The sequence below is a fragment of the Campylobacter volucris genome (genome assembly GCF_008011665.1).
Taxonomy (GTDB): domain Bacteria; phylum Campylobacterota; class Campylobacteria; order Campylobacterales; family Campylobacteraceae; genus Campylobacter_D; species Campylobacter_D volucris_A.
This window is the reverse complement of the sequence record NZ_VOWJ01000033.1, coordinates 1-55,332: the sequence shown is the minus strand read 5'-3', so window position 1 is coordinate 55,332 and position 55,332 is coordinate 1. Positions and strand designations below refer to the sequence as shown.

Below are 55,332 nucleotides of genomic sequence, written 5' to 3'. Positions count from 1 at the left end.
AAATTTTAAATTATGAAGGTCGTTTACATAAAGAATTTGTCTGTTTTGCTTGTGATGAGCAGATAATGCAAGATGTAGTTTTAATTAGAGCTTTTTTACCAGCTCATAGCAAGTGTGTATTTGGTTACGAATTTAATCCTAGACATTTATGCCATTTTTATGAAAAACAAAATTCATCGCATATGTGCGATGAAGAAATTGATAAATTATATAAGATTATTAAAGAGGGGTTTTAAGAGTAATATCATACATTGTAATCGCCTCTTGTCTTAATCTTGCGATAATATCAACATTATTAACACAAGCATCTTTGAAAATATCTTCCTTGCTATTTTCTATACTTTTTAGCAACTTGCTAAGTTGATGTTGTGAATCTTGGATGCAAGAACTAATGCATTTTGGATTTTGTTCTTGTAAAATTTGTTCAAAATTTAAAGTTTGATTGTTGAGTTTTGAAGCATGTGCTGCAAGGTTATTTGCACTTGTTCTAATCCCTTCTACTACTTTACAAATTCCTTTTGAACTAATATGAGCTCCCATTAACCTTCCTTGTTTTATGGTATCTCTTCATTATATTGCTTATTGCTAAACAAGCAAAAATCATTCCTTATTGAAAAATTCTCTCATACAATCTCGCATAATTTGAGGATCGTTAATGCGATTTACTTGATCTCTAAAATTTGAAGCATCTTCAAGTCCTTTGGAGTATTCATGCAAATGCTTTCTAAAAATACTAACACCTTGTTCTTTGTAATGTTTTAACATTTCTTCAAAATGAGCAAAAATGATTTCATTTTTAGTTTTTTTATCTATTTTTATACCTTGCTTGATTTCATAAAAAATCCAAGGTTTACCTATACTAGCTCTTCCTATCATTAATGCATCGCATTTAGTTTTATTAAATACTTCTTGAGCATTTAAAGCATTTATATCGCCATTTGCAACTAAAGGAATTTTGATATTTTCTTTAGCTAGTGCTATGGCTTCATAATCAGCATTTCCACTATACATTTGCTTTCTTGTTCGACCATGCATGCTGATAAAATCAACCCCAGCATTTTCACAAGCTTTTGCTATACAGATAGGATCTTTTTTATCATATCCTAATCTTACTTTAACACTTGTTGTTTTTTTCTTGCTTGTTTTTTTAATGAGTTCTAAAATTTTTTGTAATTTATCAAGATCTTGCAAAAGAGCACTTCCTGAGCATTGTTTTATGACCTTATTTACAGGGCAACCACAATTAAAATCAATTCCATCTATAAAATCAAAACGATTTAAGATTTCTACAGCTTGTTTGATGATTTTTTCATCTGATCCTGCAATTTGAACTATATAAGGATTTTCAAGTTCGGCTTTTTGTAGCATTTTTAAGGTTTTTTCACTTTCATACACTAAAGCATTAGAACTGATCATCTCGCTAATTGTAACATCAGCTCCAAATTGTTTTACTAAATTACGCAAAGGTAAGTCAGAAAATCCAGCCATAGGAGCTAAAAATAAAGGTTTTTGCTTAAAATCAATCATTGTATCATTTTATCTAAATCAAATTTTTTATTATGTTCTTTTAAAAACAATATAAGTCTAAAATCTTTAAATTCTTGTTGATCATTGCCTAATTCGCTCATTAATTCTTCATACATACCAAATTCAACCAAAATATAGCAATATGCTCTAAAAGCTTGTGTATGAGTATCTTTGATCTTTTTAAATAAAACTATTAAATTTTGAGGTTCTATTTTTTTACAAAGAATTTTTGCACTTTGTAAAAATATTTGCTCATTGATTTCATTTATACTTAGTAAAATTTCTATTTCAGCAAGTGAAAGTTCTAAATTTTCTAATTCATAGCGTTGGAAAAGAGTTAAAATATCTTCTTGAGATTTTTGAATTTTTAAGCTTTTTATTTTGTTATAAGGGGCTTGTTTTAAAATTGCTTTATAAGCACTAATATCTAGATCATTGTTTAATTTTTCTTTATTTTTTAAGTATGAAAATGCATAATCATAGTCTTTACTGAAGTGATTTTTCTCATTGAGTATGAAAATTTCATTATTATAATCTAATTTATATTTTTTAAGATCTACAAAAGATCCATTATAAATTTCATCTAAAATATCAATAATAATATCAATTTTTTCATTTTGCACTTTTTCTTTAAATACCAAACTTTTGGTAATTTTTTCTATATCTTGGAATTCTTGGGTTTTAAATTTAACTTTAACATTTTTTTTGAGTAATAAATTTTCGATTAAATTTTCATAGTTTTTACTATCTTTTATAAGATTTTTAAATTGTAAATGTTTTAAAAATCCATAAAAACTCATATGTAAAAGTGCTAATATCATTAAAATAAAAGCAGGCAGAATGATCCATATGCTAATAGGCAAAGTAAGTTCAAAAGTAGAAAGAGTGAAAGTATAATCACCTAAATTTAAATTATAAACTAAAGCAGCGATGATTAAAAGATAAATCAAACTTGCAAAGAAAAATAATTTTACTTTCATATTTCTTTCCTTTTTTCTAAATTTTCACGACAATTAATGCAATATTTTGCATGAGGTTTGACTTTCAATCTTTCAGGGTGAATGTATTCCTCACAATATTCGCAAATTCCGTAGGTGTTGTTATCTATTTTACTTAATGAAAGCTTAATTTCATTTAATTCTTTTTTTAAATTTTCATTTATCGTAAAATCAATGTGTGAGCTATTATCAATTTGTTGTATATCTACTTCATCGCGTGGTTCGCTACTGTGGAGATTCTTGATATTAGTTATATTACCTTGAAGCTCTTGTAAAATTTCTTCTTGTCTTTTTTCAAGAATAAGTTTAAATTCTTCAAGTTGTAATTCTTGCATAAATGCTCCTATTTGTGGTATGGATGGTTTGTATTAATGCAAAATGCTCGATAAATTTGTTCTAAAAGCATTGTTTTTGCAAATTTATGGGCTAAAGTCATTTTACTTAAAGCTAAATTTATATCCATTTGTTCAAGAAAAGTTTTTTCAAAGCCATATGCTCCACCTATGAAAAAAGAAATTTCATTTTTATCTTGTAAAAACGAAGCAAATTCAATACTTGTAAATTCTTTTCCTTTTTCATCCAAGGCTATACAAAAACCTTTCTTGTAGGGATTTAAAGCTTGAGTATAAGCTTTTTTTGCTTCATTGGTATTAATATTTTGTGCGTTAGCTATTTTATTATTAAAAACACATATTTGATTAAAATTTGCAAATTTTTTTATAAGCTTGATATAGTATTCATTAAGCTTATAAAATTCATCATTGTTATTTTTTTGTATGCTAATGATTTGAATTTGCATTTTTAATTTTTAGAAAAAAATCTTAAAAAATCACCAATAAATTTTTTATGATCATTTCTTTCTACTATAGCATCAATTAAGCCGTGTTCAAGTAAAAATTCAGCTCTTTGGAAACCTTCAGGTAAATCAGCTCCTATAGTCTGCTTGATAACTCTTGCGCCAGCAAAGCCTACTAATGCTCCAGGTTCAGCTATGATAATATCTCCAAGCCATGCAAAAGATGCACTTACTCCACCCATAGTAGGATCGGTTAATACTGAAATAAAGGGTAATTTTTCTTCAGCTAAAAGTTTTAATGCCGCACTTGTTTTGCTCATTTGCATTAAAGAATAAGTACTTTCTTGCATTCTAGCACCACCACTAGCACTTACAATTACTACAGGAGTCTTTTTTTCTATCGCTCTTTCTATCGCTCTTACAATTTTTTCACCCTCAACCGAACCTAAACTTCCACCCATAAAAGAAAAATCAAAAACAACAAGTTGAGTTTTTGTTCCATCTATAGTACATTCTCCACTTATAAGAGCACTTTTTCTACCTGTTTTTTCTTCATTTTCTGCTAATCTTTTTTTATAAGATTTACTATCAACAAATTTTAAAGGATCTATAGCGTGTAGATCTTTATCCATTTCTATAAAAGAGTTTTCATCACTTAATAATTCTATGCGTTTTAATGGAGAAAGTCTCATGTGAAAATTGCATTTTGGGCAAACATTATAAGAAGTTTCTATTTCTTTGTAGTACATTAGTGCATGACAAGAATTACATTTTACCCAGTGATTTGGTGCTTCATTTGGGGTTGCTTGTTTGCGTCTTATACTAGAAAAAATATCTAAAAAATTCATCATCTCTACCTAAAATAAAATTTCAAAATTATAACAAGATTTTAAAATCTTGCGCCTAACATAAATTCAAATTTGCTTAAATCATCAGTTGATCTAGTATTAAATGGTTTAGCAAAAACTAAATTCAAAGCCCCAAGCGGTGTTAGCCATTCAAAACCCACCCCAGTGCTCCATCTTTGAATTTGAGTGATTGAACTTTCTCCTATAGTGCCATAATCAAAAAAGACACTTCCTCTAAGTTTGATTCTATCAAATATAGGAAAACTAAGCTCTACAGAATTTGCAAATGCTATAGTTCCTCCAGTCTCATCTCCCCATGCATTTTTAGGACTAACACTTCTTCTATCAAAACCTCGAATCGTTCCTATACCACCTAGGTATAATTTTTCATTAATTGGTAAATATCCTTGATCCCATACCTTATAAAAACTTGCCTTATAACGATAAATTAAATCCCAGCCTATGTAATCTTCCAAACCTTGATAATAATTAAATTTACTAGTTGAGCTAATAAATTTTTGATCCCCACCTAATCCTGCATATTCTAAAGTAGTAGAAGCGATAAACCCAGTTCTTGGTAAATAATAATCATCTGTATTATTAAATACAATAGATGGAGCAATAGAACTTTTATAGCTTTTTCCTAATTTATAGCCTTGATTAATCAAACGATCGCTCAAATGATAAATATCACTTTGTTCAAGATTGTAAGTAAGATCTACACTAGTGTATCTTCCTAAAGATTTACCTACGCTAATGTCAAAACCATGATTTCTTTCATCATAGCTATTCCATTCAAAACGATCAGAATATAAAGATCCACCAAGTGAATACTCACTATCATTTACCCTTGGATTTTTTAAAGTTACTCTTCCTGATAAAGTTTCATCGCCTTTATCGATATTAACACTACCTTTCATACCAGAACCTAAAATATTTGCATCCGATAAAGAAGCGCTAAGCAAGATTCCATCACTTGTGCCATAGCCAATACCGCCTGATATAGCTCCAGTTGAAGCTTCTTTGACTTCAACTATCAAGTCCATATGGGTATCATCAACTCTTTGTTCTTTTATATCTACATTTTCAAAATAGGCAGTTCTTCTTAATGCGTTGCGCGAATCTATCAAATCTGTTCGGTTGTAAAGGTTTCCTTCGGTTAGGTAAAGCTCTCTACGAATGACTCTATCGACTGTTTTTGTATTACCTGAAATTTCAACATTTCTTATATAAACTTTTTCATTTGGTATGACTTTAAATATTATCACAGCTTCATGCTTTTCTTTATCTTTTTGAATATCTGGTATAACTTGGGTATAAGCATAACCTAAATCAGCAGTTTTTGTTTCTATGGTTTTTATATCTTTTCTTAATTTTTCTATATTGACTTTTTTTCCTATGCTTAATTCAAGATCTTTTACTAATTTTTTATTTTCTTCCTCGCTAAAAACAGGATTATAAATTTGAATATCTTTGACTTTATAAATTTCACCTTCATTGATAAAATAAGTTAAATCAGCTTGGTAAGTATCCATGTAAGTTTTTAAAAATGCTGGAGATACGCTAACATCCAAATAACCTTTTTTTAAATACACATCAGAGATTCTTGAGCTATCACTTTCTAAATCAAAAATTTTAAGTTTTCCATCATTAAAGCCCCACATCCAACCCAATAGTTCTCTTTGTTTATTAGCAATAGCTGGTTCTATATCTGAATAATCTAATTTTTTAGCCCCACTTAAATGGACATTTTCTATAATAATATTTTCACCGCGATTGACGATAAAGGTAACTTTTAAAGCGCTAGAGTTACTAAGTTTCTCACTTTTTACTTCTACTACAGTGTCGTAAAAGCCTTTTGCTTGATAGAAAAGCTTTATTTTTTCTATGGATTCTTTAATAGAATTTTCATCATATAAAAGACCAGGTTTTAATCCTACAAGATTTTCTATTTGTTTTCTATCATTACTTGCGATACCTTGTATATCTATTTTTCCAATGGAAGGTTTTTCAACTACTTTAAAAATAATCACTCCATTATTTTCTTCTACCACTATGTCTTTAAAATAGTTTCTACTAAAAAGATTTTTAACAGCTGTGTCTATATTTGCAAGGTTAATTTTTTGTCCAATTTTTAGCTTTGAAATAGCTAAAGCACTTTCTTTGGAAAGTTGAGACAAACCTTCAAATTTAATTTCTTTAATAGTAGATGCACAAAGTGAGCTTGATAGCGCAAAAAATATAAACCATTTTCTCATTAGCAATTACCTAAAATTTTATATACAAAAGCATTATGATAGCAAAATATTTTTAATCAATAGTTTTTAATGCAAAATTATAAAAGTTGGAATAGTTAGATTTGATTCACATAAAAGATTTTTATCTATATTTTAAAGATACAAAGAAATTTGAGAGAAATTTTGTAATTTTTATCTATTAATTTACTCTTAATTTGCTATAGAATAATATATTGTATAACAAAATTAAATTTTTAAGATTGAAGGTAGAAATGGTTTTTGCTCGTAAAAGATCAAATAAAAAATGGTTTTTCTTAGTATTTTTGGTATTAATCATCATAGCCGCTTTTGTTTTAAATACAGGATGGTTTGAAAGAGGAGTTCCTATTATTAAAACTAAAGCAGAAGTTATATATAGCAATTTAAATAATCCAATTACTATAGAAATTGATGATAAAATTACTCTAAAAGATGTAAAAGTAACTTTATTTAAAGACAATGAGCTAAATGGCCAAATTTTAGTCAATGAAAAAGTTCAAGGAAAAAAGAAAAATATACGCTTTGATTTAAAACTTCCGAAATTAGCTTATAAAGAAAAAATAAATTCATATAAGCTTTTAATCGAAGCTAGTGATAGTAGCTTTTGGAATCTTTTCTTAGGAAATATTGCTTCTAAAGAGGTAAAAATTATAGTAGATACAAAAAATCCTGCAGTAGATATTATAAATAATTCTTATCAAATAGAACAAGGTGGAGTAGGTAGTGTAGTATTTAAAGCAAATGATGAAAATTTAGAAGATGTGTATATAATAACTGATAAAGATAGAGTATTTAAAGCAATTCCTTTTGTTAAAAAAGGATACTACGCAGCATTGATTCCTTGGGATGTTAAAGATGAAAATTTTAGAGCTTATATTGTAGCTAAAGATAAAGCAGGAAATATTAATAAACAAAGAATTAGATACTATTTTGCTAATAAAAAATACCGAGTATCTAATATAAAATTAAATGATAAATTTATAGATGGTAAAATTGAATTTTTAGCTAAAACATATGCTCCAAAGGGTCGAGAATTAACTAGACTTGAAAAATTTAAATTTGTCAATGAAGATTTAAGAAATTCTAATGAAGCATTGATACATGAGATTACGAGTAAGGTTCCAGATGATATTATCAACAATTTTAAGATAAATCTTTTTGCACCTTTAAAAAATGGTCAAAAAGTTGCTGATTATGCTGATCATAGATTTTATTCTTATAATAATGAACCTTTGAGTAGTTCTTATCATATGGGACTTGATTTGGCTAGTGTTAAAGAAGCTCCTATTATTAGTAATAATGATGGTGAAGTTGTCCTTGTCCAAGAAAATGGAATTTATGGATTAAATATTATTATTTATCATGGCTTTGGAATTTATACTCTTTATGGGCATTGTACTGATGCAAAAGTAAATGTAGGAGATAAAGTTAAAGCAGGAGAAATCATAGGCACTACCGGAACTACAGGCTTGGCACTTGGAGATCATGTGCATTTTGGAGTATTGGTTCAAGGAATTGAGGTGCGTCCTGAACAATGGCAGGATGCAAAATGGATAAAAGATAATATATATAATGTTTTAAATTCAAGTAAGAAAAAAATTTTGAGTGAATAAGATGAATCAAACAACTATAGAAAAGATTGTAAAAGGTGTAGGTATAGGCTTGCATAAAGGAGAACCAATTAGTATCCAATTAGAACCATTAGAGGCAAATAGTGGCATAGTTTTTTATAGAAGTGATCTTGGAATTTCTTATGAAGCCAAGCCTCAAAATGTCATTGACACAAAAATGGCCACAGTAATAGGAGATCAAAGAGGATATATCTCAACTATAGAGCATTTAATGAGTGCTATTAATGCTTATGGTATAGATAATATTCGTATCGTATTAAGCGCTAATGAGGCTCCTGTTATGGATGGTAGTAGTATAGGTTTTTGTATGATGCTTGATGAAGCAGGTTTAAAAGAGCTTGATGAGGTAAAGAAAATTTTAGTGATTAAAAAAACTATTGAAGTTAAAGAAGGTAATAAATTTGTTCGCTTAAGTCCTACAGATATGCCTATTATAAACTATACTATAGAATTTGATAATCCTATCATCGGAAAACAAAATTATTGTTTTGAATTTAGTAAGCAAAACTATATCGAGCAAATAGCAAGGGCTAGGACTTTTGGCTTTTTAAAAGATGTTCAAGCACTAAGAGCTATGAATTTAGGTCTTGGTGGAAGCTTGGAGAATGCAGTAGTAATTGATGATAATCGTATTTTAAATCCTGAAGGTTTGCGCTTTAAAGACGAGTTTGTGCGTCATAAAATTTTAGATGCTATTGGGGATTTGACTTTGCTTGGGTATAGAGTTTTTGGAAATTATACTTCTTATGCGGGTTCGCATAAACTTAATCATCTTTTAACAAAAGAATTATTAAAAGATTCTAGTGCATATGAGGTGGTAAGCTTAGAAAAAAGTACTCAAAAAGTCTATGAAAAGGTTTTTGCATAAAAAAGATTACTTTGCTTTTAAATGCTATTTCTAAGCCTTTAATGCTTGGAATTTATGAAAATGAGAATTTATTAGAGCTTATTGAAAATGATTTAAAAGTAAGTGAAATTTTACCCAAAATAATGCAAGAAATACTTTTTAAGTATGAGCTTGAAAAATTAATTTATGTTCATGGACCAGGTTCATATATGGGTATTAAGATTAGCTATGTATCGTTTAAAACTTTAGCTATTGTTAAAAACATACCTTTGTTAGCCATAAATGCTTTTGAGTTAAATAATAACGAGCCAATACCAGCTAATAAACATTTGTGTTTTGTAAAAAATGAAAAAGGTGATATTTGCTTACAAAAAGCACAAGCTGGGAAATTTTTTATGCCACAAAGTTTGAAAAATTTAAATTTGAGTGAGGATCATACTCCTTTTTATGTCTTAGATGCGATTAATTGAGGTTTAAATGAAAATTTTAGTTCCTGCTACAAGTGCCAATTTAGGCCCAGGGTTTGATTGTCTAGGTTTAAGTTTAAGATATTACAATCAAACCATAGTAGAAAAATCAAAATTTTTTAGTATTAGCGTGCATGGAGAAGGTGAAAATAATATGTACCTTAAAAAAAACAATACTTTTATAAATATTTTTAATGAAATTTATCAAAGATTAAGCGGTAAAAAAGAAAATTTTCGTTTTATTTTTTACAATAAAATTCCTTTATCAAGAGGTATGGGGAGTTCTTCTGCTGTTATTGTAGCAGCTATTGCTTGTGCTTATGGTATGAGTGGTTTCAAGATAGATAAAAATACTATTTTAAATGAAGCTTTAAAATTTGAAAATCATCCAGATAATATAGCCCCAGCTACACTTGGTGGTTTTGTATGTTCTATAGTGCAAAATGATAAAGTTTTAGCCATTAAAAAAAATATAGATAAAGATTTAAAAGCTATCATTACCATACCAAATGTGCCTATGAATACTCAAAAATCAAGATCAGTTTTAGCAAAAAAAATCAATTTTAGTGATGGGGTTTTTAATCTTTGTCATTCTTCATTTTTAACCGCATGTTTTTTAGAAAAAAAATATGATTTATTAAAATATGCTAGTTTGGATAAGCTTCATCAAGAACAAAGAATGAAAATTTTGCCAGATTTATTTGAAGTGCAAAAAATTTCTTTGCAAAATAATGCTCTTATGAGCACACTTTCAGGTTCAGGCTCAAGCTTTTTTACCTTAGCTTATAATGATGATGCAAAAAATATTCAAGAAAAGCTTAAAAATAAATTTGGTAACTTTCGAGTTAAGCTTTTAGATTTTGACAATGAAGGCTTTAAAATTTGCTAAAAATTTAAAAAAAAAGATATAATTTTGAAAAATCATATACCCATTAGAATGTGCATTGCATGCAAAGGTCGTTTCGAGAAACAAAGTTTATACCAATTTCAAATTAAAAACTCTCAAATTATTACAAAAGTAGAATTTGGAAGAAGTTTGTATATTTGTAATTTGTGTTTAAATAAAGACGATAAGACCTTACAAAAAACCTTTTTAAAAGTTAGCAAGGGTAGTTTTGGTGGCAGTGTAAAACAGCAGGAATTAAAGGAGATATTTTTTAATGGCAGATGTAAAGATTAGCGAGATAGCTCAAGAATTAGGATACTCAAGTAAAGAGATCATAGAAAAAGCAGTTGAGATGGGCTTAGAAGATATAAAATCACCCAATAAGAAAGTATCTTCTGAAATAGCAGTAGCTATATATGAGTATGTTCAATCTGGTAAAATTTTAGATGTGGTTAAAAAAATGCAAAAACCTAAAAAAGAAAGCACTACAAAAAAAACCATCAAAAAAGAAGAAGAACCCAAAAAACAAGAGAAAAAAATTAACAAAAAAGAACCCAAAACTAGCACTAAAATCCCTCAAATAAAAGAAGAAAAAGTAGCAACAATTACAAATCCTATTAAAGAAGAAATTACCCAAAAAGAAAAAGAAGAAATTAAATTAGAAGAAAAATTAGGTTCAAATTTGAATTTAGCTAAACGAAGAGGTTTGGTGATTGTCAAAAAGAAAAAAGAAGAAGCAAAAGAAAATTTAGCTCAAAAGGAAGAAAAATCAACTCAAAATACTCAAGGTTTCAGTTTGAGTATGATTTTTTCTAATTCTGATGAGAATTTAAAGAAAAAGAAAAAAGAAAAAAAACCTCATCATCCAGTTGCAAGTAAAAAAGAAAATACTACCAAAATGGATCTTTTAGGTGATAAAGATTTTGCTGAAATTTCATTAGAGAATGAAGATGAAGTGGTTTTGCCTGACTTTAGTGTTCAAGAGCAACAAAAACCAAGTGCAAATTTAAACAAAAAACAACCAAGCGTTTTAAGACAATCTTTAAATAATTCCATTAATCCTTTTGGCGAAGGTGGAATTCAAAGAAGAAGTCGTAAAAAACCACCTAAAAAGATAGAAAAAAAAGAAAGTGAAGCCATAACAAGTGTTAATATACCTAAAGAAATTCGTGTTTATGAATTTGCTGATAAAATAGGCAAAAATACAGGTGAAATTATCTCAAAGCTTTTTATGCTTGGTATGATGACTACCAAAAATGACTTTTTAGATGAAACGGCTATAGAAATTTTAGCTGAAGAATTTGGTATAGAGATTAACATAATAGACGAAGCAAATGAATTTGACTATGTAAAAGATTATGATGAAAATCAAGTAGAAGAAAATTTAAGCCAAAGAGCGCCAGTTATCACTATAATGGGGCATGTTGATCATGGTAAAACTTCTTTACTTGATTTTATAAGAAAATCTCGTATCGCAAGTGGTGAAGCAGGTGGCATAACTCAGCATGTTGGTGCTTATATGGTAGAAAAAAATGGAAGAAAAATAACCTTTATAGATACTCCAGGCCATGAAGCTTTTACAGCTATGCGTGCAAGAGGAGCTAGTATAACAGATATTGTTATTATAGTTGTTGCAGCTGATGATGGAGTAAAACCACAAACCAAAGAAGCTATAAATCACGCAAAAGCTGCTAATGTGCCTATAATCATAGCAATAAATAAAATGGATAAAGAAAATGCAAATCCAGATATGGTAAAAACTCAACTTGCAGAAATGGAAATAATGCCAGTAGAATGGGGTGGATCTTATGAATTTGTCCCTGTTTCAGCTAAAAAAGGCGATGGTATAGAAGATTTGCTTGAGATAGTTTTACTTCAAGCTGATATTTTAGAACTAAAAGCAAATCCTAAAACTAAAGCAAAAGCTAGTATTATAGAATCTTCAGTGCAAAAAGGTAGAGGTCCTGTAGCTACTATAATAGTTCAAAATGGAACTTTAAAAGTTGGAGATACAATGGTAGCAGGTGTTGCTTATGGTAAAGTTCGTGCCATGAGTGATGATCAAGGAAAACCTTTAAAAGAAATAAAACCGGGTGAATGTGGCGTTATCATAGGACTTAGTGAAGTAGCTGATGCTGGTGAAACTTTAATAGTTGTAGATAGTGATAAACAAGCAAGAGAATACGCAAATAAACGCCATGAGTATAATCGCCAAAAAGAACTTAGCAAATCAACAAAAGTAAGCATAGATGAACTTGGAGATAAGATTAAAGAAGGAAGTTTAAAAGCATTGCCTGTAATTTTAAAAGCCGATGTGCAAGGATCTTTAGAGGCACTTAAGGCTAGTTTAGAAAAACTTAGAAATGATGAAATTAAAGTAAATATCATACATAGTGGAGTAGGTGGTATAACGCAAAGTGATATAGAGCTTGCAAGTGCTAGTGAAAATTCTATTATCATAGGTTTTAATATACGCCCAACCGGAGAGATTAAAGAGCGTGCTAAAGATAAAGGTGTAGAAATAAAAACTTATAATGTAATTTATAATTTATTAGACGATGTTAAAGCTTTACTTGGTGGTATGATGAGTCCTATTATTTCAGAAGAGCAACTTGGCCAAGCTGAAATTCGTCAAGTTATAAATGTGCCAAAATTAGGTCAAATAGCAGGGTGCATGGTAACAGAAGGTATTATAAATCGCGGAGCTAAGATAAGACTTATTAGAGAAGGTGTTGTAGTATATGAGGGCAATGTAAGCTCACTTAAACGCTTTAAAGATGATGTAAAAGAAGTAGCAAAAGGCTATGAATGTGGTGTAGGTATAGAAGGATGCAATGATATGAGAGTGGGTGATTATATAGAAAGTTATAAAGAAGTTGAGGAAAAAGTAAGCTTATGAATCCATCAGAGATTAAAAAACTTCGCACAGAAAGCATTTTAAAAGAGCTTATACCTGAAGCTCTATCAAATTTAGATAATGCAAATTTAAAAAATTTATGCGTTGTTGATGTAGAGTGTAAAAAAGGTAGATATGATGCTTTTGTATATTTAGACAAGATGTTTTTTAATACTCACGAACAAGAAATCATACTCAATCAGCTTAAAAAAGCTTCAAAAGCTTTGCAAAATTACTGTATGAGTGAGCAAGGATGGTATAGATGTCCGAATTTTCATTTTAAATTTGATGATAGATTAGAGTATCAAAACCATATGGATGCACTTTTTGAAAAGATAAAAAAGGAAAGAAATGAATCTTGAAGCTTTGTGTAAAGAAGTCGGACTTAGTTTTTATGATGATGAGTTAGTAAGTGAAAATGGTAAAAAAATTTATAGAATTTATGTGCAAAAAGAAGGTGGTGTAAGGCTTGATGATTGTGCTAAGTTAAGTGAAATTTTATCACCTATTTTTGATGTAGAACCGCCTGTAAATGGAGAATATTTTTTAGAAGTTTCAAGCTGTGGGCTTGAGAGAAAGTTAAGTAAATTAGATCATTTTGCAAAAAGTATAAATGAACTCGTAAAAATCACTACAAATGAAAAAGAAAAAATCGAGGCAAAAATCATAAGTGTAAATGATGGAAATATCACTTTAGAAAATTTAAAAACCCAAGAAAAAACTACTATAAATTTCAATGATATAAAAAAAGCTAAAACTTTTGTGCAGTGGTAAAATTTTAGAATTCTAAATTTTTACTTATCTTTTATATAATTAAAGTTAAATACATTATTTTGTAATTTATTATAAAATAAAATAGGATTTAGATATGAATATTATTTTAGATGAAAAACAAAAAGAAAGTAATAAATTTTTAGAATTTCAAAAAAATTGGACTTTAGAAAAAGTTAAAAGTATGAGTCTTGAAGAATATACAAATCTTAAACATGAAAACCCAAATTATTATTGTTATTGGTTAGATGTTTTATTAAAAGAATATGCAGGATTTGGAGGAAATGATGCTGGAAAATTTGGAATTTATCGCTATAAAAAACCACCTAAAAAAGATGATTATTTATATGATAATAGATATGCTTGGAGAAAAAATCTTGGAAATACTAAAGATGAAGTTTTTGAAAAAGTAAAAAAAGAAATAGTTAAAGTTATAGAATATTCGCAAAATAATAATTTAAAATGTATTGATAAAGAAGTTTTAAATGAAATTTTACCTTTTGGTTTAAAATGGAAGATAGCGTTTCATTATCAAAATCCAAATGATATTAAAATTGTTAATATATTTAAAAAAGATATATTAGAGGCAATATGTAAAAATGAATTTAAAAGCAATTTAGAAATTTATGAATTACATAAAAAGCTGTTAAAAGATAAAATTTATACACTCGATAGTATGAGAAATGAAGTTTCGGTTCCATTATGGGAGTGTTATTCAAATTCGAGTAATAATGCAATCGAACAAAATAAAATTAATTTTTCTATATACTTAAATAAAGTTACTAAAAAAGATGGTAGCAAACTAAGTGAAGGAACTAAAGAAAATTATATAAAAGATATTTCTCGAATTTCTGCCAAATATTTGAATGTAAATCTATATAAATGTGATATAAAACAATTTGATCTTAAATGTAAAGAATTAGAAAATAATAAAAAATATTTAGATCAGAATTCTACAAATAAAAATAGATATTCGAGTGCTATAAAATATTATAGAGATTTTCTGATTAATTCTTCCGATGAAGAGTTTTATAATAATAAAGAAACAAATAAAGGATTAAATGTAGAAAATCCACCTTTAAACCAAATTCTTTATGGACCTCCAGGGACAGGAAAGACTTATCATACCATAGATAAAGCTTTAGAAATTTTAGGTGAAAATTTAGAAAATAGAGATGATAAAAAAGCGAAATTTGATGAGTATGTAAAAAATGGACAAATAGTTTTTACCACTTTTCATCAAAGCTATGGATATGAAGAATTTGTAGAAGGCATAAAACCTATAATAGATAATGATGAAAATTCTCAAGAAGTAAAATATGATATAAAAGATGGGATTTTTAAAAAGCTTTGTAAAAAAGCTTTGGAAAATAGAGATAATATAAAAAGTTTTAATTTTCATATAAATGATTTAAAAGAAAAAGCGAAAGAAGATGGTAATAATCCAGAAAAATATTTCAAACTACCAAATACAAAATATTCTATTCAATATAGGGGTGGAAAAACATTTAGAATTAAATTTGATGATATGAGTAAAAATCATAAAGATTATCCTGTAAATATAGATAATATAGAAAAATTATATAAAACTTCTAGTGTAGATGAAATATACAATTCAGCGTATGTTAGAGCTATATTACATTATTTAAAATCGCAAGGTTTAAGAGATTATGAAGAAAAAGATGAAAAAACAAATTTACCTTACATAATCATCATAGATGAGATCAATCGTGGTAATGTAAGTAAGATTTTTGGTGAGCTTATAACCTTGATAGAGCCTAGTAAAAGGATAGGTGAGCCAGAAGGGTTAAAAGTGAGATTGCCTTATAGTGGTGAAGAATTTGGGGTGCCTAAAAATGTTTATATCATAGGGACTATGAATACAGCCGATAGAAGCATCACTTCACTTGATACAGCTTTGCGAAGACGCTTTGAATTTGTCGAGATGATGCCTGATGTAAGCGAGTTATCTACAGATTGCGGAGGTGTTAATTTACAAGAATTATTAAAAGCTATAAATACGCGTATAGAATACTTGCTAGATAGAGAAAAAACTATAGGACACGCGTTTTTTATAGGTGTTGAAAATTTGAATGATTTAAAAAATGTTTTTCAAAATAAAATTATTCCGCTTTTGCAAGAGTATTTTTACAATGATTATGCATTAATGGATGCGGTTTTAAATAAAAATGGTATATTAGAAAAACAAGATATAAATAACGATTATTTAAAAAATATGACAGAATTTATAGAAAGTGATAAGATTATTTATAAATTTAGCGATAGTCAAAAATGGGATGAAAATACTTTTAAAAAAATATATGAATAATGAAAACAAGTAATACCTTTTCTATCATAGAACACCAAGCTTTTTCCAAAAAAGATTTAAAAGAGATTTTCAAAGAAAAGGCTGAAGTTTTCTATGGAGAATTAGAAAATTTTGCCAAAGATAATGAAGATTTTTTAGGATTTAAAAATAAAAATACCTTAAAAGCTAAAAATTATGTGGGTATTATACAAACAAAAAGTGGTGTTTTAGAAATTTTACCAAAATGCACGGATTTAGATAGTTATAAAGAAGATGATTCTTCAACTCACGATAAAGAAAAACTAAAAAAATACTACAAATTGGATAATACATCTAAAAATTATGATTTTTATGGAGAAAATTTTAAATTTAATCCTAAAATTCTTTTAATCAATATGCTAAAAACTTTAAAAAATTCTCCATTTAAAAAATCTCAAATTTCATCTTTGCAAATTTCTAAAATGCCTTTGTTTGAAATTTTTATTAAGATGTTTTTAGATGAATTTGATAGTGTTATTACAAAAGGTTTAAAAAGAGATTATGTAAGTATTGAAGAAAATAGAGCTTTTTTGAAAGGAAAATTACTTTTTAATGAAAATATCAAACAAAATTTAGTTCATAAAGAAAGATTTTTCACTCAAAGTGATGAATTTATTTTAGATGTAGCTCCAAATCGTTTGATAAAATCAACACTAAAATTTTTAAAATCAAAAACAACTATGTATAAATTTAAAATCACAAAAGCTTTGCAAATGCTAGATGGGGTAGAATTTTCTACAAATTATGCAAAAGATTTTGATTATAAAATTTCAAGACATTTTGATTATTATGAAAATATACTTTCTTGGTGCAAGATTTTTTTACAAAATCAAAGCTTTGCACCTTATAAAGGTCAAAAAGAAGCTTTTGCTTTGCTTTTTCCTATGGAGAAAATTTTTGAAGATTATGTAGCTTATATGCTTAAATTTACAAATCCAAATAAAAATATCAAAACTCAAAGTAGTGGAAAATATCTAGCAAATAAAAATGATGAAAAATGTTTTATGCTAAAGCCTGATTTGTATATAGAAAATGAAATGATTTTAGATACTAAATGGAAAATTCCCGATCAAAATAGCGAAGATAAAAAGCATGGCATAGCACAGAGTGATTTGTATCAGATGTTTGCTTATGCTTGTAAATTTAAGATAAATAATATAAAGCTTGTTTATCCACTTTGTGAAAGAACAAATGAGTTAAAAACTATAATAAAAGAGTTAGAATTTAATGCAAATAAGCATTTGCATTTTGAAGATCAAAAATGTGATATAAAAGTGCAAATATTTTTTGCACCTTTACCTTTTTGAAAAAATTTATAAATTTTGTAATAATTCTAATGTGAGTTGTGATGAACTTATCCCTTTCATATTTTGTAAATATTCGTTTTGTTTATATATTTCATCGGACACAATTAAATATACTCCATGATTACGAATAGCTTTTGCTTTTTCTTCACTTAAATCTAATCCTAAAGTTATTTCAATCATAACATCTATTTTGCTCATTTGACTTGTTTTTATAAATTGCTTATATCTTTCTCTTAAAGTTCTTTTTGCTCCTATTCCATAAGATTTTCCATTGAAATTAAAAAAGAAATCAAATTCTGTAGAGCTATCGTTTTCATCATGCTTTTTGGCTATTGTTTCCTGATTTATTCCTATAGATTGTAATTTTTGTAGTATTCTATTTTCATAATTATTACCACTATAACTTATGATAGATTGATTAATACTTTCATTGAAAATAAGCATAAAAATTTGATTTGGTTCCAAGCCATGTTTTTTTAATTCTTGAGAAAGGTGGCAAATGCTTAAAAAATATTCTTTATTCATGTCATCATGAAAGAATTGATTGTTGTCTATATGATTAAAAAATGTTAATGCCAACAAAGCTCCATTAACTCTAGTTGAGTATGGATTATATATTGTTATTTTATCGTATTCTAAAGATAATGGATCTAATTTTAATAATAACTCGGCATTGCTGATTTGTTTTATTTTAGCTAATTCTAGTAGTAAATTTTTAATTGAATAAATTTTTAAAGAAAATATAAATATATCAAAATCTATATTATTTCTAATTTCGTAAATAATTTGTTCTAAATAATTCCACTGGTTTAAACCATTTTTAGTATTTAAATTTATATATTGTTTAAGTTTATGTAAAGAATTTTCATTTTTTGATATATCGTATAAAATTTTTATCATTTGTGTGTCTGAAAAATTAATTTTAACTAGATATTTCATAAAAAAATAAAATTTTAAATTGATATCAAATTTTTTATCATCTATTGACATTATATAACTCCTTATAAATTAATTTAGCAATATTTTCAATTACGGGAATAGCTACACTATTACCAAATTGTTTATAACTTTGATTATCGCTTGCTGTTATTTTAAAACTATTAGGAAAACCTTGCAATCTAGCTGCTTCTCTTGGAGTAAGTTTTCTAGGATTTTTATTTTTTTGTTCAATTAATATTTCAGACCCATCTTTATAATATCTAGCACTAATAGTGCTAGTATAATCTGAGTTATGATTAAATAAAGAATAACCAAACCCATTACCTTTTTTTATGCTCTAATTTTCTACGTTGATGACCAGCCCATAGCTTATCTGAAATAGTATATTTTTCATCTACATTTTTCTCTAAAATGTCTCCTAGTTTAGATTTTATTGTAATATTTTTTAACTCATTAAAATTAAATGATATTTTTTTAAATTTATTTTTTAGAAAAGCTACAATATATATTCTTTCTCTATTTTGTGGTATTCCAAAGTTTCTAGCATTTAATACTTCTGAAAAAACATCATAACCCATATTTTCTAAAGTATTTTTTACGATATTAAAAGTTCTTCCTTTATCGTGATTTTTAAAACCTTTAACATTTTCTAGAAAAATAACTTCGGGTTTATGTTTTTTTACTATGCGTGCAACATCAAAAAATAATGTTCCTCTAGTATCATTAAAGCCTTTTCTATGTCCAGCAATAGAAAAGGCCTGACATGGAAACCCTGCTAATAATATGTTATGTTTAGGAATATCATTTTCATTTATTTGTGTTATATCTCCATGTGGGAGTTCGTTAAAATTATCAAAATAAGTTTGACGAGCAAATTTGTCTATTTCTGAGGAAAAAACAACTTTCATTTTTTCTTTAAATATATTTTCAAAACTAATTCGTATTCCACCAATTCCAGCAAATAAATCAATAGTTTCTAATTTTTTTGTATTGTCAAACATGTTTTAATCGTATAATCCGTAATCAAAGATAATTAAAATATCTATTATATAATATTGACTATAAATTAGGCATTAGAAATTATCTTATTTATAGATGAGAAGGTAGTATGACTCACGAGTTTTATATGAATTTGGCTATTGATGAGGCTTGGAAATATCAATTTTTAACTTATCCAAACCCTGCTGTGGGCTGTGTGATTTTGGATAAAAATGGTAAAATTTTAAGCATAGAAGCACACAAAGAAGCAGGTAATGCTCATGCAGAACTTGGGGCTATAAGCATAGCTTTACAAAAACTAAATTCAAATTTAAATCTACCAAAAAATCTAAATGATTTGCATGAATTTATTTGCAAAAATCATCAAAATTTATTAAAAGATGCCATTGCTTATGTGAGTTTAGAACCTTGCAATCATCAAGGAAAAACTCCACCTTGTGCAAAACTTTTTAGTGAGCTTGGATTTAAAAAAGTTTTTATTGCCATAGAAGATGAACACCAAATAGCAAGTGGGGGAGCAAAGTTTTTAAAACAAAATGGCATAGAAGTTCAAATAGGTATATGCAAACAAAGGGCTAAAGATCTTTTAAAACCTTTTTTAAAATGGCAAAAATCAAGTTTTAAATTTTTTAAACTTGCTCTTTCGCTAAATGGTTCAGCATATGGAAAAATAGTAAGTTCTAATGCAAGTAGAAGCTATGTTCATGCCGTGCGTTCAAAGCTTGATTTATTGGTAGTGGGCGGTGAAACCATAAGGTATGATAGGCCTATTTTAGATGTAAGATTAGTTCAGGCTAAAGCACCTAATTTATGTATATTAAGCCATCAAAATATAGATGAGTTTGATAAAACTATACCTTTATTTAGTGTTCCAAATAGAAAGATTTTTTCAAGCATTCCTAGTGATGCTAAATTTATTATGTATGAAGGTGGAGAGAATTTTTTAAAAGCTTTCAAAGATGAAATGGATATGTTTTTGATTTTTTCAAGTTCAAATTTAAATACTTTTGAAAATGTCAAACTAGATATGAAATTAAAACCTTTATACAAAGGCTTTTTGGAAAATGATACTTATGGAATTTATGAAAAATACTAAAACCTTTTTTTTGGTTTTAGTAAATTTTTTGCGAGTTTAGTTGGGTGAAAATTTGCGTTAAGGTGTTTGTAAAAAAACTTGCACTTCGTTCTTCTAATCTTTTTAAGAATTTATCTATAGCATCTTCTTTTTGCCAGATAGGATTTTTTACTTTGGCTAATTTTTCTAATTCTTTTTTAGCAAGTTCATAGTTTCCCACTTTATCAATTAATTTTAATTTTAAAGCTTCATCGGCTAAAAATACTTTTGCATCAGCCCAAATTTGTGTTTGATTTAGATCTAAATCGCGATTTTTAGCTACAAAATTTGTAAATAGTATATAGCTTTGATCAGCTAAATTTTGTAAAAATTCTTTTTCTTTTTCACTCCATTGTCGCATGAAAGTTCCAGCTTCTTTGTATGCTCCAGCTTTTATGGTTTGATCACTTATGCCTATTTTTTGAGCTAACTCACTTGCATTAAAACCTTGCATAATCACCCCAATAGACCCTACAAAACTAGCAGGATTAGCAATGATAGCATTAGCTCCTACAGCACTTAAATAACTCCCACTAGCTATAGTTCCACCAGCATATGCTATGACAGGTTTTTTAGCTTTTAAATCTTGTATAGCTAAGGCTATTTCCATACTTGGAGCAAATGCCCCACCAGGACTATCGATGTAAAATAATACTCCTTTTATGGCTTCATTATCTTTAAGTTTATAAATTTGCTCTAAAAGATTACTCGCATCGCTAATTTCGCCTTTTAAGTTGATTTGAGCTAAATTGGCATTAGAAAGTTTTGTATTTTCAGAGCTTGGAGAAAGGATTAAAAAAACTATAAATAAAAATACAAAAGTCTTAAAATAAGTGTTTATAAAAGAGATAATTTTACCTATGCCTTTAAAAAATGATTTTATAATTTGCATTCTTTTCCTTCGATAAATATTTTTGAAACTTCTTTACTTTGTAGGATAAATTGCAAAGGAAGTTGCTCTAAATTAGCACTATTTGGTAGTTTAAAAATACTAAAATCAGCAATTTTACCTTTTTTGATTTCTCCTAAATTTAAATCTAAAGCTTTGGCGGCTTTATTTGTTGCCATTAAAAGTAATATTTTAGCAAATTTTTCTAACTCAAAATCACCATGGATTAATAAATTTGCTCGCATTTCATCTAGCATACTTAGTGATACATTTGAGCTTAAGCCATCGCTTCCAAGGTGTATATTAATACCTTTTTTTAAATTTTGTTTTAAATTAAATGTTTTTTTGCTTAATAGTCTATTTGACATCGCACAATGAGTGATTGAGTGTAAATTTTTATCTAAATTTTCAAATTCTTTTAAATATACACAATGGGTAAATAAAGTTTTTTGACCTTCAAAAAGTTTTAAAAAATTTGCAGGAGTATAAAAAGGCTTTGGATTTTTGGTGAATTTGACTAAGCTTTTTTTAAATTTTCCTTTTTGAAAGCGTAGCCAATTGTTTTCATGATTACTTTCTAGAAAATGAGTACAAATTAAGTGTTTATTTTTTTTAGCGATATTGAGCGCAAATTGAGCAAGTTTAGGATGCGTAGAATATGGAGAATGTATAGATATAGCAGGGATAAATTTAGAGCTTTTAAATTTTAAGCTATCGTTGTATCTTTTTAAAAATTCTTCTTTTTTTTCTTTTATAAAAGTTTCATTTGATCCTAAAATTTCATTAAAAAATATGATTCTTGCTTGAGATTTCGCACAAGATGTTAAATCGGTGCCAAAACTTGATATTTCTCCTATAGTACTTGTACCACTTTTTAACATTTGTTGGATATTTTTTAAGATTAAATTTTCTTTAGCTTTTTGGCTTAAATCAAAGCGATTTGTAAAAATACTTTCTAGCCAAGCTAAAAAATCTCCAAATGCTAAATTTCCATTATTTGCACTATATTCTAAATGCGTGTGAGGATTGATAAAAGCAGGTAAGAGAATAGAGTTTTTATCTATATCAATAAGCCTTGCTTGAGGATAATTTTTTTGTAAATTTTCTAAAGTATCTATTTGTAAAATTTTTTCATCAAAAAGCAAAGCTTGATCTTTTAATATACTAAAATCATCATCGCAGACAAAAATAATTTTAGGAGCTATTATATACATGCATTATCCTTAGTGAAAGGTAAATTGTAGCTAAAATTTAGCTTTAAAATGTTATAATATAGTAAATTTTGCTAAAAAAGGTTAAAGTAATGAAAGTTATGGTTATACAAGGTCCAAATGTAAATATGTTAGGCATTAGAGAAACTCATATTTATGGCAATATGAAAATGGACGATATCCATGAACAAATGAAAATGGCTGCACAGCAATCCAATGTTGAAATTGAATTTTTTCAAAGCAATTTTGAAGGAGAATTGGTAGATAAAATTCAAGAATGTATAGGAAGTGTTGATGGTATAATCATCAATGCAGCTGCTTACTCACACACTTCTATAGCGATTCGTGATGCAATTGCAGCGATTAATTTGCCTGTAGTTGAAGTGCATATTAGCAATACTTATAGAAGAGAAGAATTTAGACAAAAAAGCATGATAGCACCAGTTTGTGCAGGTAGTATTGTAGGTTTTGGTCCTTTTGGTTATCATATGGCATTAATGGGACTTTTTCAAATTTTTGAAAGAATTAATGCTCATAAAGCAGTACAAGCTCAACAAAATCAATGAATTATATTTTAAAAAACGAGAATGCACTTTTTTATGAATGTGGATATTCTTGTGATAATGCTTTGTTTTTGAATTTAGAAAATGAAGCATTTTTTATTACTGATGCTAGATATATATTTGAAGCAAAAGAATGTATAAAAAATGCTCAAATTATATTAGCTCAAGATTTATTTGCTAAGGCAAGAGAATTACTCGCAGATAATGCTATTAAAAAAATAAGTTTTGATCCAAAAGATTTCACTTGTTTTGATTTTAAAGAGCTTAGTAAAGATAGCACTATAGAATTTGAAGAAAAATTAGATTTAAGTAAAAACAAACGTATTATAAAAACTGTTCAAGAATTAGAAATTTTACAAAAGAGCGTGAATTTTGGGAAAGAATGCTTTGATGAATTTGCTAAATTTATTAGCAAAGAAGGGCATGGTAAAAGTGAAAGAGAGCTTTGGTTTAAAGCATGTGAAATTTTTCAAAAAAAAGGAAAATTAGGACTTTCGTTTTCTCCTATTGTGGCGATTAATGAAAATGCAGCTAAGGCCCATGCTTTACCAAGCGAGAAAAAATTAGAATTTGGGGATTTATTATTAGTTGATGCGGGAGTAGTGTATCAAAGGTATTGTTCTGATCGTACTAGAACAGCTTGTTTTGATGAGAATGGAATAATTTTTGATAAAAATAAACCTAATTTTAAAGACAAGGAAATAGCACAAATTTATGAAGTAGTCAAACAAGCTCAACTTAAAGCTATAGAAAAAGTGCGTGTTGGTATGAAGGCAAGTGAGCTTGATTTTATAGCTAGAGAAGTTATAAAAAATGCAGGCTTTGAAAAAGAATTTATACATAGTTTAGGTCATGGAGTAGGGCTTGATATACATGAACTTCCAAACATTAGCCCAAGAAGTGATTTAGAGTTAAAAGAAGGAATGGTTTTTACTATCGAGCCTGGAATTTATATTCAAGATAAATTAGGAGTTAGAATTGAAGATATGGTTTATCTGACTAAAGAAAAGGCGGTGGTATTGTAATTTGTTAATTAAAGGAGCTAGAAGGATAGAAAAAAATCGTTTTTTTCCTTTTTATTCAAGCAATGGCAAAAGAGGAAAATATATAGCTATTATAGGTTTGGGAAGCAACATAGAAGATGAAAAAAAACGCTTTTTGGCCCTTTTTAGGATTTTGATGCAAGATAGGCGTTTGCAGATATTGCAAACTTCACCTTTTTTGATCAACAAAGCTTTTGGATTTGAAAATCAAAAAGATTTTACCAATGCTGTGATGATAGTAAGCACTAGCTTGCATGCAAGAGCACTTTTAAAAGTTTTGTTTTTTTATGAGTTTAAATTCAAAAGAAAAAGAACTTTTAAAAATGCTCCTAGAACGCTGGATTTGGATTTGTTATATTTTTCAAAGAAAGCAAGAAAAGATGAGTATTGCACAGTGCCTCATATAGGGGTAAATGATAGAATTAGTGTAACTTTGCCTTTGGGCTTGTTAAGATAAGGAAAAACATGGGACAATTAATTCATACTTTTACGGTTGAAAGCACAGATGAGATCATACCTAAGGTAAAACAAGATTATGGTGATAAAGCTTTAATTGTAACTAACAAGCAAATTAGACCAAAGACAATTAATCAAAAGCCTTTATATGAAGTGATTGTGGCGATAGAAGAAGCTGATTACGAAGAACACTTAAGACAAAACAATAAACCTTTACCATCTAAGAAAAAACCAAGTATAGCGAATTTCCCTGAGGCAAAAATTCAAGCTCCTTTACAAGAAAATGAGAAAAAAGAAGAAGATGTAGTGCTAGATTTTTCTTCAAAAGCAAAACAAAAACCTATCAATTCTTACACTAGTAGCAACAAAAAAGATGATAATTTTTTAAATTTAAAAAATAAACTTTCTCAAGTTAGTTCAGAAATTAGTAAGGTTTCTAATTATCAAGATTTTTCTATGCCAAATAATGTAAATTATGATAAAAAGATTGAAGCATTTGAAAAACAAATGAATAAACTTAATGATAAAATGAATTTGCTTGTAGATATGATGTGGGATGATAAAGCAGATTTGCGTAAAGAACTTGTCATACCACCTGAATTTGCAAGTATTTATAAACAAGCTAAAGCAAGTGGTATGCAAGAAGCTCATTTGGAAGCGATTATGAAAGCTACTATTGAAAATATGCCAAGTACTATGAAAGCAAACCAAGAAGCAGTTCAAAGGTATTTTTACTCACTTTTAAGAAATATGCTTCCTTGTCGTTTAGAAAATGAAATAAAAAAACAAAAAATTATGATGTTAGTGGGACCAACAGGAGTGGGAAAAACAACTACTTTGGCAAAGTTAGCTTTTCGTTATGCTTATGGAGATAGACGCTATAAAACAGGGATTATTACCCTAGATACTTATAGAATTGGTGCAGTAGAGCAACTTTTTCAATATGCTAAGATGATGAAATTACCTATTATTGATAGCATTGAGCCATCTGATTTAGATGATGCTATAAAAAGTTTAAATACTTGTGAGGTAATTTTAGTAGATACAACAGGAAATTCTCAATATGATAAAGCAAAACTTGAAAAAACTAAAGAATTTTTATCTCATTCTAATGCACAAATTGATGTAAATTTGGTTCTTTCAGCCAATACAAAATATGAAGATTTACTAGAAACTTATAATAATTTTTCATTTTTAAATATAGATACTTTAATCATTACTAAATTTGATGAAACAAAAGTTTTTGGAAATGTTTTTTCATTATTATATGAAACCAATACTCCAATGAGCTTTTTTTCTATAGGGCAAGAAGTTCCTGATGATATAGAAATGGCTAGTAGTGACTTTTTAGTGCGTTGTGTATTAGAGGGTTTTAAAAGGGATGAAAATGAGTAATCAAGCAGAAAAATTAAAAGATTTAATAAAAGATGAAAAAACTAATACAAAGCAAACTCATTTTATCGCTGTAACTAGTGGTAAAGGTGGAGTTGGAAAAAGTACTTTTAGTGCAAATTTAGGAAATATTTTATCTAAAAATGGCTATAAAGTAGGGCTTTTTGATGCAGATATTGGACTTGCAAATTTAGATGTGATTTTAAATGTGCGTGTAGAAAAAAATCTTTTACATGTTTTAAAAGGCGAGTGTTCATTAGAAGATATTTTAATCGAAGTAAAGCCAAATTTGTGGCTTATTCCAGGTGAAAGCGGAGATGAGATTTTAAAATACAATGATAAAAATATTTATGAGAGATTTTTAAACCAAACTAGTATTTTGGATGATTTAGACTTTTTAATCATTGATACAGGAGCAGGTATTGGTGGAAATATAGGTAATTTTTTAGAAATGTCAGATGAGGTTATAGTGATTACCGTTCCTGATCCTGCTGCTATTACTGATGCTTATGCGACTATAAAAACCACTTCAAAAACTAAAGAAAATTTATTAATGGTGTTTAATGTAGTCAAAAATGAAAGTGAAGCTTTAAGAATTTTTGATAATATTAAAAAAGTAGCAAATATCAATATAAAACATAATTTGGATTTAGAATTTTTAGGCTTTTTAGCTCAAAGTAAGGATATAAGCTCAAGTATTAAAAAACGAACTTTATTTAGTGATGAAGATACTAATGCAAGCGATGAGCTTAAAGCTATAGCTTCTAAACTTTTGTATAGGTTGGAACAAAAAGTGCTTAAAAATGTAGGTGATAAAAGCATTATGAGTTTTTTCAAAAAGCTTTTGGATCGTTTTTGAGATTGAAGGAAATTTATGAGACCAGACAATTTTGTAGCTTTTTTTACAGTTTGTGGTTTTTTTATAGGTTTAATGTTTACTATAGTTAATATAAATGATGCTGTAGAAATAGTAGTATATACTTGTTTGATTACCTTTGTTTTTTATGTTTTGATACATATTGTTATTATGGTATTTGTAGATATTCATAAAATTGGTGGTAGGCATTTTAATAAAGAAAAGTATGAAACAGAAAATAATAAATTCATTGCAGAGTTAGCTGCTAGAGAAAAGAAAATGGATTATTTATTAGAAAAACTTCAAGAAGAAAGAGAAGATTTGAAAAAGCTTGAAACCTCTAACAAACGAAAAAGTGTCAAACATGCAGCCGCATAATGCCTATGCTTCGGCATTAAAAAAAGAACAAGATGATTTAGTAATCTCTTATATGCCTGCTTTAAGAGCTATGGCATTTAGATTAAAAGAGCGTTTGCCAGCAAATATTGATGTAAATGATTTAATTAGCATTGGTGTTGAAGAGATGATTAAACTTTCACGTCGTTATGATAAAGAGCAAAATGATAATTTTTGGGGTTTTGCAAGAAAAAGAGTTAATGGAGCTATGCTTGATTATCTAAGAAGCCTTGATGTAATGAGTCGAAGTAATAGAAAAATTATCAAAGAAATTGATGCTATAATTGATGAATTTTATCAAGAAAATGAAAAAGAACCAGATGATGAGTATTTAGCACAAAGGCTTAATTTAGAGGTGGATAAAGTCAAAGAAGCAAGAGCTGCACACGCAATTTCACTTGTAATGCCTTTAGATGAGCAATTAAATTGTTTTAATGATAGTAATATCATAGAACAAATTGAAAAAGAAGAATTAATAGAAAAAATCAATGCTGTTTTGGAAGAATTTAAAGAAAGAGAAAAATTAGTTATACAGCTTTATTATTATGAAGAATTAAATTTAAAAGAAATTGCTGAGGTGTTGGAGATTAGTGAGTCTAGAATTTCACAAATTCACAAACGCTTATTAAAGAAAATTCGTGAGAGGTTAGCTTAGATGGCTGAAATACTTTCCCAGGAAGAAATTGATGCTTTATTGGAAGTTGTTGATGATGATAGCGATGATAGTGCTGCTTCTTCTAAACTTGAAGAATTAGAAGATAAAAGAGATATAGTTGTTTATGATTTTAAGCGTCCTAATAGGGTCTCAAAAGAACAACTTCGCTCTATCAAAGGCATACATGATAAACTTGCAAGAAATTTAGCTTCTCAAATTTCTTCTATGATGAGAAGTATTGTTGAAATCAAACTTCACTCGGTAGATCAGATGACTTATGGTGAATTTTTAATGTCTTTGCCATCTCCAACTAGCTTTAATGTTTTCTCCATAAAACCTCTTGATGGAAACTGCGTATTAGAGATCAATCCAAGCATAGCCTTTCCTATGATAGATAGACTTTTAGGTGGGCAAGGTGATAGCTTTGATACTTTACGGGAATTGACAGAAATTGAGCTTAATTTACTTGATTCTATTTTGCGTATTATTATGCAAAGACTTAAAGAAAGTTGGATGAATGTAAGTGAAATTTATCCAAGTGTAGAAGCAAAAGAATCAAGCCCAAATGTTGTGCAAATTGTTTCACAAAATGAAATTGTTATTATGGTGGTAATGGAAATTATCATAGGAAATTCAAGTGGTATGGTAAATATTTGTTATCCTGTTGTGCATTTAGAAAGTATTTTAAGCCGTCTTGCTAATCGTGATATAATGATGGGTGAAACAAGTGCTAAAAAATCAAGAAACAAAGAATTAAAAACCTTAATAGGTCGTGCAGAAGTTATATATGAAGCGATGCTGGGCAAAACTTTTATCAATGTGAGTGAATTTTTAGAGTTAAAACAAGGTGATATTTTAAAACTTGATAGAAGCGCAGATGATAAAGCTTTGGTCGCCATAGATAAAAAAGAAGTGTTTTTGGCTCAAGTTGGTCTTCATAGGTTTAGAAAATCAATTAAAATTCTAGAGCTTATCAAAACAGATAAGGATGAGATCAAAGAAATGCTTGAAAGATATGAAGACGAAAGAAGAGCAAAAGCAAATTCTTATGATGAGAATGAAGAAGTAGAGGAGGATGAAGATGATTAATAATTTTTTAAGTATATTTGTAAATGAATGCATCAGCACTATTGAAGGTTTGACAGGCAAAAGTGCTGAATTTAGCGAGTATTATGAGTATGATGTAAGTGCTCAAGATTCTATGACTCCTCCTTTAGTTAGTGCTACTTTTGTAGTAAATGATGATATGAAAATCAAAGTTTTAGCAAGTGCTGTTTTAATGAGTGCCATTGGTGAATGGATGATGGGCGAAGAAGAAATTTCTAAAAACAGTGAATTAAACGAAGATGAAATGGATGCAGCAAAAGAAGCCATGCAAAATATTATCTCAGCATTTTCTACTACTTTAGGTGCTCAAAAAGAAATTCCTAAAATGGAATTTAACTTAGAAAATTGCGAATTTGTGGCAGATAGTTTAGAACTTGGCGGTTTTCATAAATTATATTTATACAATGTAAAAATTGCAGATTTAGAAGAAAAAGTTTCTCTTGTATTTGATGAAAAAATTTACAAAGTTTTAACTAAAGCAGATTTAGAAGAAGTGGTTGCAAATTTATCTAATCCTAACGATGAGGTGCAAAATCATAAAGTTTTAGCTAATGTAGAAGAATTAAAAAACATCGGTTTGATTATGGATGTGCGTTTGCCTATAAGAGTGCGCATAGGTAGTAAAAAAATGCTTTTAAAAGATGTTTTAACTATGGATATTGGTTCTGTTATAGAGCTTGATCAGCTTGCAAATGATCCTTTGGAAATTTTAGTAGGTGATAAAAAAATTGCTTACGGTGAAGTTGTGATTGTAGACGGGAATTTTGGAGTGCAAATTACAGAGATTGGCTCTAAAAAAGAAAGATTAGAACAATTAAGATGAAAGAAATTATCGAAGATATAAAGTATTTTGATGAGTTAAAAAATTTATCAAAAGCTGTAACTTTTTTTGGTTCAGCAAGGTTAGCTCAAGATAATGAATATAGCATTCTTGCTTCTAAATTAGCTCAAGAATTAGCAAATTTAGGATATTGTATTGTTAGTGGTGGTGGAGCAGGGATTATGCAAGCTGCTAATTATGGTGCAATGCAAAGTAACAATTCTCATTTAAAATCTATAGGATTTAATATACATTTACCATTTGAGCAAAAAGCAAATGAGTTTTTAGAGTATAATATAACTTTTAAGAGCTTAGCCATTCGCAAAATGGCTCTTATTCAAAAGAGTTTTGCTTTTGTGATTTTCCCAGGCGGCTTTGGAACATTAGATGAATTTTTTGAAATTCTTACCCTTAAACAGCTTGAATTTAAGAAAAATGTTCCTATTATTTTAGTCGGGCAAAAATTTTGGCAACCTCTTGATAAATTTATTAAAACTTCTTTGTTGGAGCTTAATGTTATATCTAAAAACGATGAGTTAAAATATAGCATAAGTGATGATTTGAGTGAAGTTATAAAAACAATAAAGGACAATGATGAAAATTCTTGTTGCGATGAGCGGGGGTGTAGATAGTACTGTTACTGCTTATAAATTAAAACAAGCTGGTCATGAGGTGCAAGGTTGTTATATGAAACTTCATGGTAAGCCAAATTATCATGAAGAAAATATCAAAAAAGTTGAAAAAGTTGCTAATTTTTTGGGTATTAAATATCATATTTTAGACTTGCAAGAAGATTTTAAAAAGCAAGTTTATATGCCTTTTGTGGATACTTATAAAGAAGGAAAAACTCCAAATCCTTGTGCTTTGTGTAATCGTTTTATAAAACTTGGAAAATTGTTAGAATTTGCTAAAAGTTTAGGTTGTGAAAAATTAGCTACAGGTCATTATGCAAGGATAGAAAATAATTTAATTAGATGTGCTTTTGATGAAAGTAAAGATCAAAGTTATTTTTTAGCAAGTGCTGATAAAGATGCTTTAAAATATTTGATATTTCCACTTGGAGATATGAAGAAAGAAGATGTTAAAAAATTTGCTTCTACTATAGAAGTACTAAAATCTTTTGCTACTCAAAAAGAAAGTTCTGAAATTTGTTTTGTGGAAGATACCTATGTGCAAGTTTTAGATCAATTTATGGATACTAAAATTCCTGGAATTGTTAGAGATAGTAGTGGTAAAGAAGTAGGAAAACACGAAGGATATATGCACTATACCATAGGAAAAAGACGAGGTTTTGAAGTAAAGGGTGCACATGAGCCACATTTTGTACTAAAAATTGATCCTAGTAAAAATGAAATCATAGTAGGCAAAAAAGAAGAACTTAAAGTAAGCAGTTTTGAGTTAAAAAATATTAATTTATTTGTCGAACAAAAACAAATTGAATGTGGTGTAAAAATTCGCTATAGAAGTAAAATGACTCCTTGTATTCTTACCATTGAAGATGATAAGATCAAAGTAGAATTAAAAGAAGCAATTTATGGCGTTGCTAGTGGTCAAATGGCTGTATTTTACGATAAAGATTTAGTGCTTGCAAGTGGATTTATAAAATAATGGCACCCTTTTTTGGTGCTGTAGATTAATCTAATAAATCTTTTAATGGAACTTCTAAACTTTTAGAAATTTTATAAGTGTTCTAAATTAAAATGCTTACCATATCGATTGCACTCACAATTTGAATAAAATGCAACAGATTTTATACCTATATCTAGAGCTAGTTCCAGCTGAGAAATTCCTTTTTTTTCTCTGAAATTTCTTATATTTAATGATACTTTTTTATAAAAATTTAGAATTTCTTCTTCGCTAGAATTGCTAAAGTTCTCTTCCATTTTTTATCCTATAGGATTAAAAAGATATAATTTTTTTAAATATATCCTATAGGATAAATTAAAGGAGATTTAATGCGTAAAGTTTCATTGCTTTTTATCATTGCTTTATCATTCATTGCATGTAATAAAACTTTATATAATCCGCAAGTGGATGAAAAAATAACAGTAGCAAAAGCTCAAAAAGATATAAAAATTGGTATGAGCTCATCTGAAATCATAGAAATAATGGGATCTCCAAATATTATATCAACTGATGAGCAAAGAAGAGAAGTTTGGGTATATGATAAGATTAGCACCCAAAGAGCTTATCAAAATTCATCTGGTGGTATAAGTATTATTTTTGCCGGAGTTGCTGGAAATAGTGGTAGTAATGTTGGTACACAACGAACTTTAACTGTTATTATAAAATTTGATAATAACCAAAAAGTTAGAGATGTGGCATATCACACTTCAAGTTTTTAAGGTATTAAATATGAAGTTTATAATACCTATTTTTTTACTTATTTTTAGTGGTTGTGCAACAACTAGTGTTAAAGAGATGATGAAGATTGAAACATCTACAGCACAAGAAAGGCAATTGCAGACTAAAAGTTTTAATACTGTTGATACAAATAAAATTTTATCATCTAGTATTGCAACATTGCAAGATCTTGGATTCAATATAGATGAAATTAATAGAGATTTTGGAATAGTAAGTGCATCTAAAACAAGAGATGCTAGAGAAGTTTCTACTCAAGCTGGGATTATTGTCTTGGTGCTTTTATCTCCGGGTGCAGCTATGACTGCTTCAAAACATTCAGATCATACGCAAGAAATTAAGGCAAGTGTGGTTATCTCTACAAATAATAAAATCAAAAAGACTTTTGTAAGGTTTACAATGCAAAGAATTGTAAGAAATCAAGAGGGTTCTGTTAATGAAGTTGGAAGTATAAGAGAAGCAGAAATTTACCAACAATTTTATGAAAAATTATCAAAATCAGTGTTTTTGGAGGCAAACGAACTATGAAAAAAATATTATTATTTATAATGACTTTGTATTTTGTTGGGTGTGGTACGAATTCTAGACAAATGGTTATTGAAAATACTCAGCAGCTTCAAGTTAGAACATATCAAACAAAAGAATATGATTATCCTAAAAAAATTGTTGCAAAAGCTGGTGTTTTTACATTACAAGATCTTGGTTTTGTAATTGATAAAGCGGATTTGCAAACAGGAACAGTTACTGCAACGAAATTATCAAAAGGTGCAACAATGCGTATAACATTGGTTATAAGAGAAAAAGGAGATAAAAAATCAACTATTAGAGCTAATGCCCAATATGGATCTAATATGCAAATTCCAACTCTGGTAGAAGATCCAGAAATTTATCATTCGTTTTTTCAAGTGCTAGATAAGGCAATATTCTTTGAAAAAGAGAATATATAGAAAATAGACTAATCTTAATTTCGTTAAGATTAGTTTTAATAATAAAAAAATTGAAAAATCATATAAAGACATTATATTGTAGTATTTTGAAATTCTAAGGGTTAAAATGCAACTTATTGGTTTGATTGGTATAATATTAATTATGATTTTTATCATATTACTGGTTAAATTTTGGGAAATTTGGGCTGTAATTATAGGTATTATTGTTGTTATGGGTGCAATTGGTTTAATTTATGAGTATAAAGATGAAATCGGAGAGATTATCTTTAAATTACTTGTTTGGGGTGTAATACTTGGACTAATATTTGGTTTTTTGGTGTCGTTTAAATAAGCCGATTTTACATTCAAATACCAATTATATTGTATAAAACTATTCTTAAATAAGTGAAAATTAGCTATTTTTATTATTACTTTTTTATGTTTTAGCAGTGACTTGATAGTTTTTTGGATGGTATTATAATGTATTTAATTCTATAGTATCTCCATAATGCTTATATCAAACCATAAAAGATCAAATTTAAGTAAAATTCCATAAATGACTGCACTAAATAATCCTGCGAAAATCCCTGCTAAAACATCATCTAGCATTACGCCTAAACCGCCTTTGATTTTTTTGTCAATTTTACCAATGATAGAAGGTTTTGTGATATCAAAAAATCTAAATAAAACAAAAGAAAGCAAAAATGTAAAAATACTTTGCCCGCAAATTGCTAAGGCCAAAAATACTCCTACAACTTCATCTATAACTATATGTTTATCATCGTGCTTACCTGTTTGTTTTTCATATTGATCGATGATTTTAATTGAAATTAAAAAAAGTAAAATCGCAAGTAAAATCAAAGTTTCTATGCCAAGATATCTTAGTATAAAAAAAGCAGGGATAAGTGCTGCAATAGTTCCAAAAGTCCCAGGAGCTTTGTTTATACTACCTGAGTAAAAAAAAGTTAAAAATAATTTTTGCATTTTTACACCATATAAGACATTTGATGGAGTTTTATAAGTTGTTCATAAAATTCTTTATCACTTCTGTATTCTAAAATTCCATGTGTTGGAAATAAATTGCTATAGATATTTTGTTTATTATGAAAGCGATTTGGAAAAAGCTCTGATAAAATCAGGGCAGAAATTTCCCTTCTTATAAAAACTGCTGGTGGAATAATACCAAGTCTTAGTAAATTTTTTAAAGAATCCCCGTGGTATTTCATATGATGATGAGCTCCATGCGGACAAGATTTAGAGCTTACTATCATTTTACACTCATCGCAAAATACAAATTCAGGAAGTATGGTTACTTCTATATTATAATCTTTGGCAAAATCATCAAGCACAGTAAAGGCTCTATTTTGATTAAAAAACATTCCAAGTCCAGCGTGATTTTGCCCTACAAAAAGTTTATTACAATTAAAACTTTTGGCTAAAGCACATTCTAAAATAGGATTTAAATGAGAAGCAAAAATTTTTATATTATGTAAAGGTATGAGCAAAACTCTTGAAGAAGGTAAATAATTTTGAGCAAATACATCAAAACAACGCTTTTTCAAATTTAAACTCAAACCATTATTTTCATAAGATTCTATGAGAAAAATGATGACTAAGTCAGATTGTTCTATAGCCCATCTTAAAATTCTCTCATGTGCTCTATGGAAAGGATCAAAGCTTGAAACTATGGCTGTAATATTAGAAGGATTGAGTCTTTTTTTGATTTTTTCAAAATTTTCTTTGAGAGTTTTAATGCGGTTTTGATAAATTTCAAATTCACCACTAATACAAATTTCACCAAAATCTTCAATTAAGCAAGTATTGGGTCTAAAAATATCATTAGTATTTTTGTCATTTTCAAATTTACTCTCTAGTATGATGTGTCCTACTACTTGATCATTGCAAATAAATTCTAGTTTATCTTGAGTTTTTGTATGTTCTAGAGTTTTTTTATTTATGCTAGATGGAGCAAAGGTTAAAGCGTAAGGAATTTTATGTTGATTTACCATTTTTGTTTTTAAAAATTCATCTCTTTGTTTTTCATTCATCAACTTGGTAAAAGATCCAAAAATTCCTTCTTTAATAAAGCATAAAACTTCGTATTCTTCTTCTGTAATTATGATGCTATTTTTTCTTACTGATGCCATATTTTTTCCTTTTTTCCCATAAAGATTTTCTTGAAATTCCTAACTTTTTAGACAAATCAGTATCTGGAAAGATATTTTGATAACTTACTATAATATGTTTAACATAATCATCGATAGTTAAAATTCCACTAGCCTCAAAACTTTTTTCTTCATTTTCAAGTTCTAAAATCGGGATTTCTTTATATTCTAAGCTTGTATTTGTATGTATGATAATGGGTTTTTTCATTGCTAAATTTAAAACTTTTTCTTTTTCTGATGATTTTAAATTTTGAAAATTAACTAGATAATACAAAGCATCATTTTGTAGAATTTTATCAATATTTTGTGGATGAGACAGATCTAAATATATGCTAGCAATATTATTTTCATTAGAAAAGTTAAACACAAAACAATCTGCATAGTTTTGATTATTGGTTTTTAAAATAAGCGGTAGTTTTATTTTTTTATAATCAAAATTAGGAAGTTTTATAGTTTCAAATTTATGTTTTAAGTATGATTTATAAGTATGATTTAAAATACTCATTTTTTTAAAATCTTGAAAATGTTTAATCTTTCTTGTTAATTCTTCTATCATAAAAGGTTTTTGTATATAATCGCTCGCTCCTGCTTTGAGTGGTGATAAAACAGTATCTGAGCTTATGTAGGAAATCAATAGTATTATTATTTTGTGTTTAAAAATTTCGACTATATGTTCAAAATTTGCAATACTAGTTGATAGTAAAATAATTTCATAATCATGATTTGAAAGCTCATGCACACTAGTGATAATATCACATTCATATCCTATGGAATTTAGCTTTGATCCTATGCTTTGAGCTAAATAAAATTCATTTTCTACGATTAATACTTTCATTACTTTGTCCAATCATAATATTTTAAATTTGCACTAGCTAATACAGCTATACCTTCTTTTCTGCCTATAAAACCTAAATGTTCAGTGGTGGTAGCTTTGATATTGATTTTATTTGGCGTGGTTTTTAAAAATTTAGCGATATTGAAAGCAATATCATCTTTAAATTCTTTCATTTTTGGAGTTTGAGCTATGATGGTTATATCAGCATTTACAAGCTCAAATCCATAATTTTGCACCATATTATAAGCATTTTGCAATAAAAGCATAGAATCTGCATTTTTATATTGTATGTCATTATCTGGGAAAAGTTCTCCGATATCCCCAAGCCCAGCAGCTCCTAAAAGTGCATCGATTAACGCATGAGCTAATACATCTCCATCAGAATGAGCTTTAAGTCCCATGTTAGGATGAATTTTAATCCCACCTAAAAGCAATACTCTTTCTTCTCCAAATTCATGTACATCAAAACCATTACCATTAAATATATCTTGTGAAGGTTTTGGAAGATCTAAGCTTAATAAGTCTTCTTTATAAGTGATTTTTTTGGCTTTTTCATCTCCTTGGATATACCATATTTTACCATTAAGCGATTGAATAGCTGTGCTATCATCAGTAAAATTTAAATTTGTTTGCAATGCTTTTTTAAGCATACTTGTTTTAGAAAGTTGAGGAGTTTGTATGAGTTTGATTTTATCTCTTTGGATGTAATTTTCTTCATAAATAGTAGTATCACTTACTTTTAATACAGGGCTTATACAATCTGCCTTATCGTAGTTTTCAAGAAGATTGTTAAATAAATTTTTACTAATTAAAACTCTAGCAACATCACTAACTAAAACATATTCACTTTGGATCAAATCTAAAGCATTAAGTAAAGATTTAGCTCTTGTATCACCACCTTGAACAAATTTATATTCTGGAGCAAATTTTTTCATATGAGAAATATTACCAGAAGTAACAATTATTTTTTTAAAAGGGTAAAAAGAGCTAATATTTTTGGTTGTATATAACCATAAAGGTAGATCGCCTAATCTTAAAAATTGTTTTTTTACGGGAAGATTAAACCTTGTTGATTCTCCAGCAGACAGCATAATCAAGGAAATATCTAACATTTGTTACACCTTAATTTTTATCAATGTTACGATATTATACATCATAAAAGCCAAAATTAATATTTATACTAGTAGAATTATTTTTTAAACAATTAAGGAGAAAATTGTGAAAGAAAAAATAGAAGAAAGATTAAAGCAAGTTATATATCCAGGTTTTAAAAAAGATATTGTCAGTTTTAATTTTGTAAAGCAAATTGAAGTTAATGCTCAAAAAGTACATATTGTGGTTGAGATTGTTTCAGCTAATGCTCAAATTGCACAAGAATTAAAACTAAATATCACCAATGTTTTAAAAGATTTAAATTTAGAACTTGATTTAGAAATTATCCAGCCAAAAGCTCCTGAAGAAAAAAGCAATTCAAGAAGTGGTAAAAATATTACCCCGCAAATTAAGAATTTTATTATGATTTCTAGCGGTAAAGGCGGAGTTGGTAAAAGCACTACTACTTTAAATTTAGCAATTTCTTTAGCTAAAATGGGTAAAAGTGTTGGGCTCTTAGATGCTGATATTTATGGACCAAATATACCAAGAATGCTAGGAGAAAATAAAAGTAAGCCTGAAATTGTAGGACAAAAAATTCGTCCTATTTTATCACATGGGGTTTATATGATGAGTATGGGCGTATTGATAGAGGAAGGAAAAGGCTTGATGTGGCGTGGAGCTATGATAATGAAAGCTATAGAGCAGTTGTTAGCTGATGTATTATGGCCTGAACTTGATGTTTTATTACTTGATATGCCACCAGGAACAGGTGATGCGCAAATCACTTTAGCTCAAAGTGTGCCCGTTAGTGCAGGAGTATGTGTAAGTACTCCACAAGTGGTATCTTTAGATGATAGTAAAAGAGCGCTTGATATGTTTGAAAAATTACATATTCCAATAGCAGGAATTATAGAAAATATGAGCGGATTTTTATGTCCTGATAATAATAAAGAATATGATATTTTTGGCAAAGGTACCACTGAAGAAATGGCAAAAGCATATAAGTGCGAAGTTTTAGCTCAAATTCCTATAGAAATGAGTGTTAGAGAAGGTGGGGATAATGGAAAACCTGTGAGTTTTTATTTACCTGAAAGCCTTAGCTCGAAAAGATACTTGCAAGCTGCTGAAAAAATTTGGGAATTTATAGAAAGGGTTAATCAAGAAGGTAAAGTTGATAATGCAGCTATACAACCTATAATGAATGGTAAGAGTGCTTGCTCATAATAAAGGAGGAAAAAATGATTGAAAATAAGGAAGAATTTTTAGATTTAGTTAAACAAATCGAGCAAAGACTTAATTATAAAAAACCAAAAGCTTTTGGTATAGCAAGACTTGATTTAAGTCAAATAGATCCTAGTAAAAAACTTCAAACTTCTTTTGCTTTTGTAAATTATGAGCAAAATTATGCAGCAGCAGCCATTATGCTAGAAGCTTTTTTTAGAAGAGGTATAGAAGTTGATTTTAATGATAGTGAATTTGTAGCTACGCTAATAAAAGAAGATTTAGACTTTGCATTAGAATGTTTTGCACCATTTGTAGAAGAACAAGGTCATAAAAATATTGATGTAATTAAAGCCGCAAGAGAAAATTTTAAAGAAAATGAATTTGTGTTTGTAGCTATGTTTGAAGATCAAGCACCAAAAACTTTAGAAAATGTGTATTTAAAGCTTTATTTACTTTCAAGCAAAAAAGTACCTTTGAGAAGTTTAAATTTAACAGGAGCTTTTGGACTTTTGCCAAATATTGCTTGGAGTGATAATAATCCAATCGATTTAGATTTTTTAAGAGAAAATGAAATTATTTTAAAAATGAGCAAAAAATATCCTAAAATTGATTATGTGGATAAATTTCCAAGATTTTTAGCTCATATTATACCTGAGGATAATACTAGAATTTTAGAAAGCTCAAAAGTTAGGATGGGCGCAGTATTAGCCGCTGGAACTACTATAATGCCTGGAGCTGCTTATGTGAATTTTAATGCAGGAACAACTGGAGCTTGTATGGTAGAAGGGCGTATTAGTTCTTCAGCTGTTGTAGGTGAGGGTAGTGATGTAGGGGGTGGTGCTTCTATACTTGGAGTTTTAAGTGGTACAAGTGGAAATGCTATTAGTATAGGTAAAGCTTGTCTTTTAGGTGCTAATTCAGTTACTGGAATTCCTTTAGGAGATAATTGTATAGTAGATGCTGGTATAGCTGTTTTAGAGGGAACGAAGTTTGCATTGGAAAACAAAGAAGAATTGCAAAAAATTAATCCTGAATTTAAATTTGATAAAGACATATATAAAGGTTTAGAGTTAGCTGGTTTAAATGGGCTTCATTTTAGACAAGATTCTATTAGCGGAGCAATGATAGTAGCTTTTAATAAAAAGGCTATAAAACTTAATGAAGATTTGCATTAATTCTTAGCCCTTCTTATGGGTTAAGAATTTTAAAAAATTCATCTAGTTTGTAAATGCAAACGCTAGGATGATGTTTGATACTTCCTATATGCAATAAAATTTCTTCACTATCTTTTTCATAAAGTTTTTGTATAAAATTAAAATTCCACCACTTGTAAGTGTTAAAATTTAAATTATGAGTAGTGTTTATATGAAAATTTATATAAGAATGAGTTTGAAAATTTTGTTTTAAACCAGGTGTTTGAAAGGCATAGACTTCTTGTATTGCTTTAGGAAAAGTTCTTGCATAAATATCCGCCTAAAGAATGTCCTATGATTATGAGATTTTCATTAATAGTGTATTTTTGTTTTAAGTTATTGTAAAAATGATGCATAGATTGAATTTGACCTTTAGGTTTTTTGTTAAGCAAAATTAAAAAATCACTATAAAAGTCTTTAGCATCAAAACATAAAGGATTTAAATCACTTCCTGCGAAAGCTAAAATGTAGTTTTTTCTTTTTTTATCATAAATAAAACTGGCTCTAAAGCCCATTTTAGATTGTGGATGTTTTTCATTGATATGCTCAAGTATTTCATAATTTTTTACAAATTTTAAAGCTAAAAAAAGCATTATTTAAACCGCCTACTGGAATTTTTTCATGTTTATAAAAAGGATTGGTTAAAGCTTTTAAGATGGCTTTGCGTTTTTGAAAACCTTCTTTTTGCAAATTTTGGTTTAAAAATACATTAGCACAACAAGCTACCAAGCTATAATCATATAATTTTTGTAATAAATCAATATTTTTTTCAAAATGATTTTGCAATGCAAATAAAAGTAATTTTTCTTGAGAGTTTAAATTTGTTTTTTGACTTAAAGCGATGAAGCTTTGTAAGTCAAAAAACATTGTAAAATCCTTACATGGAGCAAGTGTTTTGAATGGTTGAATTTAACATCCAAAGTGTTTTTTCATATTTTGCGATATTTTCTTGAGCAAAGGCTGCTGTGGTAGTATCGCTAGCTTTTTCAGCTGTTTCATTTAATTTTTTAAATTCACTCAAAAGATATTTATAATCTTCTTTTATTAATTCTAATACTTCTACCGGAGTAAAGCAATCTTTTTGAATTTTTGGTGCTTTAGTTTCATTTAGTAATTTTTCTGGGCAGACTATAGCTTTTTCTCCAAGCTGTAAAACTCTTTCTGCGCAGTTATCAAATAATTCAGCCATTTCTTCATAGGCTTTTTCGGTATATTCATGGATAGAAAAAAATTGAAGTCCTTTTACATTCCAATGATAATTATGGAATTTAATCCATAGACTATGAGCATCTGCTTGTAATTGCAATAATTGTTTGCTAACTGACATGTTCTCTCCTTTTTTAGTTTTTGAAAATTATAACATAAAATTTATAATTAATAATTATTATTAATTAATAACATTATATTACAAATTATCATTGTTTCATTATACTCTTTTTTTAAAATAATGCAAATTTATTTGCTAAGCATATTTTTTAGTATAAGTTTTCCCACTTCAACTCCGGGTTGATCATAGGTATTGATGCCAAGCATTATTCCACAAGCTGAGGTAAAAAGTTCATAATAATACATCAAATATCCACAATGCCAAGCATCTAATTTTTCTAACTCAATGATATCTACGCTTAAATTTTCAGAGATTAAAGCTTGAGCTGTAGCATCACATTGTGCATTTAAAAGATCGTGCAAATTAATGTTATTGGTAAAATCACAACTTTGTAAGTGATTTAAACTTATATTTGGAATGCTAGGTGATTTTTGATTATCTTTTATTTTTAAAAAAGTGATTGTTTTATCTTTAGGTCCATCCATAATAAGCTGTAAAAAGCTATGTTGATCCCTAGCACCAATAAGAGCAATAGGAGTTAATCCTATGCGTTTAAAACCTTGTTTTTTACCCAAACTTTCAGCAATTAACTGCACATACCATTCATTAAAAGCTTTAAAAGCATCTCCGTAAGAAAATAATACATTAATATGAGCATTTTTATGAGTGCAATAATGATATGCTTTTTGTAAAATATGAGTTTCTTTTTTTTCAAAGAAATCAACAAAACAAGCTCTTGCTCCCTCTAACAATGCTTTTGTATTATAATTACAAAAAGTTAAAGGCACTATACCAATAGCTGATAAAACACTAAATCTACCGCCAACATTTTGAGGAATAAAAAAACATTTTATATTTAACTCATCGCCAAGTTTGTGGAGTTTTGAATTTAAATCTGTAATGAAAATAAAATTTTCGCTTAGTTTTTTTTGCTCTAAATTAAAATAAGCTATGATAAGCTTAAATAAAGAAATAACTTCTATGGTAGCACCTGATTTACTCGCGATGATAAATAAAGTTTTTTTAATATCAAGTTTTTTCATGATATTAGTAAAAGTATGAGAAGAAGTGTTATCAAGAATGAAAAGTTCTTTTTCTTCTTCATGATCAAATAAAAGTTCTTTTAAAGCTTTTACTCCACAGCTTGATCCACCCATGCCAATTAAAACAATGCTTTTAATCTGTGTCTTATCTTTGATAAATTCTTTACTTTGTGAAATTAAATCAAAACTAGTATTTACAAGATGATAATATCCTATATCTCCATTTTCTAGCTCGTCATTCATTCTATTTGCATAAGCACTAATGTTTTGTAAATTTTGGGTTTTGAAAAATAAAGTATTATTTAACATTGATTTTTCTTATAAAAATAATTCGTTGCCTCTACAAAACCTTCCACGCTACCACAATCAAATCTTTTTCCTTTGAATTTATACGCTAAGACCATATTATTTGTAGCTTGTGCTAATAATGCATCAGTAAGTTGAATTTCTCCATTTTTACCTGCTTTTGTATTTTCTAATATACCAAAGATATCGGGTGTTAAAATATACCTTCCTATGATAGCTAAATTACTTGGTGCATCTTTAGGATCTGGCTTTTCTACCATAGAATTTACCATGATTAAATCATCTTCAACACTATTTCCCGCAATTACTCCATAATTTTGCACTTGATCATATTCCACTTCCATAACAGCAACAACTGAGCAGCGATATTTTTCATAAATTTTTACCATTTGAGCCATCACATTAATACCATCTTCATTTACACATAAATCATCAGCTAAAATTACTCCAAAAGCTTCATCTTGCACTAAAGGTTTTGCTTTTAATACAGCATCGCCTAGGCCTTTCATTTCATTTTGTCTTGTAAAAGTAAAGGTGCAACGATTAATTAGTGTTCTAATTTCGCTTAAAAGATATTCTTTTTTAGTACCTGCGATTTGATGCTCAAGTTCATAGGATATATCAAAATAATCTTCCAAAGCTCTTTTGCCCCTACCTGTTACAAAGCCCATTGTTTCCATACCAGCTTCTAAAGCCTCATCAACTCCATAGTGAATTAAAGGTTTAGTTAAAATCGGCAATAATTCTTTGGGCAAAGTTTTAGTAGCAGGTAAAAATCTAGTTCCATAGCCAGCAGCTGGGAAAATACAAGTTTGAAGCATATAAATTCCTTAAAATTTTATAAGTTGTTTTGATTATAATTTTATTAATAATTATAGCAAATTTATAAGGCAAAAATGAAAACAATTGATCGAATTTATCATGCAAAAGTTGAGATTAAAAAATCAAATTTTTTAGCTTTTTTGTGTCCATTTGACAATTTTAAGATTTTATTAAAAGAATTAAAAAATGATCATCCAAAGGCAGTGCATTTTGTATATGCATATAGATATTTAAATGAATTTAATCAAATAGTTGAAGATAAAAGCGATGATGGCGAACCAAAAGGAAGTTCTGCTATGCCTTGTTTGAATGTCTTAAGAGGAGTTTTGCTTATAAATAGTGCTATTATAGTGGTAAGATATTTTGGCGGGATTAAACTCGGTGTTGGAGGATTAGTAAGAGCTTATAGTGAAGCTACAAATTTAGCTATTTTAAATGCACAACTTATAGAATTTGAATTAAAAAAAGTTACCCATATAGAAATACCTTTTGCATTATATGCTAGATTTGAGTATTTTTTAAATAAAAATAATATTATTTTTGAAAAAGAATTTACTCATCAAGTTGCGTTAAAAATTTGGCTTAATGAAAAAGAAGAAAAAGAATTTAAAACTTTTATGAAAGAGTATGAATTTAGAGATATTATCTTAAAGTAAGCCTTTTGGCTTACTCTCTATTATAAAGAATTTAAAAGATCTTTTACTATATCTTTTGAATCATCTTTAGTTGCTGTTTGAGTATTTGCTTGAGAAGGTATTTCATTGTTTTGAGCTCTAAAGCGATAATTGTAAATATTTGACATATTAGAACTATAAATTCCACTACTGCTAAATTGATCTTGACTTATAGCTTTTGAAAAAAACTCATCAAAATTAGCATTTTGCCCATCAAGGTTTTCATTTGTTTTTTGATGAAGTAAGGATGTAAAATCCTCGCTAGTACCTTGAGTGCTTTTATAGTTACTATTTTGACTATAACCATATTCTCTAACCGATACATTGTCATGATTAACTTGCATGTATTCTCCTTTTCAAAAATATTGCAAAGAAAAACAAGCAAAAATCATTCCTTAATCACCATGTGTTGGATAATATTCGGCATCTATTTCATTGTTTTTAATAAATTCTTCCTTTGCTTTTTGACATCGTTCATCTCTTAGTTTTCTATAAGCATTTCTACTTTCTAACTCTTTTTCATTTAGAGGACGATCTTCTAAAAAAGAAATATGAAAATATGTATCATCTTCTTTGCTAAATTTTTCATAAAATTCTATATAGTCAAAATAATCTTTCTCGCTTTGAAAATCAATACTTTCTTCAATATAAATTGTAGGTCCAAATCCTTTATGATTTTGTGTAAAATGTCCAAAACCTGCTGCGTATTTTATTTTAAATGAATTCATTCTAAACCTCCTAAAAATTCATCATAACTTCCTTTAAAGTCTATCAATTTTCCATCTTCTAAAAGCCAAATTCTATTTGCAAAAGCACTGATTAATTCTCTATCGTGACTTATGCAAATCACACAACCTTTAAAATTATACAAAGCTTCACCTAGTGCTATAATACTTTCTAAGTCTAAATGGTTATTTGGTTCATCTAAAAGCAAGAAATTCCCACGCTCTAGCATAAGTTTTGAAAGCATTAAGCGGTGTTTTTCACCCCCACTTAAACTTAAAGCTTTTTTTTCTTGATCACTTCCACTAAAAAGCATTCTTCCAAGACATTTACGAATTTCATCTAAATCTTTAAATTTTTCACTCATTAGCCACTCATAAAGCTTTAAATCTTCATTGATTAAATTAGTAGTATCTTGGGCAAAATATCCCATTTCTATGGTAGCACCTAAATGTATATGACCATTATCAGGTTCTAATTTTGAAGCAATGATTTTGGCTAAAGTGCTTTTGCCTACACCATTTGCTCCAATTAATGCTATTTTATCTCCTTTTTCAAGTTTTAAATTTAAATTTTCAAACAAAACTTTATCATAAGTTTTACTGATACCCTTTAATTCTAAAATTTCATTCCCTATTTCTCTATTGGTTCTAAAAACTATACTAGGATCGCGTCTGCTAGAGGTTTTAATCTCTTCAAGTTCAAGTTTTTCCAAAGCTTTAGCTCTACTTGTAGCTTGTTTAGCCTTTGATGCGTTTGCGCTAAAACGGCGTATGAAATTTTCTAGCTCTTCTCTTTCTTTTAGGGTTTTATCGCGTTTGAGTTCAGCTTGTTTAGCAAGCAAGGTTGAGGCCATATACCAATCATCATAATTTCCTGCAAAATCGCGTATTTGTTTAAAATCCACATCTAAAATTCTTGTGCAAACTTTATTTAAAAAATGCCTATCGTGGCTGATTACTACTAAAGTTCCTTCATGTCTTAAAAGTTCATTTTCAAGCCAAGAAATTGCTTCTAAATCAAGGTTATTTGTAGGTTCATCTAAAAATAAAATATCCGCACCTAAAAATAAAACTTGAGCTAGTAATACCTTAAATTTATCAGCACTTTGTAAGGTACTCATTAAGGCGTTAAAATCTTTGATATTTAAAGAGCTTAAAATTTTTTCACATCTAAGCTCACAATCATAGTTTGGATCTTCTTCTGCTGTGATAATTTCAAGTTCGCTTAATCTATCATTAATTTCATCGGTAAATTCTTCGCTCATATAAAGTTTTTCTTTTTCTTTTAGTGCATCGTATAGTCTTTTATTTGCACACATTACCGCATCTTTTATAGTGTAGTTTTCAAAGGCAAATTGATCTTGACCTAAAACAGCGATTTTTAAATTCGGATCTATGCAAATTTCTCCACTGCTTGATTCTATTTGGCCTGAGAGAATTTTTAAAAAGGTTGATTTACCAGCTCCATTTGCTCCTATAAGTCCATATCTTTCACCACGATTTAATTTTAAATTTACATCTTCAAATAAAAGTTGATTTGCAAAACGCATCGTAAGATTTTTAACTTCTACCATTAATATCCTTGAATATTTTGTTATAATTTTACAAAATATTGTATAATACTTTTTGCATATATGAGAATATATTTTATTTTTTATGATAAATATTAAAAATCAAAGAGAAGTTGTCATTCTCTTTGATTGATCGTGAGTTATCTTTTGTAATTTTCAAGTTCCACATAGATTTCTTTTTTATCATCTGTAAATTGAGTTGTAAATTCTATCCACGCTTCATCTTTAAAATTTGTTCCAAAAATTTTTACTTGTGCTTTGCAATAATTAGTTTTCCCTTCTTGGTCACTTAATTGGGTTATAAAAGCACTATATGTAAATTTAAGCTTTTTTTGTTCTATTTTGGATAGATTTTGAAATCTATTGTCTAAAATAATAGATGTTAAAATTTCTTGAACAGTTTCATCGTTACATTTTGGAATATTAGATTTTCCGCATGCTATAAATAATATTACCAAAGGTGATAATAAAATTAATTTAATAATTTTCTTCATTGATTCTCCTTATATTTATTTAGTGCATTTAAAACTTTTTCTAAATTTTGTTTTCTAAGTTTTTTACCCACTAAGAATAAGTCTATAATATACCAAACCCAAGAATTTAATATATAGACAACCCCTCCTACTATAGCAAAAAAGCTACCCTTGTCGATACTGCCTTCATCTGCCATGGAAAATATTAGTAAGGATGTAAAAGCTAAAATTAATCTTATTAATCCAAGTTTAATATCTCCAATCATAAAACGAGCAATTCCGAAACTTCCAAATAAGAAATTTCCTATCCAAAATACCAATGCTGGATTTTTTAAATGAAGTGTTGATAATTTGTTTAAAACGCTATTTTTTTGATTCTCATTGAGTTTTTCAATTTCTGTTATTATCAACTCTTTTGATTCTTTTGGAAGTTTTTTAGTTAAAGAATTTACTAAAAAAATATATTCCATAAAATCCTCCTATCTGTGAATAATTTTATTGAAATTAAAAAAATAAGTATTAAATAAATCTTAAAAAACATAATATTTATTTATTTTTTTATAAATAGAATAAATATTATGCTGTTTGCTTTTAAATAATTTTCAAGTATGCTCAAAAATATTAATTTTTACAAAGAAGAATTTAAATATGACAAAACGAGATATAGCAGGCTTTTTAGGAGTTGATGTGCAAACATTGCGTAATTGGCAAAAAACTCGTCCAAATCTTTACCGTGTTATTATGCAAGGCTTGGCTTTTGAAGAAGCCGTTAAGGAAAGCAAAGAGCATTATGAAAAACTTTTATTAATTCAAAAAGGTGCACAAAAACATGTGTTAAAAAAATAATTTGAAATTATTGTATAATTTAAAAAAAATATTTTTTATATTATAAGGTTTTTTCTTTGAATTTGTTTTTACTTTCTTTTTTATCTTCATTTAGTTTTGCTTTTGAAATTTTAGCTTTATTTTTAGCTTATTTTTTCAAGCAAAATAAAATTTTTTTCTTGCTTTTGTTGATTTTATGTGCTAGGGCTTTATCTTTGGTAGCTAGTGAATACCAAGCACATTTGTTTATTTCTATATTTTTACCATTTTCTTTTGTGCTTTTTGTCTTTTTACAAGATAGCAAACTTGTATTTGAAAAGATAAATTTGGTTAAAATTGCTTATATAGTTTTTATGATTTTGCTTGCTTTTTTACTTAGTACAAATACAAATTTTAACGCAAATATAGCAAGTGAAATTTTCAATTTTCCTTCGTATTTTTTTAAACCTATTAGCGAGCTTAGTTTTTGTGTTTTTTGGGTAGGGTTTTTGTTTTTATTGTTTTCTTATTTGAAAAACAATGATTTTCATTTTTTACTAGCTTATATGGGCTTAAGTGTGCAGTTTTTATTTTATAATAATATTGATTTGGGATATTATGAATTTGCTTCTTTGGTTTTTATAGTATTTTTAGCTTATAAAGCTTATAAAATAGCTTTTTTTGACACTCTTACAAATTTACCTAATTTAAAAGCGTTAAGAAGATATTCTCAAGGACTTGAAAATTTTCATTTAGCAGTGATTGAACTTAAAAATCTTAATGAAATTTATCATCAAAATGGCATTTTTGTGCAAGAATATATTTTGCATTCTTTTGCAAAAATTTTAAAAAAAGCACTACATACTAGAATTTTTAAAGATGATAAGGATTATTTTATCATCGTGTTTGAAAATGAAAATGTAGCTTTTATACAAAGTAAATTACAAATGCTTGAAAATTTTATGCAAAAATATGATTTTGAATTCAAAGAACAACGCGCTAAGTTAGAAATCAAACTTTGTTTATCCAATGAAAATGATAATATAGAAAATTCTATCAAACAAGCCAAATTAGAATTAAAAAAACAAAAATAAAGGAAATAAAATGTTAGATTTAATTTTTAGAGAATACGACATCAGAGGGCTTTTTCCAAGTGAATTAAATGAAAAAAGTGTTAAGGCTATAGGCTATGCTTTAGGTTTAGTTATGAAAGAGAAAAATTGCAAAAAAGTTAGCATAGGATATGATGCAAGATATAGCGCCAATGAACTTTTTAATTATTTAGTAAGTGGATTAAACAAGGCTAATTTGCAAATTTTTGACATAGGTTTGGCGCCAACTCCTGTTGGATATTTTAGCTTGTTTTTTGATGAGATTTTTGATGCAAATATCATGATAACAGGTTCTCATAATCCTAAAGAATATAATGGTTTTAAAATTACCATACAAAAACAAAGTTTTTTTGGAGAGAATTTAAAAGTTCTTTCTAAGAAAGTGCAAGAATATTTAAATTTAACAATAGAAGATAATTTTACATGCGAAAAATATGATGTAAAAAATTTGTATATAGATTTTTTGGCTAAGCAATTTGATCATTTGAAAAACTATAAAGAAAAAATCATCATAGATTGTGCTAATGGAGCTACTGGTGTGATTATAAAGCCTTTAGTGGAAAAATTAGGTTTAAATGCACAAATTTTGTTTGAAAATCCAGATGGAAATTTCCCAAATCATGCTCCTGATCCAACAGAAATTGAAAATTTACACGCACTACAAAATGCTTTAAAAGAAGATGAAAATGCCAAGATGGGCTTTGCTTTTGATGGAGATGGAGATCGTTTGGTAGTAGCTAGTAAAGATTATGTGTTTAAAGGAGATGAGCTTTGTTATTTATTTGCTAAAAATATTGACAATCCTAGGGTTTTGGGAGAGGTTAAATGCTCTAAAAATCTTTTTGATGAGGTAGCTAAATTTGGTTTTATTATGATGGGTAAAACAGGACATTCTAACATCAAAGCAATGATGAAAGAATATAATATTGACTTAGCAGCAGAACTTAGTGGGCATATTTTCTTTAAAGATAGATATTTTGGTTATGATGATGGAATTTATGCATTTTTAAGAGCTTTAGAACTTTTAGCTAAAAATTATAATTTTCAAGCAATGCTTAATCAATTGCCAAAATTATATTCTAGTGAAGAAATAAAACTAAAAGTAAGTGAAGAAAATAAATTTAAAATCATAGAAAAATTTAAAGAAAAAGTAAAAACCAATGCTTTTGAGAATGTGCTTGAGTGCAATGAAATTGATGGAATAAGAATTATTTTTAAAGATGGATGGGTGCTTTTGCGTGCTTCAAATACAAGCCCGTATCTTATCATACGAAGTGAAGCTACGACTTTAGAATTTAAAGATTTTTTAGAAACAAAGGCAAAAGAATTATTTTATGAAATTTTGAATTTAGAATAATATTAATTAAATAAATATTTAAAAATTTTTTTATATAAAAATTCATATAATACAATTTTATTATTTAAACTAATAGATAATAAAATATTATTATTAAAAGAATTTTTTATGATAAAGTGGTCAAACGAATATAGTGTTGATAATGAAACTATAGATAAGCAACATAAGAATTTATTTGAGATTGCACAAAAAGCTTATTTTATAGTAGATCGCCATGTAAGTGTATCTGATATAAAACTTGTTTTAATTGAGCTTTTTGAGTATATAAAAATTCATTTTAAATACGAAGAAGAATATATGGAAGCAATAGGCTATCCAGATTTAACTCAGCATAAAAAAATTCATAAAGAAATCACTTCTTCTTTGATTGATTTGGTTAAAAATATAAAAACAATTAATGATTTAAAAGAAAAATTAAATATTATTATTGAAAAATGGCTTGTAGAGCATATTTTGACAGAAGATATGAAATATCATAAATACGAAGAGGAAAATCGAAGCTATCAATTGGTAATGGATGATACAGTAAATATGAAAAAAGATTTATTTTTTTATATTTGTAATTGTAAGAAACATAAATTACCTTATCATATACATTTAAATATATGCAATGGAAAGAAATATATTTGCAAAATATGTAAAAAAGAATTGGTAGAGTTGTAGGATGGATACATTTCCTATATGGAGTGATAAATTTAGCATAGATGAACCCAATATAGATTTACAACATCAAACTCTTTTTGACCTAGCAAATAAAGCAGCTAAATTACTAAATAGACATATATATAAAATAGAGATTAAAGAATTACTAACTGAATTTTTTGATTATATGAAAATACACTTTAAAGATGAGGAAGATTATATGTCTTCTATAAATTATCCATATTTACTAGAACACAAAGCTATGCATAAAAAAATTATTAAAGAAATGAGTGCTTTGCTAAATGAATGCAATACTACTAATGATTTAAAAGAAAGATTATATGAAATAGTTTCAATATGGTTACTAGAACATATTGTAGAACATGACATGATGATAAATATATGGAAAAAAAGTAATTTAAAAATAGAAGAAAAGAAAAATATTGTCGAAGAAAAAATATTTGATTATGTGTGTGGATGTGAAAATTTCATTCATAAAGTAGATTATGGAATACATATTAAAATTAAATATCTTAATGCATTATATAAATGCAAAAAATGCTTTAAAGAACTTGTTTATGCAACTCAAGATAATAATGAAGAATTAAAATGAATCCAACGCTTGGTTTAATTCTTTTAAATTAATATCTTTTAAAAAGCAAAATGCTCTTAGTAATTTTGGAATTTTTATTTTTCTGCAATTTTCTCTAAATTCTTTTGGAATTTTTTCACACTTAATAAAAGGAAAAATTAAAGCCTTATCATACATATAAACTATGGCTATTTTATGAGAAATTACTCCATCGTGTTTTAAAGCTTCTTGGCGTTGTTTAGCACTTAAAAGTATCCCTAAATGTTTAAAACATTTAGCAATGATATTTTCTTGTTTTAAACATATGTAAATTCCATGAAAGATTTTAAAATTATCATCAAAAAACGATAAATCATTTTGTAGATATTTAAAACTATTTTTTACACCTTTTTCAAATTCAAGCAAAAAGTCATTTGTATAATTAATTCTTATATGATTTCTAAAATATTTCTCATTATCATTGCTTTCATCGTGAAAATATTTGATTTTTTTATCATCTAAAAATTTTAAAATTTCTTTTTTTGAAGTTTCTATTAAAGGTCTAACTATAGTAAAATTTTTCCTTTTTTCGATATCATTAAAACCTAAAAGCTCAAAAAGTCCAGCACCTTTGCTAAATTGCATTAAAAACCACTCAAATTTATCATTTAAATTATGCGCCAAAATCAAATTTTTATATCCATATTTAAAACAAATTTCATCAAAAAATTCATAACGCACAACTCTTGCATTTGCTTCAAAATTTTTTTCTATTTTAGGCGCTATTTTTATATAAATTTTTTTATTATATTTTTTTGCCAATTCTTTAGCACTTTGCTCTTCTATATCGCTATTTAAACGAGTTTTATAATTTATCAAAGCAAGATCAAATTCTATACTTTGTTCTAAAAGCATAAAAAACAAAGCACTAGAATCACTTCCATGAGAAAAAGCTAGTAAATTTTTTTCATTTTTTAAAATAGAAAAGTATTTATCCATTATTTAAAAATCTTTTATAATATTTTTTAACTCATTTTTGCTAATTTTATCTTCAGCTACCAAAACAACGACTTCTTCCATTGTGATTGCAAAATTTTCTATACTTTTGTCGTTTATTAGCAAAAAATGCATTCCTATATAAATAGAACTTCTTTTATTTGCATCATTAAATGGATGAAATTTTATACATGCAAACATTAAATGAGCTAATTTATCTTCAAAGCTTTGATAAAAATCGTCTATTTCAATTTGCTCTAATGCTGATTCTAAATATCCAATAGAACAATTATTAAACCCTTTAAGTCCGCCCGTTTCTTCTATGATAATATCATGTATTAAAATAACTTCTTCTAAATTTAAATATCTCATTTATCTTTTAGTCTTTTAAAAACTGCTAATACTTCAGGTTTTTTAATCTCTTTTTTAGCTAATTTTATAGCCTTTTGTACAATTTTTCTTTCTTCTATATATTTTTTATCTTTTTCTTTCATAATTATTTCCTTTTCAAAGCCTTAGCAATAAGCTTTTTATCTACACTTTCAAGCACTTCACACTCATAAAGTTCACCCATTATTAAATCACCACATTCACTTTCATTTATGAGAATTTCTCCGTCTATATTTCTATCCCAGCAAATATCCTTAGCTGCTATAAAAAATTCTCCTTCACTACTTTGGCCTTCGCAAAATGCGTTAATTTTTTTACCTATTTGTTTATTTAAACTTTGCTCTATAGTTTCATCTACTATTTTTTCTATAATTTTTAATCTAGAATTTATAATCTTATTTGGAACTTGTTCCATATCAAAAGCAGCTGTATCTTCTTCTTTAGAGTAAGCAAAAACACTAATTCTATCAAATTTAAATTCTTTTAAAAACTCACAAAGTTCATTAAAATCCTCATCGCTTTCATTGGGATGACCCACTATAAAACCTGTTCTTAAAAAAGAATCTTTTGCATTTTTCATTAAATTTAAAAGCTCTAAAAGTCTTTTTTTGTCACTCCCTCTTTTCATGATTTTGAGCATTTTATCGCTTATATGCTGCAATGGCATATCAAAATAATTTACAAAAATTTTAGAATTGATAATCTTTTCTATCAAGGCTTTGGTGGTGCTAGTTGGATAAAGATACAAAATTCTAGCTGCTTTTATACCTTTGATATTTTCAATAGCATCTATGAGCTTTATAAGCCCATCTTTAATACCAAGATCAAGCATATAAGAGCTACTATCTTGTGCTATAAAAGAAAAATCTTTATAGCCTTTATCAACAAGAGTTTTAACCTCATTTACTATACTTTCTAAGGATCTAGATTTTAATTTGCCTTTAAAGGTTGGTATGGCACAAAATGAGCATTTTTGATTACAGCCTTCAGATATTTTTATAAACGCATGATAATTTGATCCTGTTATAACACGCTTTGCGTTTGCATCTTGCAAATAAGTAGAATTTGAAAAAGCATTAGTTTTTTTAAGTATCATCTCATCAATTTTTTCATAATCACCCACACCACTAAACAAATCTACTTCAGGCAATTCTTTCATCAATTCTTCTTTGTAACGCTGCATCAAACAACCAGTTACCACTAATAAAGAATCTTTTTTTCTTTGCTCATGTAAATTTAAGATAGCTTCTATACTTTCTTTTTTGGCACTTTCTATAAAACCACAAGTATTAACTATCAAGACATCAGCAATGTTTGGCTCATCGCAAATTTCATAATTGCTTAATCTTCCAAGCATTATCTCACTATCTACTAAATTTTTATTACACCCTAAAGACATTAAAAAAAGTTTTGGCATTTTTCTCACTTTGAATGGTTTGAAATTTGATATAATTATAACAAAAACTAGAAAGAATTTTTAATGGATAATTACGAATATAGCGAACTTTTAAAAAAACTTAAAAATAAAGTAGGCAACATTGCTTCTATCATAAAACCTGAAGAAATTAAAGAAAGATTACAAGAGATAGAAAGCCTTGAAAATTCACCTTCTTTTTGGAGTGATGTAAAACAAGCTGGTATTATAGGAAAAGAAAAAACTAAAATTTCAAATTTACTTAAAAATTATGATAATGCAAATAATGCATTAAATGACGCAAGCGAGCTTTTTGATCTTGCAAATAGTGAAAATGATTTAGAAACTATAGAAGCTTTATTTAATGATGCTTCAAATTTAGAAGAGCTTATAGTAAGTCTTGAAATTTCTATGCTTTTAAGCGGTGAAAATGATAATAAAAACGCCATAGTTTCTATCCATCCTGGAGCTGGTGGAACAGAAAGTAATGACTGGGCTAGTATGCTTTATAGAATGTATTTAAGATTTTGCGAAAGAGAAGGTTTTAAAGTAGAAACACTTGATTTTCAAGAAGGCGAAGAAGCGGGATTAAAAGATGTAAGTTTTTTAGTTAAAGGTGAAAATGCTTATGGGTATTTAAAGGCTGAAAATGGAATTCATCGCCTTGTAAGAACTTCTCCTTTTGATAGCGCCGGGCGTCGTCATACTAGCTTTTCAAGTGTTATGGTGAGTCCTGAACTTGATGATGATATAGAAATAGAAATAGAAGAAAAAGATATAAGGATAGATTATTATAGAGCTAGTGGAGCTGGTGGTCAGCATGTAAATAAAACAGAATCAGCAGTGCGTATAACTCATATGCCAAGTGGTATAGTAGTGCAATGTCAAAATGATAGAAGTCAACATAAAAATAAAGCCACGGCTTTTAAAATGCTAAAATCGAGACTTTATGAACTTGAACTCATAAAACAACAAGATGAAGCAAATTCTAATGAAAAAAGTGAAATAGGCTGGGGTCATCAAATAAGATCTTATGTGCTTTTTCCTTATCAGCAAGTAAAAGATACTCGCTCAAATGAAGCTTACTCACAAGTTGATAATATATTAGATGGAGATATTAAAAAAATCATAGAAGGTGTTTTGATAAGTCAAAAAAAAGATAATACAAGTGAAAGATAATTTACATATTAGCAATGCTATAATCTGCGGCAATGGACCTAGTTTGAAAGATATAGATTATTCGAGACTGCCCAAAGAATACGATGTTTT

General features: G+C 28.0%; 64 protein-coding genes and 2 pseudogenes (1 of these 66 only partly in view). 36 read left to right on the top strand and 30 right to left on the bottom strand.

Features of this window, described 5'->3' with window-relative positions:
- Positions 1-236 carry the 3' end of a recombination protein RecO gene (gene recO, locus FPD38_RS07520; RefSeq protein ID WP_147556116.1) on the top strand. It extends 379 nt beyond the left edge of the window, so only the last 236 of its 615 coding nucleotides appear in the window; the start codon falls outside the window, past its left edge; the stop codon is at positions 234-236.
- Here the strand turns inward: recO and FPD38_RS07515 are convergent.
- Genes FPD38_RS07515 through bamA form a run of 7 tightly spaced genes read right to left on the bottom strand, consistent with a single transcriptional unit; the run spans position 220 to position 6,427 of the window.
- Positions 220-540, bottom strand: a complete 321-nt coding sequence (locus FPD38_RS07515; protein ID WP_147556114.1) for a hypothetical protein — start codon at positions 538-540, stop codon at positions 220-222. The two genes, recO and FPD38_RS07515, sit on opposite strands and share 17 nt — an antisense overlap.
- Positions 541-600: 60 nt before the next feature.
- Positions 601-1,527 (bottom strand): tRNA dihydrouridine synthase, encoded by a 927-nt coding sequence (locus FPD38_RS07510; RefSeq protein ID WP_147556112.1) that lies wholly within the window; start codon positions 1,525-1,527, stop codon positions 601-603.
- Positions 1,524-2,507 carry a hypothetical protein gene (locus FPD38_RS07505; protein ID WP_147556110.1) on the bottom strand — a complete coding sequence of 328 codons (984 nt, stop codon included), beginning with the start codon at positions 2,505-2,507 and terminating at the stop codon, positions 1,524-1,526. Before FPD38_RS07505 ends, FPD38_RS07510 begins: the two co-directional genes overlap by 4 nt.
- The gene (gene dksA, locus FPD38_RS07500) at positions 2,504-2,860 is read right to left on the bottom strand and encodes an RNA polymerase-binding protein DksA (protein WP_147556109.1); all 357 of its coding nucleotides are present in this window, start codon (positions 2,858-2,860) and stop codon (positions 2,504-2,506) included. The genes FPD38_RS07505 and dksA overlap by 4 nt, the downstream gene beginning before the upstream one ends.
- An 8-nt stretch (positions 2,861-2,868) precedes the next feature.
- The gene (locus FPD38_RS07495) at positions 2,869-3,324 is read right to left on the bottom strand and encodes a 23S rRNA (pseudouridine(1915)-N(3))-methyltransferase RlmH (protein ID WP_147556107.1); all 456 of its coding nucleotides are present in this window, start codon (positions 3,322-3,324) and stop codon (positions 2,869-2,871) included.
- 2 nt (positions 3,325-3,326) lie between these two features.
- Positions 3,327-4,169, bottom strand: coding sequence for an acetyl-CoA carboxylase, carboxyltransferase subunit beta (gene accD, locus FPD38_RS07490; protein WP_147556105.1), 843 nt, complete (start codon positions 4,167-4,169; stop codon positions 3,327-3,329).
- Between the two features lie 41 nt (positions 4,170-4,210).
- Positions 4,211-6,427, bottom strand: a complete 2,217-nt coding sequence (gene bamA / locus FPD38_RS07485; RefSeq protein WP_147556103.1) for an outer membrane protein assembly factor BamA — start codon at positions 6,425-6,427, stop codon at positions 4,211-4,213.
- A gap of 251 nt (positions 6,428-6,678) precedes the next feature.
- On the opposite strand from bamA, the gene pgp6 reads away from it, so the two are divergent.
- The 9 genes from pgp6 to FPD38_RS07435 all read left to right on the top strand — a co-directional run bounded on the left by pgp6 (position 6,679) and on the right by FPD38_RS07435 (position 17,597).
- Positions 6,679-8,058 (top strand): peptidoglycan metallopeptidase Pgp6, encoded by a 1,380-nt coding sequence (gene pgp6 / locus FPD38_RS07480; RefSeq protein WP_147556101.1) that lies wholly within the window; start codon positions 6,679-6,681, stop codon positions 8,056-8,058.
- A gap of 1 nt (position 8,059) precedes the next feature.
- On the top strand, positions 8,060-8,944 hold the full coding sequence (lpxC, locus tag FPD38_RS07475; RefSeq protein ID WP_147556240.1) for a UDP-3-O-acyl-N-acetylglucosamine deacetylase: 885 nt from the start codon (positions 8,060-8,062) through the stop codon (positions 8,942-8,944).
- Positions 8,945-8,985: 41 nt separating this feature from the next.
- Positions 8,986-9,393: a tRNA threonylcarbamoyladenosine biosynthesis protein TsaB gene (locus FPD38_RS07470; protein ID WP_187153123.1), complete on the top strand. Its 408-nt coding sequence runs from the start codon at positions 8,986-8,988 to the stop codon at positions 9,391-9,393.
- A 7-nt stretch (positions 9,394-9,400) separates the two neighbouring features.
- On the top strand, positions 9,401-10,279 hold the full coding sequence (gene thrB, locus FPD38_RS07465; RefSeq protein WP_147556097.1) for a homoserine kinase: 879 nt from the start codon (positions 9,401-9,403) through the stop codon (positions 10,277-10,279).
- 271 nt (positions 10,280-10,550) lie between these two features.
- A complete protein-coding gene (gene infB / locus FPD38_RS07455; protein WP_147556095.1) occupies positions 10,551-13,175 on the top strand; it encodes a translation initiation factor IF-2 in 2,625 nt (874 codons plus the stop codon).
- Positions 13,172-13,534 carry a 30S ribosome-binding factor RbfA gene (rbfA, locus tag FPD38_RS07450; protein ID WP_039665062.1) on the top strand — a complete coding sequence of 121 codons (363 nt, stop codon included), beginning with the start codon at positions 13,172-13,174 and terminating at the stop codon, positions 13,532-13,534. Before infB ends, rbfA begins: the two co-directional genes overlap by 4 nt.
- Positions 13,524-13,946 carry a ribosome maturation factor RimP gene (gene rimP / locus FPD38_RS07445; RefSeq protein ID WP_147556092.1) on the top strand — a complete coding sequence of 141 codons (423 nt, stop codon included), beginning with the start codon at positions 13,524-13,526 and terminating at the stop codon, positions 13,944-13,946. The genes rbfA and rimP overlap by 11 nt, the downstream gene beginning before the upstream one ends.
- 94 nt (positions 13,947-14,040) lie before the next feature.
- A complete protein-coding gene (locus FPD38_RS07440) occupies positions 14,041-16,272 on the top strand; it encodes an McrB family protein (RefSeq protein ID WP_261798318.1) in 2,232 nt (743 codons plus the stop codon).
- Complete coding sequence (locus tag FPD38_RS07435) at positions 16,272-17,597, top strand: McrC family protein (RefSeq protein ID WP_147556090.1); 1,326 nt, start codon at positions 16,272-16,274, stop codon at positions 17,595-17,597. The genes FPD38_RS07440 and FPD38_RS07435 overlap by 1 nt, the downstream gene beginning before the upstream one ends.
- A 6-nt stretch (positions 17,598-17,603) precedes the next feature.
- Here FPD38_RS07435 and FPD38_RS07430 read toward each other — a convergent pair whose 3' ends face one another.
- Positions 17,604-18,587 (bottom strand): PDDEXK family nuclease, encoded by a 984-nt coding sequence (locus FPD38_RS07430; RefSeq protein ID WP_147556088.1) that lies wholly within the window; start codon positions 18,585-18,587, stop codon positions 17,604-17,606.
- A pseudogene (locus tag FPD38_RS07425) lies at positions 18,574-19,537 on the bottom strand (DNA cytosine methyltransferase). Before FPD38_RS07425 ends, FPD38_RS07430 begins: the two are co-directional and overlap by 14 nt.
- 107 nt (positions 19,538-19,644) lie before the next feature.
- Here FPD38_RS07425 and ribD point away from each other — a divergent pair.
- A complete protein-coding gene (ribD, locus tag FPD38_RS07420; RefSeq protein ID WP_147556086.1) occupies positions 19,645-20,631 on the top strand; it encodes a bifunctional diaminohydroxyphosphoribosylaminopyrimidine deaminase/5-amino-6-(5-phosphoribosylamino)uracil reductase RibD in 987 nt (328 codons plus the stop codon).
- A 16-nt stretch (positions 20,632-20,647) separates the two neighbouring features.
- Here the strand turns inward: ribD and sppA are convergent, their stop codons facing one another.
- The gene (sppA, locus tag FPD38_RS07415; RefSeq protein ID WP_147556085.1) at positions 20,648-21,541 is read right to left on the bottom strand and encodes a signal peptide peptidase SppA; all 894 of its coding nucleotides are present in this window, start codon (positions 21,539-21,541) and stop codon (positions 20,648-20,650) included.
- A complete protein-coding gene (mqnF, locus tag FPD38_RS07410) occupies positions 21,529-22,752 on the bottom strand; it encodes an aminofutalosine deaminase family hydrolase (RefSeq protein WP_147556084.1) in 1,224 nt (407 codons plus the stop codon). Before mqnF ends, sppA begins: the two co-directional genes overlap by 13 nt.
- An 89-nt stretch (positions 22,753-22,841) precedes the next feature.
- On the opposite strand from mqnF, the gene aroQ reads away from it, so the two are divergent.
- The 11 genes from aroQ to mnmA are packed head-to-tail and all read left to right on the top strand — an operon-like array spanning position 22,842 to position 31,645.
- A complete protein-coding gene (aroQ, locus tag FPD38_RS07405) occupies positions 22,842-23,315 on the top strand; it encodes a type II 3-dehydroquinate dehydratase (RefSeq protein WP_147556083.1) in 474 nt (157 codons plus the stop codon).
- Positions 23,312-24,337, top strand: coding sequence for a M24 family metallopeptidase (locus tag FPD38_RS07400; protein ID WP_147556082.1), 1,026 nt, complete (start codon positions 23,312-23,314; stop codon positions 24,335-24,337). Before aroQ ends, FPD38_RS07400 begins: the two co-directional genes overlap by 4 nt.
- A 1-nt stretch (position 24,338) precedes the next feature.
- A complete protein-coding gene (gene folK, locus FPD38_RS07395) occupies positions 24,339-24,812 on the top strand; it encodes a 2-amino-4-hydroxy-6-hydroxymethyldihydropteridine diphosphokinase (protein ID WP_147556081.1) in 474 nt (157 codons plus the stop codon).
- An 8-nt stretch (positions 24,813-24,820) separates the two neighbouring features.
- Complete coding sequence (gene flhF, locus FPD38_RS07390) at positions 24,821-26,206, top strand: flagellar biosynthesis GTPase FlhF (protein WP_147556080.1); 1,386 nt, start codon at positions 24,821-24,823, stop codon at positions 26,204-26,206.
- On the top strand, positions 26,199-27,062 hold the full coding sequence (locus tag FPD38_RS07385; protein WP_147556079.1) for a P-loop NTPase: 864 nt from the start codon (positions 26,199-26,201) through the stop codon (positions 27,060-27,062). Before flhF ends, FPD38_RS07385 begins: the two co-directional genes overlap by 8 nt.
- Before the next feature lie 15 nt (positions 27,063-27,077).
- Complete coding sequence (locus tag FPD38_RS07380; protein ID WP_147556078.1) at positions 27,078-27,437, top strand: OmpH family outer membrane protein; 360 nt, start codon at positions 27,078-27,080, stop codon at positions 27,435-27,437.
- Positions 27,424-28,110: an RNA polymerase sigma factor FliA gene (locus FPD38_RS07375; protein ID WP_147556077.1), complete on the top strand. Its 687-nt coding sequence runs from the start codon at positions 27,424-27,426 to the stop codon at positions 28,108-28,110. Before FPD38_RS07380 ends, FPD38_RS07375 begins: the two co-directional genes overlap by 14 nt.
- Positions 28,111-29,199 (top strand): flagellar motor switch protein FliM, encoded by a 1,089-nt coding sequence (fliM, locus tag FPD38_RS07370; RefSeq protein ID WP_039665076.1) that lies wholly within the window; start codon positions 28,111-28,113, stop codon positions 29,197-29,199. It begins immediately after the preceding gene.
- Positions 29,192-30,040, top strand: coding sequence for a flagellar motor switch protein FliY (gene fliY / locus FPD38_RS07365; protein WP_147556076.1), 849 nt, complete (start codon positions 29,192-29,194; stop codon positions 30,038-30,040). Before fliM ends, fliY begins: the two co-directional genes overlap by 8 nt.
- A complete protein-coding gene (locus FPD38_RS07360) occupies positions 30,037-30,669 on the top strand; it encodes an LOG family protein (protein ID WP_147556075.1) in 633 nt (210 codons plus the stop codon). Before fliY ends, FPD38_RS07360 begins: the two co-directional genes overlap by 4 nt.
- Positions 30,632-31,645 (top strand): tRNA 2-thiouridine(34) synthase MnmA, encoded by a 1,014-nt coding sequence (mnmA, locus tag FPD38_RS07355; protein ID WP_147556074.1) that lies wholly within the window; start codon positions 30,632-30,634, stop codon positions 31,643-31,645. Before FPD38_RS07360 ends, mnmA begins: the two co-directional genes overlap by 38 nt.
- A gap of 25 nt (positions 31,646-31,670) precedes the next feature.
- Here mnmA and FPD38_RS07350 read toward each other — a convergent pair.
- A pseudogene (locus tag FPD38_RS07350) lies at positions 31,671-31,920 on the bottom strand (helix-turn-helix domain-containing protein).
- A gap of 72 nt (positions 31,921-31,992) precedes the next feature.
- Between FPD38_RS07350 and FPD38_RS07345 the strand changes: the two are divergent.
- The 4 genes from FPD38_RS07345 (at position 31,993) to FPD38_RS07330 (ending at position 33,676) form a co-directional block, all read left to right on the top strand.
- A complete protein-coding gene (locus FPD38_RS07345; protein WP_147556073.1) occupies positions 31,993-32,382 on the top strand; it encodes an outer membrane protein assembly factor BamE in 390 nt (129 codons plus the stop codon).
- Positions 32,383-32,392: 10 nt separating this feature from the next.
- Positions 32,393-32,926 carry a hypothetical protein gene (locus tag FPD38_RS07340; protein WP_147556072.1) on the top strand — a complete coding sequence of 178 codons (534 nt, stop codon included), beginning with the start codon at positions 32,393-32,395 and terminating at the stop codon, positions 32,924-32,926.
- Entirely contained in the window at positions 32,923-33,345 is a 423-nt protein-coding gene (locus tag FPD38_RS07335) for a hypothetical protein (RefSeq protein ID WP_147556071.1), read from the top strand. The genes FPD38_RS07340 and FPD38_RS07335 overlap by 4 nt, the downstream gene beginning before the upstream one ends.
- A gap of 106 nt (positions 33,346-33,451) precedes the next feature.
- A complete protein-coding gene (locus FPD38_RS07330; protein WP_147556070.1) occupies positions 33,452-33,676 on the top strand; it encodes a hypothetical protein in 225 nt (74 codons plus the stop codon).
- 140 nt (positions 33,677-33,816) lie between these two features.
- Here FPD38_RS07330 and FPD38_RS07325 read toward each other — a convergent pair whose 3' ends face one another.
- Genes FPD38_RS07325 through FPD38_RS07310 form a run of 4 tightly spaced genes read right to left on the bottom strand, consistent with a single transcriptional unit; the run spans position 33,817 to position 37,436 of the window.
- Positions 33,817-34,308 carry a phosphatidylglycerophosphatase A family protein gene (locus FPD38_RS07325; protein WP_147556069.1) on the bottom strand — a complete coding sequence of 164 codons (492 nt, stop codon included), beginning with the start codon at positions 34,306-34,308 and terminating at the stop codon, positions 33,817-33,819.
- 2 nt (positions 34,309-34,310) lie between these two features.
- Positions 34,311-35,471 carry a sulfate adenylyltransferase gene (locus tag FPD38_RS07320; RefSeq protein WP_147556068.1) on the bottom strand — a complete coding sequence of 387 codons (1,161 nt, stop codon included), beginning with the start codon at positions 35,469-35,471 and terminating at the stop codon, positions 34,311-34,313.
- On the bottom strand, positions 35,449-36,324 hold the full coding sequence (locus FPD38_RS07315) for a DNA-binding transcriptional response regulator (RefSeq protein WP_147556067.1): 876 nt from the start codon (positions 36,322-36,324) through the stop codon (positions 35,449-35,451). The genes FPD38_RS07320 and FPD38_RS07315 overlap by 23 nt, the downstream gene beginning before the upstream one ends.
- Complete coding sequence (locus FPD38_RS07310) at positions 36,324-37,436, bottom strand: bifunctional 2-C-methyl-D-erythritol 4-phosphate cytidylyltransferase/2-C-methyl-D-erythritol 2,4-cyclodiphosphate synthase (protein WP_147556066.1); 1,113 nt, start codon at positions 37,434-37,436, stop codon at positions 36,324-36,326. The genes FPD38_RS07315 and FPD38_RS07310 overlap by 1 nt, the downstream gene beginning before the upstream one ends.
- Before the next feature lie 106 nt (positions 37,437-37,542).
- On the opposite strand from FPD38_RS07310, the gene FPD38_RS07305 reads away from it, so the two are divergent.
- A complete protein-coding gene (locus FPD38_RS07305; protein ID WP_147556065.1) occupies positions 37,543-38,643 on the top strand; it encodes an Mrp/NBP35 family ATP-binding protein in 1,101 nt (366 codons plus the stop codon).
- Between the two features lie 14 nt (positions 38,644-38,657).
- A complete protein-coding gene (locus tag FPD38_RS07300; protein ID WP_147556064.1) occupies positions 38,658-39,818 on the top strand; it encodes a tetrahydrodipicolinate N-succinyltransferase N-terminal domain-containing protein in 1,161 nt (386 codons plus the stop codon).
- A 269-nt stretch (positions 39,819-40,087) separates the two neighbouring features.
- On the opposite strand, the gene FPD38_RS07295 is transcribed toward FPD38_RS07300, so the two are convergent.
- The 5 genes from FPD38_RS07295 to galU all read right to left on the bottom strand — a co-directional run bounded on the left by FPD38_RS07295 (position 40,088) and on the right by galU (position 43,333).
- Entirely contained in the window at positions 40,088-40,429 is a 342-nt protein-coding gene (locus FPD38_RS07295; RefSeq protein WP_147556063.1) for a hypothetical protein, read from the bottom strand.
- The gene (locus tag FPD38_RS07290; protein WP_147556062.1) at positions 40,392-40,703 is read right to left on the bottom strand and encodes a hypothetical protein; all 312 of its coding nucleotides are present in this window, start codon (positions 40,701-40,703) and stop codon (positions 40,392-40,394) included. Before FPD38_RS07290 ends, FPD38_RS07295 begins: the two co-directional genes overlap by 38 nt.
- A gap of 10 nt (positions 40,704-40,713) precedes the next feature.
- Entirely contained in the window at positions 40,714-41,163 is a 450-nt protein-coding gene (locus FPD38_RS07285) for a Dps family protein (protein ID WP_147556061.1), read from the bottom strand.
- Positions 41,164-41,291: 128 nt separating this feature from the next.
- A complete protein-coding gene (locus FPD38_RS07280; RefSeq protein WP_147556060.1) occupies positions 41,292-42,515 on the bottom strand; it encodes a glucose-6-phosphate isomerase in 1,224 nt (407 codons plus the stop codon).
- Positions 42,509-43,333, bottom strand: coding sequence for a UTP--glucose-1-phosphate uridylyltransferase GalU (galU, locus tag FPD38_RS07275; RefSeq protein WP_147556059.1), 825 nt, complete (start codon positions 43,331-43,333; stop codon positions 42,509-42,511). Before galU ends, FPD38_RS07280 begins: the two co-directional genes overlap by 7 nt.
- 75 nt (positions 43,334-43,408) lie before the next feature.
- On the opposite strand from galU, the gene FPD38_RS07270 reads away from it, so the two are divergent.
- Entirely contained in the window at positions 43,409-43,990 is a 582-nt protein-coding gene (locus tag FPD38_RS07270) for an IMPACT family protein (protein WP_147556058.1), read from the top strand.
- 20 nt (positions 43,991-44,010) lie between these two features.
- On the opposite strand, the gene FPD38_RS07265 is transcribed toward FPD38_RS07270, so the two are convergent.
- The 5 genes from FPD38_RS07265 to FPD38_RS07245 form a co-directional block, all read right to left on the bottom strand.
- Positions 44,011-44,352 (bottom strand): hypothetical protein, encoded by a 342-nt coding sequence (locus FPD38_RS07265; RefSeq protein WP_147556057.1) that lies wholly within the window; start codon positions 44,350-44,352, stop codon positions 44,011-44,013.
- 51 nt (positions 44,353-44,403) lie between these two features.
- On the bottom strand, positions 44,404-44,736 hold the full coding sequence (locus tag FPD38_RS07260; RefSeq protein ID WP_147556056.1) for a hypothetical protein: 333 nt from the start codon (positions 44,734-44,736) through the stop codon (positions 44,404-44,406).
- Positions 44,733-46,307, bottom strand: coding sequence for an ABC-F family ATP-binding cassette domain-containing protein (locus FPD38_RS07255; RefSeq protein ID WP_147556055.1), 1,575 nt, complete (start codon positions 46,305-46,307; stop codon positions 44,733-44,735). Before FPD38_RS07255 ends, FPD38_RS07260 begins: the two co-directional genes overlap by 4 nt.
- Before the next feature lie 137 nt (positions 46,308-46,444).
- Positions 46,445-46,798 carry a hypothetical protein gene (locus FPD38_RS07250; protein ID WP_187153121.1) on the bottom strand — a complete coding sequence of 118 codons (354 nt, stop codon included), beginning with the start codon at positions 46,796-46,798 and terminating at the stop codon, positions 46,445-46,447.
- Positions 46,795-47,247, bottom strand: coding sequence for a hypothetical protein (locus FPD38_RS07245; RefSeq protein ID WP_147556054.1), 453 nt, complete (start codon positions 47,245-47,247; stop codon positions 46,795-46,797). The genes FPD38_RS07250 and FPD38_RS07245 overlap by 4 nt, the downstream gene beginning before the upstream one ends.
- A 178-nt stretch (positions 47,248-47,425) precedes the next feature.
- Here FPD38_RS07245 and FPD38_RS07240 point away from each other — a divergent pair, with 178 nt between their 5' ends.
- From FPD38_RS07240 to FPD38_RS07220, 5 genes are all read left to right on the top strand, one after another.
- On the top strand, positions 47,426-47,623 hold the full coding sequence (locus tag FPD38_RS07240; protein WP_147556053.1) for a hypothetical protein: 198 nt from the start codon (positions 47,426-47,428) through the stop codon (positions 47,621-47,623).
- 56 nt (positions 47,624-47,679) lie between these two features.
- Positions 47,680-48,675, top strand: coding sequence for a nucleotidyl cyclase domain-containing protein (locus FPD38_RS07235; RefSeq protein WP_147556052.1), 996 nt, complete (start codon positions 47,680-47,682; stop codon positions 48,673-48,675).
- Between the two features lie 10 nt (positions 48,676-48,685).
- Complete coding sequence (locus tag FPD38_RS07230) at positions 48,686-50,050, top strand: phosphomannomutase/phosphoglucomutase (RefSeq protein WP_147556051.1); 1,365 nt, start codon at positions 48,686-48,688, stop codon at positions 50,048-50,050.
- Positions 50,051-50,158: 108 nt separating this feature from the next.
- Positions 50,159-50,713 carry a bacteriohemerythrin gene (locus FPD38_RS07225; RefSeq protein ID WP_147556050.1) on the top strand — a complete coding sequence of 185 codons (555 nt, stop codon included), beginning with the start codon at positions 50,159-50,161 and terminating at the stop codon, positions 50,711-50,713.
- Position 50,714: 1 nt separating this feature from the next.
- Positions 50,715-51,305, top strand: coding sequence for a bacteriohemerythrin (locus FPD38_RS07220; protein WP_147556049.1), 591 nt, complete (start codon positions 50,715-50,717; stop codon positions 51,303-51,305).
- Here FPD38_RS07220 and tilS read toward each other — a convergent pair.
- From tilS to rimO, 4 genes are read right to left on the bottom strand one after another with little or no spacing between them, the layout of a single operon-like run.
- The gene (gene tilS / locus FPD38_RS07215; RefSeq protein WP_187153120.1) at positions 51,297-52,262 is read right to left on the bottom strand and encodes a tRNA lysidine(34) synthetase TilS; all 966 of its coding nucleotides are present in this window, start codon (positions 52,260-52,262) and stop codon (positions 51,297-51,299) included. The genes FPD38_RS07220 and tilS overlap by 9 nt on opposite strands.
- 3 nt (positions 52,263-52,265) lie before the next feature.
- Positions 52,266-52,631 carry a type II toxin-antitoxin system death-on-curing family toxin gene (locus FPD38_RS07210; protein ID WP_147556047.1) on the bottom strand — a complete coding sequence of 122 codons (366 nt, stop codon included), beginning with the start codon at positions 52,629-52,631 and terminating at the stop codon, positions 52,266-52,268.
- The gene (locus tag FPD38_RS08350; protein WP_261798317.1) at positions 52,628-52,753 is read right to left on the bottom strand and encodes a hypothetical protein; all 126 of its coding nucleotides are present in this window, start codon (positions 52,751-52,753) and stop codon (positions 52,628-52,630) included. Before FPD38_RS08350 ends, FPD38_RS07210 begins: the two co-directional genes overlap by 4 nt.
- 2 nt (positions 52,754-52,755) lie before the next feature.
- The gene (gene rimO / locus FPD38_RS07205; protein ID WP_147556046.1) at positions 52,756-54,066 is read right to left on the bottom strand and encodes a 30S ribosomal protein S12 methylthiotransferase RimO; all 1,311 of its coding nucleotides are present in this window, start codon (positions 54,064-54,066) and stop codon (positions 52,756-52,758) included.
- Positions 54,067-54,129: 63 nt separating this feature from the next.
- Between rimO and prfB the strand changes: the two genes are divergently transcribed.
- Positions 54,130-55,242 (top strand): peptide chain release factor 2, encoded by a 1,113-nt coding sequence (prfB, locus tag FPD38_RS07200; RefSeq protein ID WP_147556045.1) that lies wholly within the window; start codon positions 54,130-54,132, stop codon positions 55,240-55,242.
- Positions 55,232-55,332, top strand: a 101-nt coding sequence (locus FPD38_RS08450; protein WP_410002943.1) for an alpha-2,3-sialyltransferase, incomplete at its 3' end; no start/stop codon positions are given. The genes prfB and FPD38_RS08450, both read left to right, overlap by 11 nt.

What these genes read in the sequence shown, in the direction of transcription:
- FPD38_RS07515 (WP_147556114.1), bottom strand. Translation starts at nt 540, where the DNA reads ATGGGAGCTCATATTAGTTCAAAAGGAATTTGTAAAGTAGTAGAAGGG.
- FPD38_RS07510 (WP_147556112.1), bottom strand. Translation starts at nt 1,527, where the DNA reads ATGATTGATTTTAAGCAAAAACCTTTATTTTTAGCTCCTATGGCTGGA.
- FPD38_RS07505 (WP_147556110.1), bottom strand. Translation starts at nt 2,507, where the DNA reads ATGAAAGTAAAATTATTTTTCTTTGCAAGTTTGATTTATCTTTTAATC.
- dksA (WP_147556109.1), bottom strand. Translation starts at nt 2,860, where the DNA reads ATGCAAGAATTACAACTTGAAGAATTTAAACTTATTCTTGAAAAAAGA.
- FPD38_RS07495 (WP_147556107.1), bottom strand. Translation starts at nt 3,324, where the DNA reads ATGCAAATTCAAATCATTAGCATACAAAAAAATAACAATGATGAATTT.
- accD (WP_147556105.1), bottom strand. Translation starts at nt 4,169, where the DNA reads ATGAATTTTTTAGATATTTTTTCTAGTATAAGACGCAAACAAGCAACC.
- bamA (WP_147556103.1), bottom strand. Translation starts at nt 6,427, where the DNA reads ATGAGAAAATGGTTTATATTTTTTGCGCTATCAAGCTCACTTTGTGCA.
- pgp6 (WP_147556101.1), top strand. Translation starts at nt 6,679, where the DNA reads ATGGTTTTTGCTCGTAAAAGATCAAATAAAAAATGGTTTTTCTTAGTA.
- lpxC (WP_147556240.1), top strand. Translation starts at nt 8,060, where the DNA reads ATGAATCAAACAACTATAGAAAAGATTGTAAAAGGTGTAGGTATAGGC.
- FPD38_RS07470 (WP_187153123.1), top strand. Translation starts at nt 8,986, where the DNA reads ATGCTTGGAATTTATGAAAATGAGAATTTATTAGAGCTTATTGAAAAT.
- thrB (WP_147556097.1), top strand. Translation starts at nt 9,401, where the DNA reads ATGAAAATTTTAGTTCCTGCTACAAGTGCCAATTTAGGCCCAGGGTTT.
- infB (WP_147556095.1), top strand. Translation starts at nt 10,551, where the DNA reads ATGGCAGATGTAAAGATTAGCGAGATAGCTCAAGAATTAGGATACTCA.
- rbfA (WP_039665062.1), top strand. Translation starts at nt 13,172, where the DNA reads ATGAATCCATCAGAGATTAAAAAACTTCGCACAGAAAGCATTTTAAAA.
- rimP (WP_147556092.1), top strand. Translation starts at nt 13,524, where the DNA reads ATGAATCTTGAAGCTTTGTGTAAAGAAGTCGGACTTAGTTTTTATGAT.
- FPD38_RS07440 (WP_261798318.1), top strand. Translation starts at nt 14,041, where the DNA reads ATGAATATTATTTTAGATGAAAAACAAAAAGAAAGTAATAAATTTTTA.
- FPD38_RS07435 (WP_147556090.1), top strand. Translation starts at nt 16,272, where the DNA reads ATGAAAACAAGTAATACCTTTTCTATCATAGAACACCAAGCTTTTTCC.
- FPD38_RS07430 (WP_147556088.1), bottom strand. Translation starts at nt 18,587, where the DNA reads ATGTCAATAGATGATAAAAAATTTGATATCAATTTAAAATTTTATTTT.
- ribD (WP_147556086.1), top strand. Translation starts at nt 19,645, where the DNA reads ATGACTCACGAGTTTTATATGAATTTGGCTATTGATGAGGCTTGGAAA.
- sppA (WP_147556085.1), bottom strand. Translation starts at nt 21,541, where the DNA reads ATGCAAATTATAAAATCATTTTTTAAAGGCATAGGTAAAATTATCTCT.
- mqnF (WP_147556084.1), bottom strand. Translation starts at nt 22,752, where the DNA reads ATGTATATAATAGCTCCTAAAATTATTTTTGTCTGCGATGATGATTTT.
- aroQ (WP_147556083.1), top strand. Translation starts at nt 22,842, where the DNA reads ATGAAAGTTATGGTTATACAAGGTCCAAATGTAAATATGTTAGGCATT.
- FPD38_RS07400 (WP_147556082.1), top strand. Translation starts at nt 23,312, where the DNA reads ATGAATTATATTTTAAAAAACGAGAATGCACTTTTTTATGAATGTGGA.
- flhF (WP_147556080.1), top strand. Translation starts at nt 24,821, where the DNA reads ATGGGACAATTAATTCATACTTTTACGGTTGAAAGCACAGATGAGATC.
- FPD38_RS07385 (WP_147556079.1), top strand. Translation starts at nt 26,199, where the DNA reads ATGAGTAATCAAGCAGAAAAATTAAAAGATTTAATAAAAGATGAAAAA.
- FPD38_RS07380 (WP_147556078.1), top strand. Translation starts at nt 27,078, where the DNA reads ATGAGACCAGACAATTTTGTAGCTTTTTTTACAGTTTGTGGTTTTTTT.
- FPD38_RS07375 (WP_147556077.1), top strand. Translation starts at nt 27,424, where the DNA reads ATGCAGCCGCATAATGCCTATGCTTCGGCATTAAAAAAAGAACAAGAT.
- fliM (WP_039665076.1), top strand. Translation starts at nt 28,111, where the DNA reads ATGGCTGAAATACTTTCCCAGGAAGAAATTGATGCTTTATTGGAAGTT.
- fliY (WP_147556076.1), top strand. Translation starts at nt 29,192, where the DNA reads ATGATTAATAATTTTTTAAGTATATTTGTAAATGAATGCATCAGCACT.
- FPD38_RS07360 (WP_147556075.1), top strand. Translation starts at nt 30,037, where the DNA reads ATGAAAGAAATTATCGAAGATATAAAGTATTTTGATGAGTTAAAAAAT.
- mnmA (WP_147556074.1), top strand. Translation starts at nt 30,632, where the DNA reads ATGAAAATTCTTGTTGCGATGAGCGGGGGTGTAGATAGTACTGTTACT.
- FPD38_RS07345 (WP_147556073.1), top strand. Translation starts at nt 31,993, where the DNA reads ATGCGTAAAGTTTCATTGCTTTTTATCATTGCTTTATCATTCATTGCA.
- FPD38_RS07340 (WP_147556072.1), top strand. Translation starts at nt 32,393, where the DNA reads ATGAAGTTTATAATACCTATTTTTTTACTTATTTTTAGTGGTTGTGCA.
- FPD38_RS07335 (WP_147556071.1), top strand. Translation starts at nt 32,923, where the DNA reads ATGAAAAAAATATTATTATTTATAATGACTTTGTATTTTGTTGGGTGT.
- FPD38_RS07330 (WP_147556070.1), top strand. Translation starts at nt 33,452, where the DNA reads ATGCAACTTATTGGTTTGATTGGTATAATATTAATTATGATTTTTATC.
- FPD38_RS07325 (WP_147556069.1), bottom strand. Translation starts at nt 34,308, where the DNA reads ATGCAAAAATTATTTTTAACTTTTTTTTACTCAGGTAGTATAAACAAA.
- FPD38_RS07320 (WP_147556068.1), bottom strand. Translation starts at nt 35,471, where the DNA reads ATGGCATCAGTAAGAAAAAATAGCATCATAATTACAGAAGAAGAATAC.
- FPD38_RS07315 (WP_147556067.1), bottom strand. Translation starts at nt 36,324, where the DNA reads ATGAAAGTATTAATCGTAGAAAATGAATTTTATTTAGCTCAAAGCATA.
- FPD38_RS07310 (WP_147556066.1), bottom strand. Translation starts at nt 37,436, where the DNA reads ATGTTAGATATTTCCTTGATTATGCTGTCTGCTGGAGAATCAACAAGG.
- FPD38_RS07300 (WP_147556064.1), top strand. Translation starts at nt 38,658, where the DNA reads ATGATTGAAAATAAGGAAGAATTTTTAGATTTAGTTAAACAAATCGAG.
- FPD38_RS07295 (WP_147556063.1), bottom strand. Translation starts at nt 40,429, where the DNA reads ATGCTTTTTTTAGCTTTAAAATTTGTAAAAAATTATGAAATACTTGAG.
- FPD38_RS07290 (WP_147556062.1), bottom strand. Translation starts at nt 40,703, where the DNA reads ATGTTTTTTGACTTACAAAGCTTCATCGCTTTAAGTCAAAAAACAAAT.
- FPD38_RS07285 (WP_147556061.1), bottom strand. Translation starts at nt 41,163, where the DNA reads ATGTCAGTTAGCAAACAATTATTGCAATTACAAGCAGATGCTCATAGT.
- FPD38_RS07280 (WP_147556060.1), bottom strand. Translation starts at nt 42,515, where the DNA reads ATGTTAAATAATACTTTATTTTTCAAAACCCAAAATTTACAAAACATT.
- galU (WP_147556059.1), bottom strand. Translation starts at nt 43,333, where the DNA reads ATGCTTCAAACTTGTATTTTCCCAGCTGCTGGCTATGGAACTAGATTT.
- FPD38_RS07270 (WP_147556058.1), top strand. Translation starts at nt 43,409, where the DNA reads ATGAAAACAATTGATCGAATTTATCATGCAAAAGTTGAGATTAAAAAA.
- FPD38_RS07265 (WP_147556057.1), bottom strand. Translation starts at nt 44,352, where the DNA reads ATGCAAGTTAATCATGACAATGTATCGGTTAGAGAATATGGTTATAGT.
- FPD38_RS07260 (WP_147556056.1), bottom strand. Translation starts at nt 44,736, where the DNA reads ATGAATTCATTTAAAATAAAATACGCAGCAGGTTTTGGACATTTTACA.
- FPD38_RS07255 (WP_147556055.1), bottom strand. Translation starts at nt 46,307, where the DNA reads ATGGTAGAAGTTAAAAATCTTACGATGCGTTTTGCAAATCAACTTTTA.
- FPD38_RS07250 (WP_187153121.1), bottom strand. Translation starts at nt 46,798, where the DNA reads ATGAAGAAAATTATTAAATTAATTTTATTATCACCTTTGGTAATATTA.
- FPD38_RS07245 (WP_147556054.1), bottom strand. Translation starts at nt 47,247, where the DNA reads ATGGAATATATTTTTTTAGTAAATTCTTTAACTAAAAAACTTCCAAAA.
- FPD38_RS07240 (WP_147556053.1), top strand. Translation starts at nt 47,426, where the DNA reads ATGACAAAACGAGATATAGCAGGCTTTTTAGGAGTTGATGTGCAAACA.
- FPD38_RS07230 (WP_147556051.1), top strand. Translation starts at nt 48,686, where the DNA reads ATGTTAGATTTAATTTTTAGAGAATACGACATCAGAGGGCTTTTTCCA.
- FPD38_RS07225 (WP_147556050.1), top strand. Translation starts at nt 50,159, where the DNA reads ATGATAAAGTGGTCAAACGAATATAGTGTTGATAATGAAACTATAGAT.
- FPD38_RS07220 (WP_147556049.1), top strand. Translation starts at nt 50,715, where the DNA reads ATGGATACATTTCCTATATGGAGTGATAAATTTAGCATAGATGAACCC.
- tilS (WP_187153120.1), bottom strand. Translation starts at nt 52,262, where the DNA reads ATGGATAAATACTTTTCTATTTTAAAAAATGAAAAAAATTTACTAGCT.
- FPD38_RS07210 (WP_147556047.1), bottom strand. Translation starts at nt 52,631, where the DNA reads ATGAGATATTTAAATTTAGAAGAAGTTATTTTAATACATGATATTATC.
- FPD38_RS08350 (WP_261798317.1), bottom strand. Translation starts at nt 52,753, where the DNA reads ATGAAAGAAAAAGATAAAAAATATATAGAAGAAAGAAAAATTGTACAA.
- rimO (WP_147556046.1), bottom strand. Translation starts at nt 54,066, where the DNA reads ATGCCAAAACTTTTTTTAATGTCTTTAGGGTGTAATAAAAATTTAGTA.
- prfB (WP_147556045.1), top strand. Translation starts at nt 54,130, where the DNA reads ATGGATAATTACGAATATAGCGAACTTTTAAAAAAACTTAAAAATAAA.